At 71.5% G+C, this 55,015-nt stretch carries 56 protein-coding genes and 1 pseudogene (2 of these 57 only partly in view); 25 read left to right on the forward strand and 32 right to left on the reverse strand.

All coding sequences use genetic code 11. From position 1 onward, the window contains the following. Window positions 1–1,159: the 3' portion of a replication initiator gene (locus AC07DI_RS15100; RefSeq protein WP_478904818.1), read on the forward strand. Its footprint begins 221 nt before the window's first position; 1,159 of the gene's 1,380 nt are visible here — the last part of the coding sequence; its start codon lies beyond the left edge, outside the window; the stop codon is at window positions 1,157–1,159. Between the two features lie 172 nt (window positions 1,160–1,331). Here AC07DI_RS15100 and AC07DI_RS15105 read toward each other — a convergent pair whose 3' ends face one another. Then, on the reverse strand, window positions 1,332–2,963 hold the full coding sequence (locus AC07DI_RS15105) for a recombinase family protein (protein WP_478904751.1): 1,632 nt from the start codon (window positions 2,961–2,963) through the stop codon (window positions 1,332–1,334). Between the two features lie 30 nt (window positions 2,964–2,993). Here AC07DI_RS15105 and AC07DI_RS15110 point away from each other — a divergent pair. Continuing rightward, window positions 2,994–3,302 (forward strand): annotated as a pseudogene (locus tag AC07DI_RS15110) (MFS transporter); the annotation flags it as partial. On the opposite strand, the gene AC07DI_RS15115 reads toward AC07DI_RS15110, so the two are convergent. The 3 genes from AC07DI_RS15115 to AC07DI_RS15125 form a co-directional block, all read right to left on the reverse strand. Next, window positions 3,264–4,109, reverse strand: a complete 846-nt coding sequence (locus AC07DI_RS15115; protein ID WP_478904819.1) for a spermidine synthase — start codon at window positions 4,107–4,109, stop codon at window positions 3,264–3,266. The pseudogene AC07DI_RS15110 and the gene AC07DI_RS15115 overlap by 39 nt on opposite strands. 118 nt (window positions 4,110–4,227) lie before the next feature. After that, window positions 4,228–5,406, reverse strand: coding sequence for an elongation factor Tu (gene tuf, locus AC07DI_RS15120; protein ID WP_478904752.1), 1,179 nt, complete (start codon window positions 5,404–5,406; stop codon window positions 4,228–4,230). 291 nt (window positions 5,407–5,697) lie between these two features. After that, window positions 5,698–6,408 (reverse strand): DNA alkylation repair protein, encoded by a 711-nt coding sequence (locus AC07DI_RS15125; RefSeq protein ID WP_478904753.1) that lies wholly within the window; start codon window positions 6,406–6,408, stop codon window positions 5,698–5,700. Window positions 6,409–6,457: 49 nt separating this feature from the next. Between AC07DI_RS15125 and AC07DI_RS15130 the strand changes: the two genes are divergently transcribed. Further along, on the forward strand, window positions 6,458–7,162 hold the full coding sequence (locus AC07DI_RS15130; RefSeq protein WP_478904754.1) for a TVP38/TMEM64 family protein: 705 nt from the start codon (window positions 6,458–6,460) through the stop codon (window positions 7,160–7,162). Here the strand turns inward: AC07DI_RS15130 and AC07DI_RS15135 are convergent. Next, window positions 7,134–8,417, reverse strand: a complete 1,284-nt coding sequence (locus AC07DI_RS15135) for an MFS transporter (RefSeq protein WP_478904755.1) — start codon at window positions 8,415–8,417, stop codon at window positions 7,134–7,136. The genes AC07DI_RS15130 and AC07DI_RS15135 overlap by 29 nt on opposite strands. A gap of 169 nt (window positions 8,418–8,586) precedes the next feature. Between AC07DI_RS15135 and AC07DI_RS15140 the strand changes: the two genes are divergently transcribed. Continuing rightward, window positions 8,587–9,519 (forward strand): LysR family transcriptional regulator, encoded by a 933-nt coding sequence (locus AC07DI_RS15140; RefSeq protein ID WP_478904756.1) that lies wholly within the window; start codon window positions 8,587–8,589, stop codon window positions 9,517–9,519. Between the two features lie 72 nt (window positions 9,520–9,591). Here AC07DI_RS15140 and AC07DI_RS15145 read toward each other — a convergent pair whose 3' ends face one another. Next, window positions 9,592–10,014 carry an ArsI/CadI family heavy metal resistance metalloenzyme gene (locus AC07DI_RS15145; protein WP_478904757.1) on the reverse strand — a complete coding sequence of 141 codons (423 nt, stop codon included), beginning with the start codon at window positions 10,012–10,014 and terminating at the stop codon, window positions 9,592–9,594. A gap of 97 nt (window positions 10,015–10,111) precedes the next feature. On the opposite strand from AC07DI_RS15145, the gene AC07DI_RS15150 reads away from it, so the two are divergent. The 4 genes from AC07DI_RS15150 (at window position 10,112) to AC07DI_RS15165 (ending at window position 13,501) form a co-directional block, all read left to right on the forward strand. Continuing rightward, entirely contained in the window at window positions 10,112–10,579 is a 468-nt protein-coding gene (locus AC07DI_RS15150) for an ArsR/SmtB family transcription factor (protein ID WP_478904758.1), read from the forward strand. Continuing rightward, window positions 10,576–11,721, forward strand: a complete 1,146-nt coding sequence (gene arsB / locus AC07DI_RS15155; RefSeq protein WP_478904759.1) for an ACR3 family arsenite efflux transporter — start codon at window positions 10,576–10,578, stop codon at window positions 11,719–11,721. Before AC07DI_RS15150 ends, arsB begins: the two co-directional genes overlap by 4 nt. A gap of 286 nt (window positions 11,722–12,007) precedes the next feature. Continuing rightward, the gene (locus AC07DI_RS15160; protein WP_478904760.1) at window positions 12,008–12,880 is read left to right on the forward strand and encodes an undecaprenyl-diphosphate phosphatase; all 873 of its coding nucleotides are present in this window, start codon (window positions 12,008–12,010) and stop codon (window positions 12,878–12,880) included. A gap of 378 nt (window positions 12,881–13,258) precedes the next feature. Beyond that, window positions 13,259–13,501, forward strand: a complete 243-nt coding sequence (locus AC07DI_RS15165; protein ID WP_478904761.1) for a hypothetical protein — start codon at window positions 13,259–13,261, stop codon at window positions 13,499–13,501. A 663-nt stretch (window positions 13,502–14,164) separates the two neighbouring features. On the opposite strand, the gene AC07DI_RS15170 is transcribed toward AC07DI_RS15165, so the two are convergent. The 8 genes from AC07DI_RS15170 to AC07DI_RS15205 all read right to left on the reverse strand — a co-directional run bounded on the left by AC07DI_RS15170 (window position 14,165) and on the right by AC07DI_RS15205 (window position 22,634). Continuing rightward, complete coding sequence (locus AC07DI_RS15170) at window positions 14,165–14,809, reverse strand: isoprenylcysteine carboxyl methyltransferase family protein (RefSeq protein WP_478904762.1); 645 nt, start codon at window positions 14,807–14,809, stop codon at window positions 14,165–14,167. Between the two features lie 14 nt (window positions 14,810–14,823). Further along, on the reverse strand, window positions 14,824–15,756 hold the full coding sequence (locus AC07DI_RS15175; protein WP_478904763.1) for an acyl-ACP desaturase: 933 nt from the start codon (window positions 15,754–15,756) through the stop codon (window positions 14,824–14,826). A gap of 68 nt (window positions 15,757–15,824) precedes the next feature. After that, window positions 15,825–16,940, reverse strand: a complete 1,116-nt coding sequence (locus tag AC07DI_RS15180; RefSeq protein ID WP_384251865.1) for a type III polyketide synthase — start codon at window positions 16,938–16,940, stop codon at window positions 15,825–15,827. A gap of 5 nt (window positions 16,941–16,945) precedes the next feature. Next, window positions 16,946–19,078, reverse strand: coding sequence for an MMPL family transporter (locus AC07DI_RS15185; RefSeq protein ID WP_478904764.1), 2,133 nt, complete (start codon window positions 19,076–19,078; stop codon window positions 16,946–16,948). 72 nt (window positions 19,079–19,150) lie between these two features. Beyond that, window positions 19,151–20,374: a beta-ketoacyl-[acyl-carrier-protein] synthase family protein gene (locus AC07DI_RS15190; RefSeq protein ID WP_478904765.1), complete on the reverse strand. Its 1,224-nt coding sequence runs from the start codon at window positions 20,372–20,374 to the stop codon at window positions 19,151–19,153. Then, on the reverse strand, window positions 20,364–20,633 hold the full coding sequence (locus AC07DI_RS15195; RefSeq protein WP_384251857.1) for an acyl carrier protein: 270 nt from the start codon (window positions 20,631–20,633) through the stop codon (window positions 20,364–20,366). Before AC07DI_RS15195 ends, AC07DI_RS15190 begins: the two co-directional genes overlap by 11 nt. Window positions 20,634–20,872: 239 nt before the next feature. Further along, complete coding sequence (locus tag AC07DI_RS15200; protein WP_478904766.1) at window positions 20,873–21,946, reverse strand: sensor histidine kinase; 1,074 nt, start codon at window positions 21,944–21,946, stop codon at window positions 20,873–20,875. After that, on the reverse strand, window positions 21,939–22,634 hold the full coding sequence (locus AC07DI_RS15205) for a response regulator transcription factor (protein ID WP_478904767.1): 696 nt from the start codon (window positions 22,632–22,634) through the stop codon (window positions 21,939–21,941). The genes AC07DI_RS15200 and AC07DI_RS15205 overlap by 8 nt, the downstream gene beginning before the upstream one ends. 87 nt (window positions 22,635–22,721) lie before the next feature. Here AC07DI_RS15205 and AC07DI_RS15210 point away from each other — a divergent pair, with 87 nt between their 5' ends. Both AC07DI_RS15210 and AC07DI_RS15215 read left to right on the forward strand, forming a co-directional pair. Next, window positions 22,722–23,402 carry a M15 family metallopeptidase gene (locus tag AC07DI_RS15210; protein WP_478904768.1) on the forward strand — a complete coding sequence of 227 codons (681 nt, stop codon included), beginning with the start codon at window positions 22,722–22,724 and terminating at the stop codon, window positions 23,400–23,402. Between the two features lie 128 nt (window positions 23,403–23,530). Continuing rightward, window positions 23,531–24,517, forward strand: coding sequence for an endonuclease/exonuclease/phosphatase family protein (locus tag AC07DI_RS15215; protein ID WP_478904820.1), 987 nt, complete (start codon window positions 23,531–23,533; stop codon window positions 24,515–24,517). 98 nt (window positions 24,518–24,615) lie between these two features. Here AC07DI_RS15215 and AC07DI_RS15220 read toward each other — a convergent pair whose 3' ends face one another. Next, on the reverse strand, window positions 24,616–24,711 hold the full coding sequence (locus AC07DI_RS15220) for a hypothetical protein (protein ID WP_478904769.1): 96 nt from the start codon (window positions 24,709–24,711) through the stop codon (window positions 24,616–24,618). A gap of 174 nt (window positions 24,712–24,885) precedes the next feature. Here AC07DI_RS15220 and AC07DI_RS15225 point away from each other — a divergent pair, with 174 nt between their 5' ends. The 3 genes from AC07DI_RS15225 to lnt all read left to right on the forward strand — a co-directional run bounded on the left by AC07DI_RS15225 (window position 24,886) and on the right by lnt (window position 27,609). Then, a complete protein-coding gene (locus tag AC07DI_RS15225) occupies window positions 24,886–25,065 on the forward strand; it encodes a hypothetical protein (protein ID WP_384251848.1) in 180 nt (59 codons plus the stop codon). Window positions 25,066–25,154: 89 nt separating this feature from the next. Beyond that, window positions 25,155–25,682 (forward strand): nuclear transport factor 2 family protein, encoded by a 528-nt coding sequence (locus AC07DI_RS15230; protein WP_478904770.1) that lies wholly within the window; start codon window positions 25,155–25,157, stop codon window positions 25,680–25,682. Between the two features lie 148 nt (window positions 25,683–25,830). Continuing rightward, window positions 25,831–27,609 carry an apolipoprotein N-acyltransferase gene (gene lnt / locus AC07DI_RS15235; protein ID WP_478904821.1) on the forward strand — a complete coding sequence of 593 codons (1,779 nt, stop codon included), beginning with the start codon at window positions 25,831–25,833 and terminating at the stop codon, window positions 27,607–27,609. On the opposite strand, the gene AC07DI_RS15240 is transcribed toward lnt, so the two are convergent. Next, window positions 27,533–28,438, reverse strand: a complete 906-nt coding sequence (locus AC07DI_RS15240; protein WP_478904822.1) for a Gfo/Idh/MocA family protein — start codon at window positions 28,436–28,438, stop codon at window positions 27,533–27,535. The genes lnt and AC07DI_RS15240 overlap by 77 nt on opposite strands. Before the next feature lie 465 nt (window positions 28,439–28,903). Between AC07DI_RS15240 and AC07DI_RS15245 the strand changes: the two genes are divergently transcribed. Together AC07DI_RS15245 and AC07DI_RS15250 are read left to right on the forward strand one after the other, a co-directional pair. Continuing rightward, on the forward strand, window positions 28,904–29,650 hold the full coding sequence (locus AC07DI_RS15245; protein WP_478904771.1) for an FG-GAP repeat domain-containing protein: 747 nt from the start codon (window positions 28,904–28,906) through the stop codon (window positions 29,648–29,650). A 465-nt stretch (window positions 29,651–30,115) separates the two neighbouring features. Then, complete coding sequence (locus AC07DI_RS15250) at window positions 30,116–30,787, forward strand: helix-turn-helix transcriptional regulator (protein ID WP_478904772.1); 672 nt, start codon at window positions 30,116–30,118, stop codon at window positions 30,785–30,787. Window positions 30,788–30,841: 54 nt separating this feature from the next. Here AC07DI_RS15250 and AC07DI_RS15255 read toward each other — a convergent pair whose 3' ends face one another. Next, on the reverse strand, window positions 30,842–32,254 hold the full coding sequence (locus AC07DI_RS15255) for a COG1470 family protein (protein WP_478904773.1): 1,413 nt from the start codon (window positions 32,252–32,254) through the stop codon (window positions 30,842–30,844). 207 nt (window positions 32,255–32,461) lie between these two features. Then, complete coding sequence (locus AC07DI_RS15260; RefSeq protein ID WP_478904774.1) at window positions 32,462–33,634, reverse strand: FAD-dependent monooxygenase; 1,173 nt, start codon at window positions 33,632–33,634, stop codon at window positions 32,462–32,464. A gap of 137 nt (window positions 33,635–33,771) precedes the next feature. Here AC07DI_RS15260 and AC07DI_RS15265 point away from each other — a divergent pair, with 137 nt between their 5' ends. Together AC07DI_RS15265 and AC07DI_RS15270 are read left to right on the forward strand one after the other, a co-directional pair. Next, complete coding sequence (locus AC07DI_RS15265; protein WP_478904775.1) at window positions 33,772–34,365, forward strand: TetR/AcrR family transcriptional regulator; 594 nt, start codon at window positions 33,772–33,774, stop codon at window positions 34,363–34,365. A 127-nt stretch (window positions 34,366–34,492) separates the two neighbouring features. Next, window positions 34,493–34,987, forward strand: a complete 495-nt coding sequence (locus AC07DI_RS15270; protein WP_478904776.1) for a hypothetical protein — start codon at window positions 34,493–34,495, stop codon at window positions 34,985–34,987. 133 nt (window positions 34,988–35,120) lie between these two features. Here the strand turns inward: AC07DI_RS15270 and AC07DI_RS15275 are convergent, their stop codons facing one another. The 7 genes from AC07DI_RS15275 to AC07DI_RS15305 all read right to left on the reverse strand — a co-directional run bounded on the left by AC07DI_RS15275 (window position 35,121) and on the right by AC07DI_RS15305 (window position 41,184). Then, entirely contained in the window at window positions 35,121–35,609 is a 489-nt protein-coding gene (locus AC07DI_RS15275) for a hypothetical protein (protein ID WP_478904777.1), read from the reverse strand. Window positions 35,610–35,791: 182 nt separating this feature from the next. Beyond that, window positions 35,792–36,475 carry a uracil-DNA glycosylase gene (ung, locus tag AC07DI_RS15280; RefSeq protein ID WP_478904778.1) on the reverse strand — a complete coding sequence of 228 codons (684 nt, stop codon included), beginning with the start codon at window positions 36,473–36,475 and terminating at the stop codon, window positions 35,792–35,794. Between the two features lie 107 nt (window positions 36,476–36,582). Further along, entirely contained in the window at window positions 36,583–38,190 is a 1,608-nt protein-coding gene (locus AC07DI_RS15285) for an ABC transporter substrate-binding protein (protein ID WP_384251826.1), read from the reverse strand. Window positions 38,191–38,327: 137 nt separating this feature from the next. Then, window positions 38,328–39,083 carry an SDR family oxidoreductase gene (locus AC07DI_RS15290; protein WP_478904779.1) on the reverse strand — a complete coding sequence of 252 codons (756 nt, stop codon included), beginning with the start codon at window positions 39,081–39,083 and terminating at the stop codon, window positions 38,328–38,330. 21 nt (window positions 39,084–39,104) lie between these two features. Continuing rightward, window positions 39,105–39,866: a 3-oxoacyl-ACP reductase FabG gene (fabG, locus tag AC07DI_RS15295; RefSeq protein WP_384251821.1), complete on the reverse strand. Its 762-nt coding sequence runs from the start codon at window positions 39,864–39,866 to the stop codon at window positions 39,105–39,107. A 149-nt stretch (window positions 39,867–40,015) separates the two neighbouring features. Continuing rightward, window positions 40,016–40,399 carry a DUF3037 domain-containing protein gene (locus AC07DI_RS15300; protein WP_478904780.1) on the reverse strand — a complete coding sequence of 128 codons (384 nt, stop codon included), beginning with the start codon at window positions 40,397–40,399 and terminating at the stop codon, window positions 40,016–40,018. Continuing rightward, window positions 40,396–41,184 (reverse strand): HipA family kinase, encoded by a 789-nt coding sequence (locus AC07DI_RS15305; RefSeq protein ID WP_478904781.1) that lies wholly within the window; start codon window positions 41,182–41,184, stop codon window positions 40,396–40,398. The genes AC07DI_RS15300 and AC07DI_RS15305 overlap by 4 nt, the downstream gene beginning before the upstream one ends. Before the next feature lie 127 nt (window positions 41,185–41,311). Between AC07DI_RS15305 and AC07DI_RS15310 the strand changes: the two genes are divergently transcribed. Next, window positions 41,312–43,495: a S9 family peptidase gene (locus tag AC07DI_RS15310; protein ID WP_478904782.1), complete on the forward strand. Its 2,184-nt coding sequence runs from the start codon at window positions 41,312–41,314 to the stop codon at window positions 43,493–43,495. 60 nt (window positions 43,496–43,555) lie between these two features. Beyond that, window positions 43,556–44,011 (forward strand): Rieske (2Fe-2S) protein, encoded by a 456-nt coding sequence (locus AC07DI_RS15315; protein WP_478904783.1) that lies wholly within the window; start codon window positions 43,556–43,558, stop codon window positions 44,009–44,011. A gap of 55 nt (window positions 44,012–44,066) precedes the next feature. Here the strand turns inward: AC07DI_RS15315 and AC07DI_RS15320 are convergent, their stop codons facing one another. Then, complete coding sequence (locus AC07DI_RS15320) at window positions 44,067–44,711, reverse strand: cysteine hydrolase family protein (RefSeq protein ID WP_478904784.1); 645 nt, start codon at window positions 44,709–44,711, stop codon at window positions 44,067–44,069. Between the two features lie 215 nt (window positions 44,712–44,926). On the opposite strand from AC07DI_RS15320, the gene AC07DI_RS15325 reads away from it, so the two are divergent. Next, on the forward strand, window positions 44,927–45,412 hold the full coding sequence (locus tag AC07DI_RS15325) for a pyridoxamine 5'-phosphate oxidase family protein (protein WP_478904785.1): 486 nt from the start codon (window positions 44,927–44,929) through the stop codon (window positions 45,410–45,412). A gap of 239 nt (window positions 45,413–45,651) precedes the next feature. Here the strand turns inward: AC07DI_RS15325 and AC07DI_RS15330 are convergent, their stop codons facing one another. Further along, window positions 45,652–46,542: a LysR family transcriptional regulator gene (locus tag AC07DI_RS15330; protein ID WP_478904786.1), complete on the reverse strand. Its 891-nt coding sequence runs from the start codon at window positions 46,540–46,542 to the stop codon at window positions 45,652–45,654. 75 nt (window positions 46,543–46,617) lie between these two features. On the opposite strand from AC07DI_RS15330, the gene AC07DI_RS15335 reads away from it, so the two are divergent. Further along, entirely contained in the window at window positions 46,618–47,646 is a 1,029-nt protein-coding gene (locus AC07DI_RS15335; protein WP_478904787.1) for a DMT family transporter, read from the forward strand. On the opposite strand, the gene AC07DI_RS15340 is transcribed toward AC07DI_RS15335, so the two are convergent. After that, window positions 47,637–48,968 carry an aminotransferase class I/II-fold pyridoxal phosphate-dependent enzyme gene (locus tag AC07DI_RS15340; RefSeq protein WP_478904788.1) on the reverse strand — a complete coding sequence of 444 codons (1,332 nt, stop codon included), beginning with the start codon at window positions 48,966–48,968 and terminating at the stop codon, window positions 47,637–47,639. The genes AC07DI_RS15335 and AC07DI_RS15340 overlap by 10 nt on opposite strands. A gap of 107 nt (window positions 48,969–49,075) precedes the next feature. On the opposite strand from AC07DI_RS15340, the gene AC07DI_RS15345 reads away from it, so the two are divergent. After that, complete coding sequence (locus AC07DI_RS15345; protein ID WP_478904789.1) at window positions 49,076–49,786, forward strand: pyridoxamine 5'-phosphate oxidase family protein; 711 nt, start codon at window positions 49,076–49,078, stop codon at window positions 49,784–49,786. A gap of 44 nt (window positions 49,787–49,830) precedes the next feature. Here the strand turns inward: AC07DI_RS15345 and AC07DI_RS15350 are convergent, their stop codons facing one another. The 3 genes from AC07DI_RS15350 to AC07DI_RS15360 form a co-directional block, all read right to left on the reverse strand. After that, entirely contained in the window at window positions 49,831–50,850 is a 1,020-nt protein-coding gene (locus tag AC07DI_RS15350) for a DMT family transporter (protein WP_478904790.1), read from the reverse strand. Window positions 50,851–51,184: 334 nt separating this feature from the next. Further along, window positions 51,185–52,273 carry an EamA family transporter gene (locus tag AC07DI_RS15355; RefSeq protein ID WP_478904791.1) on the reverse strand — a complete coding sequence of 363 codons (1,089 nt, stop codon included), beginning with the start codon at window positions 52,271–52,273 and terminating at the stop codon, window positions 51,185–51,187. 123 nt (window positions 52,274–52,396) lie between these two features. Continuing rightward, a complete protein-coding gene (locus AC07DI_RS15360; RefSeq protein ID WP_478904823.1) occupies window positions 52,397–53,080 on the reverse strand; it encodes a peptidase in 684 nt (227 codons plus the stop codon). 182 nt (window positions 53,081–53,262) lie between these two features. On the opposite strand from AC07DI_RS15360, the gene AC07DI_RS15365 reads away from it, so the two are divergent. Next, window positions 53,263–53,451, forward strand: coding sequence for a hypothetical protein (locus tag AC07DI_RS15365; protein ID WP_478904792.1), 189 nt, complete (start codon window positions 53,263–53,265; stop codon window positions 53,449–53,451). A gap of 95 nt (window positions 53,452–53,546) precedes the next feature. Beyond that, window positions 53,547–53,978, forward strand: a complete 432-nt coding sequence (locus AC07DI_RS15370) for a type II toxin-antitoxin system Rv0910 family toxin (protein WP_478904793.1) — start codon at window positions 53,547–53,549, stop codon at window positions 53,976–53,978. A gap of 108 nt (window positions 53,979–54,086) precedes the next feature. Here the strand turns inward: AC07DI_RS15370 and AC07DI_RS15375 are convergent, their stop codons facing one another. Beyond that, window positions 54,087–54,758, reverse strand: a complete 672-nt coding sequence (locus AC07DI_RS15375) for a PadR family transcriptional regulator (RefSeq protein ID WP_478904794.1) — start codon at window positions 54,756–54,758, stop codon at window positions 54,087–54,089. Between the two features lie 243 nt (window positions 54,759–55,001). On the opposite strand from AC07DI_RS15375, the gene AC07DI_RS15380 reads away from it, so the two are divergent. Next, window positions 55,002–55,015, forward strand: partial view of a PhzF family phenazine biosynthesis protein gene (locus AC07DI_RS15380; protein WP_384251773.1) — the 5' end (the start) only. Its footprint extends 808 nt past the window's final position; the window shows 14 of its 822 coding nt (coding positions 1–14); the start codon lies at window positions 55,002–55,004; its stop codon lies beyond the right edge, outside the window.

Below are 55,015 nucleotides of genomic sequence, written 5' to 3' on the forward strand. Positions count from 1 at the left end.
CCGGGCGACCGTCTGCGCACCGTGCTCCCGCCTCCATGCCGGAGACACCTTCCACTTGGTGCGCGCGGGCCTGACCGGCGGCAAGACCGTCCCCGCCACGGTTCGCAATCGCCCCCGCCTCTTCGTCACCCTCACTGCCCCGTCCTTCGGGGCCGTGCACCGGACCGGGGAGCGCTGCCGTCCCCGCCGTGACAGAGGTCAGTGCGAGCATGGGCGCTCCTTCGGCTGCGGTGCGGTCCACAGCACGGAAGACGGCCTCATTGGGCAACCTCTGTGCGCGGACTGCTACGACTACCCGGCCCACACTCTCTGGCACGCACAGGCGGGTGCGCTGTGGGACCGCTTCGTCATCGGCGTCCGCCGACATCTCGCCTCTGCTGCAGGCCTCGTTCAGTCCCGCTTTCCCGATCACGCGCGGCTGTCCTTCGCCCGCGTCGCCGAGTATCAGAAGCGGGCTGCCGTCCACGTCCACGCGGTCGTCCGCCTCGACGGCCCGGCCGGACCCGACGACGAACCCCCGGCCTGGGGCACGGCCGACCGATTGGCCGATGCGGTGCGCGCCTCCGCGAGCCGGGTCCTGGTCCGCACCCCCTACAGCCCCGCCATCGGTGAACTCGACCTCTGCTGGGGTGTCCAGGTCGACACTCGCCTTCTGCACTCCGGTGGCACCGGACCCGATGACGACGCCGTTGCCGCGTACGTCGCAAAGTACGTCACTAAGGGCGCGAGCGAGACCGGCGCCGGCACCGACCACCGGGTCACGACCTGGGACGACATCGACGCAGTACCCGTGACTGACCACGTCCGGACCCTCATGCGTACCTGCTGGCGCCTCGGCTGCCTGCCCGAGTACGAGCCTCTGCACCTGCGAGCCTGGGCCCACACCCTTGGCTACCGGGGCCACATTCTGACCAAGTCCCGCGCCTACTCGACCACGTACGAGGCACTGCGCGCCGACCGGGCCGAACACGTCGGCCTCGCCCTCGATGACGTACCCGGTACCGAGACCGAGGCCAACTGGCGCTACATGGGATCGGGCCACACACCGGGGGCCGCACTCCTTGCCGCCGGGGTCTCCGAAGACCTCGCCGCCAACCGCGAGGCCGCCCGCGAAGAGCTGGCCATCGTGAGGGGGCCCTCCGGTGTCACGTCCGAATGAGAGGGGCGAAGATCAAGACATGGCCTGGGCGCGAGCGCATGCGCGTCACTCTCCCGGCTGGTCCGACGCTCAATGGCGACGGATGAATGCTTCCCTGGGCGTAGAAGTCGCTACACGTAACGGAGCCCGCCACCATCGGCGTACGAGGTGACGGGCTCCCGGTGCCCTGGCTCTACTCCTCGACGTAGACAGGAACGAGCCGCTCCCGCAACGGCACCCGGCGCCCGCTTCCTACGGGGAGTACGGCCACAGCCGTCAGCGTCCGCGCGATGTACGACCGGCGCTCAGCGAGAGTGACCCCGTCCCTGTCCCACTCCTTGGCCATGTCCACGGGTTCGTGCTGGCTCGTGAGCGTCTGACGCTGCCACGCGTTGCGCTCCTTCTTCAGACGCTGTTCGTCGGCCTCGTACTCGGCGAGATCGGAGTAGTAGCGCTCAGCGCTGATCTGCCGTGCCCTGCGGGCCTGCTTGAGATCGGCGATGTCTTCGCGGACGATCTTCAGCTCAGCCGCCTTCGGCCACTCCTGCGGTGCCTTGACCGACTGCCGCTTGCTGGCCTCTTCCTCGTACTTCGCGATCACGAGCTTACCGAGCAGCTCGTCAGTCTCCGGGCCCCCGATCTTGACCCCGCCACACCCCCTGCCCGTGCTCTTCGCCGGGCAGACGTAGTAGAAGTACCCTTCCGGCTTGCCCCGGCTCGGTGCTGCCTTCATCGCACGCAGCACTGAACCGCACTCGTCCTTGCCACAGCGGAGAGTGCCGCTGGATAGGTAGACGCGGGTGTTGTGGCCACCCCCGCGCATCGGGCCGTCACCGATGAGCTCCTTGACGGCCTCCCACTCGGGAATCGCCAAGATCGCCGTCCACTGTCCCTTGACGGGCTGGCCCTCATCGTTGTGGGCAATCGTCATGAGCTTGGTCTCTCGGCCCGATTCCGGGTCGAACTCGATCACGACGTGCGATCGGTATCCGCACAGGCGGGGATTGCGCATCATGTCCCTGAGCCCGATCCACGTCCAAGGGTTGCCCTTCGACGTGGTTACTCCCTTGCGATTCCAGTCAGCGACGATCGCGTGCCAATCAGCCCCCAGAATGAGGCGCTTGGCGGCAGCGCGAATGTGCTCGGCCTCGGTCGGGTTAAGAGTGCGCTTGTCCTTCTGCCACCCGAATGGGCGCGTCCCTCCTACAGGTATGCCCAGGTTCCGTCGGGCCTTGTGATTGCGGCGCACACGACGCGCGGTGTCGGCGGACTGCTTGTTGGCCACGGCGACGAGAACACGGGCCATGGTGCGCCCGTTATCTGTCAACAGGTCCAGCGTGCCCGTGATGTCGATGATCGGCCGGTGGTGGTGCTCAACGGTCTCGATGGCGTCCTCAAGGTGCCGGGGGTCACGAGTCAGGCGGTCGATGTCGTAGACGATCAATCCGTCGATGGGCTCGCCGTTCGGCGCTTGGCCTCGCTTGAGATCTTCCAACGCTCCCTCGAACACGGGGCGTAAGACGCGGTAGCCGACGCTGCCATCGGGTAAGCGGACTCGCCTGCGCTTCCACGCGGAGGTGTCCGGCTCCAAGTACGTGTAGACATACCGCCCCTGGCGGCTCTCGACGAACTGACGGCCGTCCTTCTCCTGTTCCTCCGTGCTCTTGATGTCCCTGCCGGTCATGAACCGAGGCGTACTCTTACCTGACTGGTCATCAGGAGTGAGCTCTCCCTCGGTCTCTTCAGTGGACAGCCGTGCCAGCCCCGCCCAGTTCTGCCCTGCCAACTGCCCCCAGTGCGCTTGCTGTACCAAGTCATCTGCCATGGGGAAAGGCTACGTTCGGAGAGGCGCTGTGCGATGCACCAGGAGATCCCCGAGGAGAAGTTGTCGCGCGTCTCCGCCTACGACTGGTTCGGCTCGGTCGCGATGGTGCCGCTGGCCACGGCGCTCGCCGGGCCCGCGGAGTCCGCGTTCGGCCTGTCCGCGTCGCTGTGGGGCTGCGCCGTGCTGGTGGTCCTGGTGACGGCGGCCGTCCTGTTCGTCCCCGACGTACGCCGGCTGACCCGGCGTACGACGGAGGTGGTGGCGTCGGCGAAGCCCCTCTCGCGCGGGGCCGCCGATCCCTCACCCGATGGAGAAGGCGCCGTCGGGCGGCTCGGGTGAGGCCACCGCGTCCTCGTCGCGCACCGGTGCCGCGCCCCCGATGAGGCGCCGCAGCGCGTCGCCGTGCTCGACCCGGGCGGGGAAGACGTCGGACGCAGTTCGGCGGGCCAGTTCTCCGACGTCGATGGGGCCGTGCGCGGCGATCAGCACCGCGTTCCCGAAGCGGCGCCCGCGCAGCACGGACGGCTCGGCGATCAGCGCGAGCTCCTCGAAGGCCTCGGCGAACGTGGCCAGTTGGGAGCGCAGGAACGTGAAGGGCGCGCCGTCGGCGAGGTTCGCGACGTAGTACCCGCCCGGGCGCAGCACCCGCTCGGCGATGTGTGCGTACGCGACCGTGGTGAGGTGCGCGGGGACGCGGGAGCCGCCGAAGACATCGGCGACGACGACGTCGGCGCTCCTGGCCGGCGCCGCTTCGAGCCACTGCCTGGCGTCCGTGCCGTGCACGCCGACCCCGCTCCCTTCGGCCAGCGGCAGCCGTTCGGCGATCAGTCGCAGCAGGCCCCGGTCCGCCTCGACCACCTGCTGCCGGGAACCGGGGCGGGTGGCGGCGAGGTAGCGGGGCAGGGTGAGCGCTCCCCCGCCGAGATGGGTGACGTCGAGCGGGGCGCCGGGCTCCGCCGCGGTGTCCAGTACGTGCGCGAGCCTGCGCAGGTACTCGAACTCGAGGTGGGTGGGTTCGTCCAGATCCACGTACGACTGGGGCGCGCCGTCGACCGTGAGCAGCCAGGCGCGCGGCCGGTCCACGTCTGGCATCAGCTTGGCGGTGCCGTAGTCGACTTCCCTGATGACGGGAACCGCTTCGGCCACGCCGTCGGCCCCGCCCTCGAACTCGTGCTCGTCCACGCCGCCCATTGTGCCCGCCCGCCCCGGGGGCCTGTTCCCCCGAGGCGGGCGGCACCGTGCGCCGCCGGTCAGGCGACTTCGGTCAGGCGACTTCGGTCACGGTGCCCGCGCCGACCGTGCGGCCGCCCTCACGGATGGCGAAGCCGAGGCCGGTCTCCAGCGGTACGTCGCGGCCGAGTTCGACCGTCATCGTGACCGTGTCGCCGGGTCGGGCCACGGCCGCCCCGCCGAGGTCGACGTCGCCGACCACGTCCGCGGTGCGGATGTAGAACTGCGGCCGGTACCCGGTGGCTATCGGCGTCCTGCGGCCGCCCTCGCGCGCCGACAGGACGTAGACCTGGGCGGTGAAGCGCCGCCGTGGGGCGACGCTGCCTGGCGCCGCGACGACATGGCCGCGTCGTACGGCGTCGCGGGGCAGGCCGCGCAGCAGCAGCGCCACGTTGTCGCCCGCCTGCGCCTCCTCCATCGGCTTGCCGAAGGTCTCCAGGCCGGTGACCACCGTCTCCGTGTCCGGGCCGAGGACCTCCACGCGGTCCCCGACGCGGACGGTGCCGCGCTCCACGGCGCCGGTGACGACGGTGCCGCGCCCGGTGATGGTGAGCACGTTCTCGACGGGCAGCAGGAACGGCGCGTCGAGATAGCGCTCGGGCATCGGCACATAGGTGTCCACCGCGTCGAGCAGCGCCTCGATCGCCGACGTCCACCGCGGGTCGCCCTCCAGCGCCCTGAGCCCCGAGACCCGTACGACGGGGACGGAGTCGCCCCCGTACCCGTGCTCGGAGAGCAGGTCGCGGACCTCTAGCTCGACGAGGTCCATGAGCTCCTCGTCACCGCCGTCGGCCTTGTTGAGGGCGACGACGATGTGGTCGACGCCGACCTGCCGGGCGAGCAGCACGTGCTCGGCGGTCTGCGGCATGATCCCGTCGAGCGCCGACACCACGAGGATCGCCCCGTCCAGCTGCGCCGCGCCGGTGACCATGTTCTTCACGTAGTCCGCGTGGCCCGGCATGTCCACGTGCGCGTAGTGCCGGGTGTCCGTCTCGTACTCGACGTGCGCGATGTTGATGGTGATGCCGCGCTGCGCCTCCTCCGGCGCGCGGTCGATGCGGTCGAAGGACACGTACTGGGTGCCGCCGCCGGTGCCGCGCTCGCTGAGGACCTTGGTGATGGCGGCGGTCAGGGTGGTCTTGCCGTGGTCGACATGGCCCATGGTGCCGATGTTCAGATGCGGTTTCGTGCGGACATAAGCCGTCTTGGGCATGGTGGTTCCTTCTCCGGAACTCGAAGCTGCTGCCCCGGGCCCGCGTCGGTGCGCGCGGTCGGGACGGGGACCCCTGGGCCCGACCGACCCTCCCCCTTGGGGGTCCGCCGGAATGTCCGGGGAGGGTCAGCTTCGGGCGCCGTCGAAGGCGGCGGGGGGAAGGACGGCAGCCTTCGCAGCGCCCGCGACTGCGGGCGTGGCTGCGAGGAAGGCGTACCGGAACATGGCCTGATCCTCACCGAAGAGAAGGCCCACGTCGAACGATTTTCGCGCGGCCCATGTGCCCGCGCCTCAGAGGTTCTTCAGCGCCTCCCGTGCGGAGAGCGGCGACAACCGGTCCCGCTCCCGCTCCACGAAGGCGCGCACGGCCTCCGGGTCAGTCTTGGCGTACTCCCGCAGGCACCAGCCGATCGCTTTGCGGATGAAGAAGTCGGGGTGCCCCGACTGCCGTACGCAGTAGGCGAAGAGGCGCTCGGTGTCGGTGGCCGACTTGTGGCGGAGTTGGTGGAGGAGGGCCGTGCGGGCCACCCACAGGTTCTCGTCGCCGATCCACTCGTCCATGACGGTCCGCAGCTGCGGGTCGGCGGTGACCAGCGCGCCGACGACGTGCGCGGCGAGCGCGTCGACCGTGTCCCACCAGGGGCGGGCGGTGATGAGGTGGCGTACGACGGGGAGGAAGTCCGAGGAGCAGCGCCGGACGTGGCGGGTCAGGTAGTCGACGGCGAAGTAGGCGTACTCGCGCTCGGGCAGCTCCCAGCAGCGCAGGGCGATCGCCGTGCAGTCCCTCTGGCCGGGCCGCGGGACACCGGCAAGGACGGTGCGGGACAGCTCGCGGCGGACCGGCGAGGGCAGGCCGAGGAAGGGGGCGACGTCCTTCATGTACGCCTTCATCCGCGCGGCCCGGACCGGATCGGCCGCCTGCGCGTAGGTGGTGACGAGCCGTCGGACGACGACGTCGGCCACCTCACTGTGCGGCGCCCGTACCGGGACTGTGACGCTCATGAGACGCACCATACGGCGATCAGACACATGTTCCGGCTACGCTTCCCGGATGCTCCAGACCGCCGTCACCCGTCCGCAGGGCCTCGCCGTGCGCTGCGCCAGAGCGCTGCTCTCGCCGTGGTCGCGGCTCTCCCTGCTCGTGATGCTGCTGGTCGCGGCGGCGACCTGTGTGCTGGTCTTCGAGCCGCAGCGGCTCCTCTCCGACGGCTGGCCCGCGCAGGTGGGCGGAGCCACGGCGGTGGCCCTGTTCGCGGTGGCGTACGGGGTGTGCACCGCCGCGTTCGTGCCGCGTCCGCTGCTCAATCTGGCGGCGGGGGCGCTCTTCGGCTCGCAGGCGGGTCTCGTCTCGGCGATCGCCGGCACGGTCTTCGGTGCCGGGATCTCCTTCGGGCTCGGCCGGATGCTGGGCCAGGACGCGTTGCGGCCGCTGCTGCGCGGGCGCTGGCTGAAGGCCGTCGACGGTCAGCTCAGCCGGCACGGTTTCCGGTCGATGCTCGCTGTGCGGCTCTTCCCCGGGGTGCCGTTCGCCGCGGCCAACTACTGCGCCGCCGTGTCCCGCATGGGCTGGCTGCCGTTCCTGATCGCCACCGGCCTGGGGTCCATCCCGAACACGGCGGCGTACGTCATCGCGGGCGCGCGCGCCTCCACGCCCACGTCGCCGGTCTTCCTGATCGCGATGGGGTTCATCGCGGTGACGGGTCTGGGCGGGGCGGCGGTGGCCTGGTTCAAGCGCCACCACTTCCGCGACCGCTGAGGGCGGCGCCCCTCTTCCGCGAACCGCTCTCCAGGCCGCTTTTCGGGGCATCGGACAGGTGTGCCCGTCCGGGCAGCAGGAGCGGAGTGGCGAGCAGGAGGACGCCGGAGAGGGTGATCCCGGCGAGCGGGCCGGTGAGCGTGGCGAGGATGCCCCAGAGCACCGTGAGGGCGGCTTGTACGAGTCGGCTGCTGACGCTCCATGCGGCGATGACCTGGGCGGCGCGGTCCGCGGGGGCCCGGCGCAGGCGTTCCGTGGCGTGGATCGGGTTGAAGACGCCCATGCAGGTGATCAGCAGGCTCTCGACGACGATCACCGTGAGGAGCCCGGGAATCCCCGGCCGGACGAACGCGAGACCGAGCGGGAAGAGCGCCCGCAGCAGACCGGAGACGGTCAGCACCCGGTACCGGCCGTACCGCCTCACCAGGCGTGCGCTGAGGCGGGCGCCCACGAGACCGCCGAGCGCGGGAACGCCGAAGGCGAGACCGTACTGCCAGGCCGGAAAGTGGTAGACGCCCAGCAGGAGGACGGTCAAAAGCGGCACGGCGGCCATGATCAGTCCGCTGACCAGGATCGAGTTGAGGAACAGGCGCCGCAGTGCGCCGTCGCGCAGGATGCACCGCCAGCCGTCGAGCAGGTCGGCGCCGCGCGGCCCGCCCGCCGGGGAGCGGGGCGTCGCGACATCGCCGCCACGGATACGCAGGATCCCGAGCGCGGACAGCAGGTAGCTGAGGGCGTCGAGCAGGACGGTGACGACCGGGCCGAGCAGCCCGATGAGCGCGCCGCCGAGGGGCGGGCCCACCGCGGTCGCCACCCAGCTCGTGCCCTCGAACCTGCTGTTCGCGACGAGGAGATGATCACTGTGGACGAGGTGTTTCAGGTACGCGCCGGACGCGGCGGTGAAGGCGATGCCCGCGGTGCCGCAGATGACGGAGACGCACAGCAACTGGCCGTAGGACAGCACGCCGAGGACGTACGCGAGCGGGACGCTTCCCATCGCGAGGAAGCGGACCAGGTCCGTCGCGGCCATCACCGGCCGCTTGGCCCGGTGCTCGACCCACGGCCCGAGCGGGAACGCCACGAGCGCCGCGACGGCGAGCCCGGCCGCCCCCAGCAGCGAAACGGCGAACGGCGACGAGTGCAGCACCCGCACCGCGATGAGCGGGAACGCCCCGAAGGCCGTCCAGGTGCCGTACGTACTGACCGCGTAGGCCGACCAGAGCCGGCCGAAATCGGAACCCAGCCTTACGCGCACGTGATGGCCCTCCACTCGATCCACGTGAAGGTGGACAACTGATGCTTGGGTCCCGCATCACATCGCCCGCCCGGCCGCAGGCGCAAACAACCGTGGCTCGGCGAGCCACAACGATCGGTTGAGTCTGTCTCCCCTACGTCTGCCGGATCACGCCCCATAGGCTGCCCCCGTGGATACCGAGGCAGTGCGATCGTTCGTCCGTGCGGCCGAGATCGGGCAGTTGCGGCACGCGGCCGACGAGTTGGGCGTGACACAGCAGGCGGTCTCGAAGCGGATCGCCGCCCTGGAGCGCGAGCTGGACGTCCGCCTGTTCACCCGCACCGCGCGCGGAGTCGAGCTGACCCTCGACGGCCAGGCCTTCCTGCCGCACGCGCGGAGCATCGTCGCGGGTGTCGACCGCGCCGTGGGCGCCGTCAGGCCGGGCTCACGGGCCCTGCGCATCGACGTTCTGGGCCTGCGCAGCGCGCAGGCCGTCATCCTGCACGACTACTGGCGATCGCATCCCGGGACCGACCTCGACGTGGTGACCCTCAGGGTCAACGACCCGCACGCGGCGGCCGCCGCGGTCCGGGCAGGCGATGTCGACGCCTCGTTCCGCAGCGTCACCGACCCGGCCGCGCTCCCGCCCGACGTGCGGATGATCCACGCCTTCCACTCCCCGCTGGAACTCCTCGTCGGCCCCAAGCACCCGCTCGCAGCCGCGCGCACGGTGACACCGGCCCGGCTGCGCGGGCTGCGGATCTGGGTGCCGGGCATCGCTCCCCGCAGCGAGTGGGCGGAGTTCTACGACGAGCTGGCCGGCCAGTTCGACCTGCGCGTCGACGCGGCGGGCCCGAACTTCGGCAACGAGGTGCTCCTCGACGCCCTCGCGGACTCCGCCGACGTGGCCACGCTCGTCGGCGCGCGCGACCGCTACATCTGGCCGGCCGGTCATGACCTGCGCCGCATCCCGATCGTGAACCCGACGCTCGCCTACCCGCTCTCCCTCATGCTCCCCCGGACGAACCCGCACCCGGGTCTCCGGCCGGTCATCAACCACTTCGCCAACCTGGCGCCGCTCCCCGAGCCGGTCTGGCTCCCGTCCTGGGCCACGACTCCGTAGCAGCCCTCAGCTCCGTAGCAGCCCTCAGCTCCGTAGCAGCTCCCAGCGTCGACGCCAGGGCCCCGGAGGCGCTCAGCTGCCGCAGGCGCAATCCGCCGGGGCAAGGGTCTGACTCTTGCCCATCAGGTCGGCGTCGGCCTTGACGACGTAGACCTCCCACGGCTCCTTGCCGGGGCCGTGTACCCACACCTTGTCCTGGAGGGCGTAGCAGCAGGAGGTGTCGTTCTCCTCGAAGGTGGCGAGGCCCGCGTCCTTGAGGCGGGTCGTGGCGGCGGTGACCTCGTCCGTGCTCTCCACCTCTACGCCGAGGTGGTCGAGGCGGGTTTCCTGGCCGGGCTCGCCCTCGATGAGGACGAGCTTGAGCGGCGGGGAGGTGAGGGTGAAGTTCGCGTAGCCGGGGCGGCGCTTGGCGGGCCCGACCCCGAAGAGCTCGGAGTAGAAGGTGACGGACGCTTCGAGGTCGGCGACGTTAAGCGCGAGCTGGGCGCGGGACATGGCGGTCCTCCCGGATTTGGCGTTGCATCGATGTCTGTCGATGCATGACGGGCATGGCCACCTTGCGCCCTGGATCGATGAGCGTCAATATAGAAGCATGTCGAAACAAGAGCTCCTGGTGCTCGGCCAGGACGGCGCGGACGGATGCCGCCCCACCCTGCTGACCGCTCCGCTGGACGAGGACCGGGCCGAGATGCTGGCGAAGGTGTTCAAGGCCCTGGGCGACCCGGTCCGGCTGAGGCTGCTGTCGATGATCGCCTCCCGGTCCGGCGGCGAGGTCTGCGTCTGCGACCTCACCCCCGCATTCGACCTGTCCCAGCCGACGATCTCCCACCACCTCAAACTGCTCAAGCAGGCCGGGCTCATCGACTCCGAGCGGCGCGGAACCTGGGTGTACTACCGGCTGCTGCCCGACATGACCGACCAGCTCGCCGCGCTTCTCACCCGCCCCTCCGGGCAGAGCCGGGCCACTCCCGCCGGGCAGACCCGGGCCACCCCTGCCGGGCAGACCCCGGCAACCCCCGCCGGGCAGCCCTCGCCCACCCCCGCCGGGGCCGTCTCGTGAGCACCGGCACTTCCACGTCCGCGGGGCCGGTCGCCGGCCGGCTGTCGTTCCTCGACCGGTTCCTTGCCGTGTGGATCCTCGTCGCGATGGCCGCCGGCCTGGGCCTCGGCCGCCTCATCCCCGGCCTCGGCGACGCACTCGCGAAGGTCACCGTCACGGGGGTGTCGCTGCCCATCGCCCTCGGCCTGCTCGTCATGATGTACCCGGTCCTGGCCAAGGTCCGCTACGACCGCCTCCACACCGTCACCCGCGACCGCCGCCTGCTCGTTCCCTCGCTGGTCCTGAACTGGCTCGTGGGCCCGGCGCTGATGTTCGCGCTCGCCTGGCTGTTCCTGCCGGACCTGCCCGAGTATCGCACCGGCCTGATCATCGTGGGCCTCGCCCGCTGCATCGCCATGGTCGTCATCTGGAACGACCTCGCCTGCGGCGACCGCGAGGCCGCCGCCGTCCTGGTCGCCCTGAACAGCGTCTTCCAGGTCCTCGCCTTCGGCCTGCTCGGCTGGTTCTACCTGTCCGTGCTGCCCGGCCTGCTCGGACTGCAACAGACGGCGCTCGACGTGTCCGTGTGGGAGATCGCCCGCAGCGTGCTGATCTTCCTCGGCATCCCGCTGCTCGCCGGGTTCCTCACCCGCCGCCTCGGCGAGAAGGCCAGGGGCCGTACCTGGTACGAGACGAAGCTGATCCCCCGCATCGGGCCGTACGCCCTGTACGGACTGCTGTTCACCATCGTCGTGCTGTTCGCCCTCCAGGGCGACGCCATCACCTCCCGGCCCCTCGACGTCGCCCGCATCGCGCTGCCGCTCCTCGTCTACTTCGCGCTGATGTGGGCCGGGTCCATGGCCGTGGGCCGCGCGGTGGGACTCGACCATCCGAGGGCGACCACGCTCGCGTTCACCGCCGCGGGCAACAACTTCGAGCTGGCCATCGCGGTCGCCATCGCCACGTTCGGCGCCACCTCCGGGCAGGCCCTCGCCGGAGTCGTCGGCCCGCTCATCGAGGTCCCCGTTCTGATCGGCCTGGTGTACGTCGCCCTCACCGCGCGCCGCTTCTTCCCCGGGGCGGCCGGGGCGGCCGGGGCGTCGCCGCCGTCGGGCCCGGTCGGCGAGGAGACGGGACAGCGCGAGCCGTCGCTCCGGGGGTGAACAGCGCGAGCCGTCGTTCCGGGGGTGACGGGCAGCCCGCGAGCATCACGGCGGTCGACCGGGCCGCCGCCGGCTCGGCGCGGCCCGCGGTCGGCGGCCCTCCCACCGTCCCGTAACCCAGGACCGCTACGCTGCCCACGACGAGGAACCCGACCGTGCCTCGTGCTCCGGCGTTCCGCCCCGCGCACGCCGAAGTCACCTTTCCGCCACGCCTCAGCCTCGCCCGCTATGACCGCTACGACCGCATCCGCGGCCTGATGATCAGTACTTGGACGGCGCAGTTTCCATGTCTTGGCTTGAATCCTTCATCCTCGGACTCGTCCAGGGACTGACCGAGTTCCTCCCCATCTCCTCCAGCGCGCACCTGCGGCTGACCGCGGCGTTCGCGGGCTGGCACGATCCCGGGGCCGCGTTCACGGCGATCACGCAGATCGGCACCGAGGCCGCCGTGCTCATCTACTTCCGCAAGGACATCGCGCGGATCCTGTCGGCGTGGTTCGGCTCGCTCTTCGGCAAGGTGCCGCGCTCGGACCACGACGCGCAGATGGGCTGGCTCGTCATCGTCGGCTCCATCCCCATCGGCGTCCTCGGCGTCACGTTCAAGGACCAGATCGAGGGCCCCTTCCGCGACCTCCGGCTGATCGCCACCACGCTCATCGTGATGGGCGTCGTCCTCGGCATCGCCGACCGCTTGGCGGCCCGCGACGAAACGGGCGGCAAGCACCGCGCCGTACGGGAGCGCAAGGGCCTGAGGGAACTCGGCGTCAAGGACGGCCTGATCTTCGGCATCTGCCAGGCGATGGCCCTGGTCCCCGGCGTCTCACGCTCGGGCGCCACCATCAGCGGCGGCCTCCTCATGGGCTACACCCGCGAGGCCGCGGCCCGCTACTCGTTCCTCCTCGCGATCCCCGCGGTCCTCGCGTCCGGCGTCTTCGAGCTGAAGGACGCGGGCGAGGGACACGTCGCCTGGGGCCCGACGATCTTCGCCACGATCATCGCCTTCGTCGTCGGCTACGCGGTCATCGCCTGGTTCATGAAGTTCATCACGACCAAGAGCTTCATGCCGTTCGTGTACTACCGGATCCTGCTCGGCATCGTCCTGGTTGTGCTGGTCAGCATGGGTGCGCTGAGCCCTCACGCCGGTGAGTCGGCGGGTTGAGCCCCTCGTTATAGTGCGACTTCCTGCGTGTCGATCAGCCCAAATGCCGCGCAACAACTTGCAGCTCCTCGCAGATATTTGGAGCGTCCGGTAGGGAGATTCTCCCAGTGTTCTCCCACTGGAGACGTGACACCGCCCGCCGGCTTGCCCACTTGGGAGGTGGACCGGCAACCCGGCGGGCGGTGTCACGCACTGACGCTCGATTTCCTTCTCGGTCTGCGCTCTTCTCTCTCGCCTCGGCGGTGAGCGTCGCTCTTCCCCCTCACACGTGGCCCGACAGCCTCCTGCAGGTGGGGTGCCCAGAAGGCTTAAGCGGACCGTTCGACCCCGCGAACAGTGAGCTCCGCGGTCAGGCCGATAGAAGAGACTCCCGGCTGGATGCCCGCCGTGTTCCTCTTCGGCACGGCATGTTGCATCTTCCGCTTCGGCGGCGCCTGGTCCTGGTGGGCCGCACTTTGGGCTCCGGTGTTGGCCATGGCCGTCGGAATCGCAGTGTATGAGTGGCGAGTGGTGGCCGCCAATCGCGGGCGCATGCCCGTCAGTGAATGGGGCCTGCTCATCGTCGCCCATGCAGGCTGCGCGGCAGTCCTCGCAGCCATGCTGGACCTGTTGCCCAACTGACTGCCTGAGTCCAGGGCTCAGCTGCGGCGGGGCCCTGGACTCAGCGTCCTCTACTTCGGCTTGTCGGGAACCGGCTTCGCCGCAATCCGGAAGGCTCACGCACGCGCACGGTGACCCGCCGGCCGCCGCTTCCCTGCGGCGGGTGCACGACTGTCGGAGCGCTCATTCATCCAATGGTGACCTGCATGACTGGTGCCTTGTAGTTGCCGGCACCGAGGACTAAGAACCTTGGCGCCCGCGGTGATGACCGCGCCAAGTGCCCCCTCCAACTGATCTCTCAACTGTTCGGTGGAGAGATGCGATGCGTAATTTTCAGGGATCAGAGCGTCCCAAGCAAAGATCGCTTCGACGAACGCCGCGAACGCCTCCGCAGCTTGCTCGCGTCGTCGCGAACGGTCTTGTAAGCGTGCTGTCGCAATGGCGCCGCCGATCGCGCCAGCAGCCCCAACGACCCCACCTAGAACAGCTGCGACCGCGCCGAGTGTGGCGACGCTTCCAGAATCCACGCCCCGCATTGTGTCGGTTACCCACAGGTGTCGGTTACCCACAGGCCCCCGCAGGCAGTTCACAAACGCCCGCCGCCAGGCACGATGATCCAGCTCGACGCCCCCGAACGCCACGGCCTGGCCCGGTCCACGCGCAAAGGGCCTCGCCGATCGATGCTCACGACGTTGTGCGGGTAGGTGACGTGCAACTAGATGACGTGCGGCACGGACAGCAGGGGTCCGTTGACGCCGTCGGCGAACAGTTCCGCGAACTGCCCCGCCCCGCTGGTCCCGCCGCAGGCCACAGCACCGCGTTCTCCGTGCGGACGCGGACGACGAGCCACGGCGTGTTGGCGATGGTGAAGAGCATGGCAGTGATCCATGCGGTGTGGACGAGGGGCAGGGCGATGCCTTCGAACAGGACGATGAGGTAGTTGGGGTGCCGCATCCAGCGGTAGGGCCCGGTGGTGACCAGCGGCAGCCCGGGTACGACGATGACGCGGGTGTTCCATCGGGGGCCGAGCGCCCTCATGCACCAGGCGCGGACTGCCTGCACGAGGACGAGGGCGGCCAGCGCCGGCCAGCCGATCAAAGGGACGAAGGCGCGATCGGTGAGGGCGACCTCCGCGACGATCCCGACGAGCAGGCAGACATGAAGGGTGATCATGACGGGGTGGTGGCGTTGCCCGTACTCGATGCCTCCGCGGTCGATGGCCCATCGCGCGTTCCGACGGGCGGTTGTCAGTTCGACCAGGCGCACGATGGTCACCGCGGTCATGAGAACGAACAGGCTTACGGGGATCGTCACCCGGCCCAGGGTCATGTCGGATCCTCCTTCTACGCGTTCGCGAGCCGGTTGAGGCGTTCGGCCAGGGCGCGGTACCTGTCGGCACGGTCCGCTGAGTCCTCCATGTGGGCGGCGATCTCCTCCTGGGCGTGCTGTCCGACCGGTGTGAGTCCGGTGGTGTCGAGGGCGCCGAGCATGCGGACGAAGGGAAGGGCGATGTCCTTGTAGTAGATCTCCGGTGAGAGGATGCCCGACCTGGCCATGGAGCTGACCAGCCGGCCGAAGCCGGGTGCGGCGTGGCCAGGGGGGCGGAATGTCCTGAGGACCTTGGCCACAGCCTGCAGCGTTCGGTCGGGGTGCATGCGCATGCACGCCTGGAGGGTGGTCCGGTAGAAGAGCATGTGCCGGTTCTCGTCGTGGGCGATGCGCTGCATCAGGGCCCCGCACACCGGCTCGTCGCAGAGTCGGCGGATTCCCTGGTAGCTGACGCGGGTGCCGAGTTCCTGGATGGTGACGTAGACCAGAGAGGCGATGAGGTCGCCGCGGTAGTCGATCTCGTAGCCGTGCTGCACATGCGCGGCGCGGGCGTCCTCCAGAAGCGCCGGGTCGGCACTGCGGGTGACCACGAGGTAGTCACGGATGGCGGTGCCGTGTCTGGCCTCCTCCATGGTCCATCGATTGACCCAGACACCCCAAGGGCCGTCGAGCGACAGCATTTCCCCGATCACCCGGTGGTAACTGGGCAGGTTTTCCTCGGTGAGCAGGCTGTAGAGAAGACCGTCCCTAGCGGCCGCCTTCAGCTTCTGCTGGGAGGGGTCCCAAGGTTCCCCTTCGAGGAGACCGTCGAAGTCACGGCCCTGGCTCCACGGGACGTACTGGTGCGGGTACCAGTCGACGGTGGTCCGGAGATGCGTGTCGAGGGCGTCGGTGACCACCGGTTCGAGGTCGATCAGGATGCGTACGTCTGCGGGGACGGCGGGCACGGTCCGTGACACCTTTCTTGTCGTGCAGTCGTCGGGTTCGGCGGCAGGCGTCCCCCTACGGGGCGTGGCTACCAGCGGAGGAGGACCAGTTCGATGGCGAACCCCGGCCCCATGGCGGCGACCAGGCCGGGCGCGTTCGCGGGGGGCGGTGTTTCCATGGCCGCGTGCAGGATGTCCAGTACGGAGACGGACGAGAGGTTGCCCCGCTCGGCCACGGAGCGCCGAGTGAGGTCCAAGGCGCCGGGCTGCAGGTCCAAGGCCTGCTGTACACCGGTGAAGACCTTCGGCCCGCCACCGTGGATGATCCAGCTCGCGATCTGGTGCGGCGCCAACGCGTGCCGCGCGAGGAGCCCTTGGACGGCCGTGGGCAAGTGCTTCTCCGTGAGCGTCGGGACCTCGGGCGACAGCAGGATCCGGAAGCCGTGGGAGCCGATGTCCCAGCCGAGGACGTCCTCGGTGCCGGGGACCAGCAGGCTGTGGGTGTCCACCAGCTCAGGCCCGGCGGGGCAGCCGTCCCGCTGGGCTCCGAAGGCCACGACGGCGGCAGCGCCGTCCCCGAAGAGGCTCCCGGCGACGATGTTCGCCACGGAACCGTCATTGCGCTGATGCGCCAGTGTGCACAGTTCCACGGCGAGGAGGACGGCCACTTGGTCGGGGTGGGCCAGTAGGTAGTCATGGAGCCGCGCCAGACCTGCGGCGCCTCCGGCGCAGCCGTTGCCGAACAGCGGGATACGTTTGACGTCCGGCCGCAGCCCGACCCGGTGGGCGAGCCGCGCCTCCAGCGACGGCACGGCCAGCCCGGTGACGGTGGTGCTGATCACCGCGTCGACCTCCTCAGGCCGGACGCCCGCGGCGCGCAGCGCGCCGGTCAGCGCCCGTTCCCCCAGGTCCATGGCGGTCTCGAGCCAGACGCGGTTCTGCTCGGTGAAGTCCTCCCTGCGGGCGAGATCGGCGAGCTTCTCCAGCGGCAGGGAGAGCGAGCGGGTCTCCACACCCGAGTTGGCATGGATCTTGCGGAGTACCAGAGCGCCCGTCTCGGACTCCAGCAGCGTCGTGCGGGCCAGCGCGGCCAGGATCTCTTCCTGCCGGTATTGGTACGGCGGGAAGGCCGTCCGGATCGCCGCCACCTGTGGGCCGGTGACCGCCGACTGCCGGGTGGTGCGGTCATGTGTCGCCTGAGGCATCGACATCAGCTTCCGCCTTTCTTCACGGGTGCAGTGATCACTAACGGCAACCTGATGCGCGCCGGAGCCCACCAGTTCGCCGGACCGAGGGCCGCCATGACGGCGGGCACCAGAACTCCCCGCACCAGGACGGCGTCCACGAGCGCGCCGAGCGCGACGCCGATGCCGATGAACTTGAGCAGGGCGACGTGGGAGGTGGCCATGGCCGCGGTCGAGACCGCCACGGCTGCCGCGGCGGACGTCATCAGCCGGCCGGTGCGGGCGACGCCCTCGATGATCGAGGTGCGGTTGTCTCCGCAGCGGTCGTACTCCTCCCGGATACGGCCGAGCAGGAAGACCTCGTAGTCCACCGACAGGGCGAGCGCGATGAACAGGACGAACAGCAGCGTCGAGGCGTCCAGCGTGCCCGTCGCCGTGAAGTGGCCGAGCACTGCGCTGCCGTGGCCGTACTGGAAGAGAACGACGAGCGCGCCGAGGCTCGCCCCGAGACTGGCGGCGGCCACGTTCAGAGCCTTCAAGGGGGCAACCAGGGTTCGCGTGAAGGCGCTGAGGAGGGCCAGGAGTCCCACAGCCAGCAGAGACAGGCACCACGGGAGGGCGCCGAGCACGGCGTCCACCGTGTCGACGACCTCCGCGGCTCGCCCGCCCACCGCCATGCTTGCCGGGGCGGTGGTTTGCCGTACCTCGCGCACCACGGTGCCCGCCTCCGGCGTGCCGGGGGCGGCGGACATGGTCGCCAGCAGCACGAGGGCCTCACCGGACGGAGCCGCACGCACCACGCGGACACCGGTGATGCCCGGGACACGGGCGATTCGGTCGCCGTACACCGGTGCACCGTCCGTCGCCCGCGGTCCGGTGACGACCACGGTGAGGAGCCGCTCCGGTGGCGCGGTGAACCCGGCGCGCACACGCTCGGCCGCTGCGGCAGCCGGAGCCGACGGAGGCAGCGTACGTTCGTCCACGATGCCGAGCCGAGCGTGAGTGAAGGGCAGCGCCAACAGGGCCAGCAGCAGCACCGCCAGGCCGCCCGACAGGAGGGGCCTGGCGGTGACCCTGGACGTCGTGCGATGCCAGAAGCGGCTCCCGTCCCCGGTACGGGCACGCCGCCACCGCCCCAGCGGGTCCCATGCCTGGGCCCGGGGGCCGAGCAGCCGCAGAGTGGCGGGCAGCACGGTCAGGGCGACCAACGCCGCGAGGGCGGTGACGACCATGCCCGCCAGGGACAGTGCGCGCAGCATCGGCACCGGCACCACCAAGGCGGTGGCGAGGCATACGGTGACTGCGGCGGCGGAGAACGCGATCGAACGGCCGCTGGAGCGGCGGGCGGCCGCCAGCGCCGTGTGAAGGTCCGCGCCCCGCGAGGTCTCCTCCCGTACGCGGGCCAGCAGGAAGAGGCTGTAGTCGACGGCCAGGCCGAAACCGATCGCCGATGCGGCGTTCACCGCGACCCGTGAAACGTCGGTCACCTGCGCCAGCAGGCCCAGGACCGGGATGGTGCAGCCGATGGCCAGCGCGGCCACGACCACGGGCAGCAGCGCGGACACCACGGACCCGTAGGCGAAGACCAGGACGACGAAGAGTACCGGCGCGGCCAGCAGTTCGGCCCGGCTCAGATCGCGCTCGACGGTCTCGTCGATCTCCCGGTTGGCCCATACTTCGCCGCTGGGCTCCACCCGCATCCCCGGAACGGCTGAGCGGGCCGCCGCCACCACGCCGGGTGCCACCTGTTTACGTTCCTTGTCCGTCCCCTTCAGCCGTACGGCGACCAGCAGGGTCCGTCCGTCCTTGGAGCGCAGCCCCGGGTCACGCGTGGTCCGTGCCGACCACACGGTCTTGACGTCGCGCTGCCCGGCCAGCGTCTCCGTCACCGCTGTGGTGCCGTCCCGGACGGAGACCCCCGGTCCACCGTCGGTGGGCTGCGAAACGCCGGTGCGCCGGGAAACGGCCAGGAGCAGATCGGGCGAGGGCACACCGAGCCGCTCCGCCTGTCGTCCGGCGCGCCTCGCCTCCGTGTCCGTCGCGACCGCGCCGCCCGTGCTCAGCGCCGAGAAGGCGACCGGGGCCAGCACCCCCGCGCACACCGCCGCCAGCAGGGCGCTCACCACTACCAGCCAGGCCCGTCGCCGCACCGCATCCATCCGCGTGTCTCCGTCTTGCATCCGATCCGGACGCTTCGTCCGGCTCCCGTCAGGAAGCCGTGAACACTCCCGTCAGGAAGCCGTGAACAACAGAACGGCGTTCTGGCCACCGAAGCCGAAGGAGCAACTGATCCCCGCGTCGCCGCGCGTGGGGTGGGGACGTCCGGCGACGATGTCCAGCTTGTGGTCCCCGTCCTGGCCCTCGAAGTTCGCCACCGGCGGGACGGCCGCATGGCGCAGCGCGAGAACCGTGTACGCCGCCTGGATCGCCCCGGCCGCCCCCAACGCATGCCCGATCACGCCCTTGGACGCGGTGACCGGCGGCCCGTCGTCACCGAAGACGCGGACGAGGGCTCGTGCCTCGGCCGCGTCGTTCAGCGGGGTGGAGGTACCGTGCGCGTTGACGTGGCCGACGTCCATCGGCCCGCACGCGGCGTCGGCGAGAGCGGTACGGATAGCGCGGACCGCGCCGTCGCCCTGCGGGTGCGGGGCGATGGGGTGGTGCGCGTCGGCGCCGGCACCGTAACCCCGCAGCAGCGCCAGTACGGGAGCCCGGCGGGCCCGCGCCGCGCATGCGCGTTCGAGGACGAGGATGCCGGCGCCCTCGCCCAGGACGAAGCCGTCGCGTTGCGCGTCGAAGGGCCGACTGGCCAGAGCCGGTTCAGCCTTGCGCCGGGACAGTGCCCGCATCCGCGTGAAACACGTGGCCGTCATGCGCGAGCGAGCCGACTCACTGCCGCCCGCAAGGACGATGTCGCAGGTACCGGATCGCAGCAGGTCCCGGGCCACTCCGATCGCGGTGGCACCCGACGCGCAGGCGCTGGCGGTGGTGAAGTTGGGGCCGCGCACGCCCAGGTCGATGGCGACCTCGCCCGCGGCCATGCTCGGAACGCTGCGCGGGAGCGCGAGCGGCGAGACCCGCTCCGGCCGCCCGGCGCCGAGGTGGCCGAACTCGGTGACGTATGTACTCAAACTGTTCGATCCCACGCCCAGGACGACACCGACTCGCTCCGCTTCCCAGGTACGACGATCGAGGCGTGCGTCCGCGACGGCCCGCCGGGCTGCGACGAGGGCGAACTGGATGAAGCGGTCCCCGCGCCGCGCCGACGCCCGGCCGAGTTCCGTCTCGGCGTCGAAGTCCGTCACCCGGCAGGAGAAGTCGACGGGCAGGCCCGCCAGGCCGGGATCCGTCGCGGCCAGCGAGCGCCCCCGGCACAAGGCCGCCCAGTTCGCCTCCGCCGTGTGCCCGGCCGGGGTCACAAGCCCCAGCCCGGTGACCGCGATCTCAGCGTGCATGCTCGAACGCCCGAGCCGCCTCGCCCAGGGTCGAGGACGGGCGCATGTCCAGGGCGTTCTCGGGCAGGACGATTCCGTACTCCTCCTCCGCCGCCACCACCAACTCGAACAGCGACAGCGAGTCCAGGCCGAGACTCTCGAACGTTGTCCTGGCGGAGAACTCACCGGCATCCGCCTCGACATTGAGATGGCCGGTCAGCAGGGCCACCAACTCCTCGGGAAGGGCCGACTCCGCCGCGCCTTCTGCCGCCTGCCTCATGTCTTGGTCTCCTGTTTCCACAGCTCTCGCTCCCGCTCCCGCAGCACAGCTTCCGCCATATTGCCGACCACGACCGCACCTCTCCCCCCGTCCTGCCCGTCATCTGTTCAGCTGTGCGTCGCTGTGTAAACACCAACGAGGTGTGTAGGGAACGACCTGTCACTCGTTCGTGTTCGTAGGGCCGCGTGCCGGACTTGCGGGGCTGACCAGCGGCTCGGGACGGGCGGGTCCGACGGGTCTCATGCCCTCATCGGGAGTTCCACCGTCACGTGGAGTCCGCCGGTGGGGCGCGGGGTCAGGGTGAGTGTGCCGTCGTGGGCCTCGGTGATGGTCTTGACGATGGCCAGGCCCAGGCCGACGCCGGCGTGATCGGTGTGCGTGCGTACGCGTTCGGTGCGTTGGAACGGTTCGGTGAGGGTCGAGGCCAGCTCCGGGGTGACCTGCTCGCCGGTGTTCTCCACCGTGAGCAGTACGGTCCCGGGGCGGCGGGCGCCGGTCGTGACCCGCACCATTCCCTCCCGCGGCAAGTTGTGGACGATCGCGTTGTGGACGAGGTTCGTGGTCAGCTGCAGCAGCAGGGCCCGCGAGCCGGTCGTCGGAGTGATGTCACCGCCCGTCTCAAGGGTGACGCCGCGCTTCTCCGCGAGCGGGAGGAGCGTTTCCGTGGCTTCTTCGGCCAAGAGGGACAGGTCGACGTGTTCACGGGTGAAGGACCGCCGGTCGGCGCGGCTGAGCAGCAGCAGGGCTTCGGTGAGGTCGATCGCCCGGGTGTTGACGGTGTGGAGGCGTTCGATGATCTTGTCGGTGTCGCGGTTCGGGTCGGTGCGGGCCACGTCGAGAAGTGCCTTCGTCACGGAGAGCGGGGTGCGCAGCTCGTGCGAGGCGTTGGCCGCGAACCTCCGCTGCTCGGCGACGTGCGCTTCGAGCCGCGCCAGCATCGTGTCGAAGGCGTCGGCGAGTTCGCGGAACTCGTCGTTGCGGCCCGGCAGCCGGACGCGGTGGGAGAGGGAACCGTTCGCGGCGATGCGGGTGGCCTCGGTGATGCGCGTCAGGGGTGCGAGCATCCGGCCTGCGAGCAGCCACCCTCCCCCGAGGCCGAACACCAGCAGGAACGTCAGGACGACCGCCGCGATCGGAGCGAAGTCGCGCAGGACGGACAAGCTGTAGCCGGGCCTGAAGACGAGTCCGACGTGGTTCACACGCGTCAGGAACACCCAGGCGGCCGCGAGCAGCAGGACGCCGGTGAGCATGAGGAAACCGGCGTAGCTGAGGGTGAGTTTGGCGCGAACGCTGAGCCCGGGGGTTCTAGCCACAGTCCGCTCCCTGGTCCTCGGCCTGTGATGGCGTGTCGACGCGGTAGCCGACACCCGGCACGGTGGCGATGATCCAGGGCCGGCCGAGTCGTTTGCGCAGTGCCGAGACGGTGATGCGCACCGCGTTGGTGAACGGATCGGCGTTCTCGTCCCAGGCCCGCTCAAGGAGTTCCTCGGCGCTGACGACACCGCCTTCCGCGGCGACGAGGACTTCGAGTACGGCGAACTGTTTCCTGGTCAGCGCGACGTAACGGCCGTCGCGGTAGACCTCCCTGCGGAACGGGTCGAGCCGAAGCCCCGCGATCTCCCGCACGGGCGGCCTGATGTGGGCGCGCCTGCGGTCGAGTGCTCTGAGTCTGAGCACGAGTTCGCGGAGTTCGAAGGGTTTCGTGAGGTAGTCGTCGGCTCCGAGTTCGAAGCCCGAGGCCTTGTCGTCGAGACGGTCGGCCGCGGTGAGCATGAGGATCGGCATGCCGCTGCCGGAGGCGACGACGCGTGCGGCGATCTCGTCGCCGGACGGCCCGGGGATGTCGCGGTCGAGGATGACGATGTCGTAGGTGTTGGTACTCAGCAGTTCCAGAGCCGTGCCCCCGTCACCTGCGATGTCGGCAGCGATCGCGGCCAGCCGCAGGCCGTCGCGGATGGCTTCCGCCAGATAGGGCTCGTCCTCGACGATGAGCACACGCATGGCTGCGATGCTACGAGCCGACACTTATCGTCGGCGTATCGAAAACCGCATACGTGCTGACAACACCGTGCTGCCTTGACTGGCGGCATGACTCGGATCCCACCATCAGCACGCTCATCACCCCGTCGAATACGCCGGTTTCTCGTCGTCGGCCTGCTGGTCCTCACCGCGGCGATCGCCGCGGTCCTCGGCCGCGACGTACTGGAATCCTCGTTCTCCTCGACCCCCTTACCGACGAATTCTCTGCACCGTGAGCACGGTGAGTCCCGCGAGTCCCGTGAATCCGGCGAGTCCCGCGAGTCCCGCGATGCGCTGGACGAGGCCGACGGTGTCGTACCGGACGGTGTGACAGTCTTCGACGACTCGGTTCCCGCCGTGGCCAACCTCGATCCGGATCTGCTCAAGGCGCTCCACCGGGCCGCAGGGGCCGCCGCGGACGACGGAGTCGAGTTCTACGTGAACAGCGGCTGGCGCTCCTCGCGGTACCAGAATCAGCTCCTTCGCGAGGCGGTCGACAAGTACGGCTCCAAGGACGAGGCGGCCCGATGGGTGGCGACCGCGGCGACGTCTCCCCATGTGTCGGGCGACGCGGTCGACATCGGACGCTCCCAGGCAACGGCGTGGCTGTCCGAGCACGGCGCCGCCTACGGGCTGTGCCCCCTCTACGAAAACGAACCCTGGCATTACGAACTGCGCCCCGAAGCGGCCGACGGCCACTGCCCGCGCATGTATGCCGACCCTTCCCAGGACCCGAGGATGCAGCAGTGAACAGCAGTGTGGAGACGGCGGCGGCAGAAGCTGTGGCACAAGCTGAGGCCGGTGCTGGAGCGGAGGCCCGGCAGGGCGGGGCCCGACCTGGCGCCCGGCGCGCCCTCGGCATCCTCCGCGTCCGCCGGCTGGTCGGTGGCGCCCTCCGGCCCGGCATATGGAAGCGCGGCCTCATCCTCGGGGCCCTGGCGCTCTCCCTCGGCCTGCTCCTGCTGCTGCACGCGCACATCACCGACCGCGGCGGCCTCGGCAGTCTGGTGGAGACCTTCCTGCCGTGGTACGGCCTGCTCATTCCGGTGCTGCTGGCCGCAGCACTGTGGCGCCGTTCCGCCTCGGCGGTGGTCGCGCTGCTGCTGCCGGTCACGGTGTGGCTGAACCTCTTCGGCGGGCTGCTCGGCGACAAGTCCCACCCGAGCGGCGACCTCACCGTGGTCAGCCACAACGTCGACGCCGCCAACCCCGACCCGGTCGGCACCGCCCGCGATCTGGCCGCCTCCAAGGCCGACGTACTGGCCCTTGAAGAGATCACCCCGCAGGCGAAGCCGCTGTACGAGAAGGCTCTGGCCAAGGCGTACCCGTACCACGCGGTGCGGGGCACGGTCGGGCTGTGGAGCAGGTTTCCGCTGTCCGACACCAGGCCTGTCGACATCGAGACGGACTTCGGACCGCTGGCGGACACCAGGCCGGCCAAGGCCACGTCGGCCGACACGCGGGCGCTGCGCACCACCGTGGCCACGGACAAGGGTCCGCTGGCGGTGTACGTGGCCCATCTGGGGTCCGTACGCGTGTTCCCCCGCGACGGCTTCTGGACCGGCAGCCGGGACCGCGGCGCGAAGGCGCTCGCCGAAGCCGTCGCCGCGGAGCCGAACAGGCGAATGGTGCTGCTCGGTGATCTGAACGGCACGGAGGACGACCGCGCGCTCGCCGGCATCACCTCGCGGCTGGACTCCGCCCAGGAGGAGGCCGGCGACGGCTTCGGCTTCAGCTGGCCCGCGAAGTTCCCGGTGGCGCGGATCGACCAGATCCTGGTCCGCGGCGTCGCGCCGGCGAGTTCATGGGTGCTGCCGGCCACCGACAGCGATCACCGGCCGGTGGCGGCCGGGATCAGCTGGTGAACGCGCGTACCGACCCTGGCCTGCACACCCTGCCCTACCCTGCACGCCCCGCCCCGCACGCCCTGCCCACCCGCTCAGCGGTACTGGGCGGGGCCCGATCAGGACTGGGGGCGGCTGCCGTGGTTGGCCGCGTGCTTGCGGCGGGCCTTCTTCTTGCGGCGTCGCTTCGAGGACATGTCGCCGCCCCTTTCCATCGGAGAGCAGTTTCGGTCAGGATCGAGCAGTTTTGCGGTATAAGCCTGCTCTTTCGCTGCTTTCCACCGTTCCATACCGCTATGCCGACGGCGACCGGGCGCGGTGATCACGTGGCGGAGGTGTGTGGTAGCTGACAGTTCCGATTGTCGTAGCCATCGCCTAAGGTTGACTTCATGCCCTTAACCCCGCCATCCCGTGGTGTCGCGCGGTCCTCCGTCGAACTGAACGAGCGGATCCGCGACCTGTGGCTGCGCACCGGCGGCCGGCTCAGCCCCGAGCAGCGCCGGGAGTACGAGCAGCTGGTGACCGAGTGGGCCGCCGCGGTCCGCGAGGAGATGGTCGAAGCCGCGTAGGCGGCCCGCCCGGCGCCGGACCGGACGCGTACGCACTCTTCGCTGCCCGCCCCCTTGGCTCGGCACCTCCCGTGCCCAACACTGAGCCGATGACGCAGCGCGTGGAACTCGCCGCCGTGATGGACCGGTTGGCCATCGATGCCCTCATCACCGAGTACGCGGTGACCGTCGACGACGGCGACTGGGACGCCTACCGACAGCTCTTCGCCCCTGGGGGCAGCGCCGACTACCGCTCGGCGGGCGGCATAGAAGGGGGCGCCGACGACGTCGCCGGGTGGCTGGCCGAGACGATGCGGATGTTTCCCATGCGCCAGCACCTGATCTCCAACCGGAAGCTGGAGTTCGGGACGCTGGACCAGGACACCGGCGACACCGCTCACGTACAGGCCGACTATCTGAACCCCATGCGCTTCGCCGACCGCCCGGGCACAACCCCGCCAGCGGATCCGTCGACCGCGCCGGACTTCGTCTGCGGCGGCCGCTACGCGTTCACGCTCCTGCGTACACCGGGGGGCTGGCGGCTGCGGCGCGTGGTGGTCACGGAGAAGTGGCGCCGCATGGCCGGTGAGCGGCAGCGGCGGGAGCCGGCCACGGACAGTCCTCACCCACTGTCCTAGATCGTTCAGGGCGCGCACACTGGGGAACGATCAGGGCGTCGGGGACCTAGGGAGGCGCTGCATGGATCTGTTCGGCGACGAGGGCCAGGACGTTGACCGGCGGGAACGGTGGGAGCGGCGGGAGCGGCTCAGGCGGCGCGCCGCGCGGATGCTCGCCTCGCCCAGGTGGCGCGGCGGCATCGCCGTGGTGGCAGGGGCGCTGCCCGCGCTGGCGTTCCCCGCCCCTTCGCTGTGGTGGTTCGCGTACGTCGCACTGGTGCCCTGGATCCTCCTTGCCGCGTCGGCCCCGACCGGTCGGCGGGCCGCGTTCGACGGCTGGCTCGGCGGCCTCGGCTTCATGGTGGCCGTGCACCACTGGCTGCTGCCGAGCCTGCATGTGTTCACGGTCGTCATCGCCGCACTGCTCGGGCTGCTGTGGGCGCCCTGGGGATGGCTGGTGCGCCGGTACGTGGGCGGGGCGGCGGTGCCCGGGCGGGCCGCGGTCGCACTCGTGGTGCTGCCGTCGGGCTGGCTGATGGTCGAACTGGTCAGGTCCTGGGAGGGGCTGGGCGGGCCGTGGGGTCTGCTCGGCTCCAGCCAGTGGCAGGTGGCGCCCGCGCTGCGGCTCGCCTCGGTGGGCGGGGTGTGGCTGGTCAGCGCGCTGCTGGTGGCGGTGAACACGGGTGTGGCGCTGCTGGTCGTCGCGGTGCGCGCCTCGATGTCGCGCGCGTCCCCGCATACCTCGCCGGTACGAATAGCCGTGCCTTCCTCGACCTCGCGCGTGGACCCGCGTCCCGCGGCGCCGCGTACAGCCGTGCGCGTGTCGCCCCGGATCGCGCGCCCGCGCTCGTTCGCCCGGCCCGCGCCCCTGCCCACGGCGACCGGGTCGTCCGAGGACCGGCTCCTCTCCCCCACCACTCCCCGGGCCGCCCCCGCCATGGCAGCCGTCCCCGCCGTCGCGGGCCTGCTCGCCGTGGCCGCCGCCACCACCGCCGCCTGGGCGTGGGCACCGCGCCCCGAGTCCGCGGGACGCGTCCACGTCGCCGTCGTCCAGCCGGGCGTCATCGACGGCGCCGGGAGCGCCGACCGGCGGCTCGCCCGCGAGGAGGAGCTGACCCGCACGCTGGCCGGCCGGGACCTGGACCTCGTCGTCTGGGGCGAGAGCAGCGTCGGCTTCGACCTGGCGGACCGGCCGGACGTCGCACGCCGGATCGCCGCGCTCTCCCGCGAGGTCGGCGCGGACATCCTGGTGAACGTCGACGCGCGCCGGTCCGACCGGCCCGGCATCTTCAAGAGCTCGGTCCTGGTGGGCCCGGAAGGACCGACCGGCGACCGCTACGACAAGATGCGGCTCGTGCCCTTCGGCGAGTACGTCCCCGCGCGCTCCCTGCTCGGCTGGGCGACGTCGGTCGGCAAGGCGGCGGGCGAGGACCGCAAACGCGGTGACCGGCAGGTGGTGATGGACGTCGGGCGCGATCTGCGGATCGGGCCGCTGGTCTGCTTCGAGTCGGCCTTCCCCGACATGAGCCGCCAACTCACCCGTGACGGCGCGCAGGTGCTCCTCGCGCAGTCGGCCACCTCGTCGTTCCAGTCCAGTTGGGCGCCCCGCCAGCACGCCTCCCTCGCGGCGGTGCGGGCCGCCGAGACGGGCCGCCCGATGGTGCACGCCACGCTCACCGGCGTCTCCACCGTCTACGCCCCCGACGGCTCGCGCGTCGGCGCCCCGCTCGGCACCTCGGCGAGCGCCGCGGCGGTGTACGACGTGCCGCTGGGCACGGGAACCACGGCGTACGTCAGGTGGGGTGACTGGCCCGTGCGCGCCGCGCTCGTCGTGCTCCTGCTGCTGGCCGCGATCGAGGGCGTACGGACCGTCAGGCGGCCTGCTCCCGAGCGGCAAGGACCACGCGCTCGCACAGCTCATGGGTCACCAGTGCGTCCCGGGCGCTGAGTACCTTGCCGACGCGCACGGCGTCGAGGAAGGCGAGCACCACCTGCTCGATGCCGCGCTGGCGGGCCACCGGCACCCAGTCGCCGCGCCGCCGCACGCTGGGCCCGCCCTCGTGGTCGACGACCTCGGCGAGGTTGATCACCTGCCGCTTGGCGTCCTGGCCGGAGACCTCGAGGATCTCCTCGGCCGAGCCGCTGAGCCTGTTCATCATGCCGATCGCGGTGAATCCGGCGCCGGCGAGCTGCAGCACGACGTGCTCCATGAGGCCGTCGACGACGCGGGCGCGCACCCCGACGTGGTCGATCGGTCCCGGTGCGAGGAACCGCATCGTGTCCACGACGTGGATGAAGTCGTCGAGGACCAGCGTGCGCGGGTCCTCGGGCAGGCCGACGCGGTTCTTCTGCAGGAGGATCAGCTCGCGCGGGTGCTCCATGCACTCGGCGTAGCCGGGCGCGTAACGACGGTTGAAGCCGACGGCGAGGCTGACGCCGCGCTCCTCCGCGAGGTTCACCAGGCGCTCGGAGTCGGCGAGTTCGTACGCGATCGGCTTGTCGACATAGGTGGGTACGCCCGCTTCGATGAGCCGGGCGACGATCTCCGGGTGCACGGCGGTCGGCGCGTGCACGAAGGCGGCGTCGAGGCCCTGGGCGAGCAGTGCGTCCAGGTCGGTGTGGCAGCGGGAGTCCGGGATGTGGTGGACGCCCGCGACCCGGGTCAGGGTCGCGGGCGTGCGCGTCTGCAGGTGCAGCTCGACGCCGGGCTGGGTGGTGAGCACTGGCAGGTACGCCTTCTGCGCGATGTCGCCGAGCCCGATGCAGCCGATCTTCATGTCCCGGTTCGCGCTGGTGTCCACCGCTCCGCCCTCGTCCTTCGTGTGTTCAGCAGAGCGTGCGGCTCTGACAGTGTGCGGTCGCGTCATGACGGGCCGGCCGGCTGAGCGGTTCCGCCCGTTCTCGGTCCCCGGCAGTCATGACTTCTCGCGAAACTCTCCCATGCGCGCCCTACGCCGCGTCACGCGGGCGGGGCCAGGGCCGAACGGTCGGCACATGCTGGCCCCACGGCCAGGAATCCGGCGCTCCGCGGTGCACCAACGGCCCGGCCTCGTCCCAGTTCCGCGTTCCAGGCTCCGTACATTCCCCCAGGCCAGAGCCCATTTTCGCATTCCAGTGTCCCCAACTGCCCGGCATTCCTGGCCGTTGGGACAGCTCACCCCGCAAGCTCGAGTCGTGCTCATCCGGGAAGGCCCCCGGGCCACCCGGCACAACCCAGCAGCAACGACATCGGGAGTTCGTACATGCTTCGCAAGCGCTCACGTCTGATCGCCGCACCGGTCGCGGCCGTCGCCCTGACCCTGACGGCCGCCGGCTACCAGGCCAGCGCGGCCGGGTCGGCGGACTCGGGCAGCGCGGGACGCTCCGCCACGACCGCGCGGGCGGCGGGCCCCTGCCTCTCCGGCGCGACGACGCTGGTCGGCGATCTCGACGGTGACGGCCGCCCGGACAAGATCATCGACCCGGGTCACACCGGCACCAAGATGACCGTCCAGTGGGGCGCCGCGAACGGCACGTTCGGCACCAAGCACTCCGTCGGCAAGCTCCTCGGCGCCGAGCCGGGCGAGGTCGCGACCGCCGCGGTCGCCGACTTCCAGAAGGACGGCGCCCTGGACATCGTCGTCAACCTCGTCACCCCCTCCGGCGTGGACGACCCGTCCACCTCGCGCGTCGCCGAGTACCGCCCCGGGCCGCTCAAGCGCGCGAACCTCGGCTCCGCCCACGCCCGCCGCCTGGACATCGGCGACAGCCGCGAGGTCAAGCAGCTGCGGATCGCCAACTACGGCAACGACGCATACCCGGACCTCGCGACCCTCGTCAACGCCGGAGACGGCGTGTGGGAGCGGGAGGTGCGCCTGACCAAGGCGAGCAGCGGCCCCGGCCGTTACAACGCCGATCACCAGCAGAAGTACGGCGAGTCCGGCACCCCGGCCGAGCCGCCGGCCATGCCCGGCGACGGCTGGAAGCACTTCTTCAAGCCCTGCTCCTGACCTCGACCGGGTGCCGCCGGTCCTCGGGCCTCCCGGGCCTCCAGGGGGACCGGCGGCACCCGGTGGCGTCCGTCGGCACACCGCCCGCGGCGCCGACCCGTCAGAGCCTGTGTCATATCCCCGGTCGGATCAGTGGGCGTCGTCTGGTGCGTGCGATCGCAAGGCGCCGGGAAGTCCTCGGTGGGGGTCCCCCCGGGCCGTTCAGGCCTGGGGGAGGAGCTACTAGGGCTTTTCGGCAACGCGGCGATCGTGCGTGCCAGGCGGCGACCACCCGGCCGGGGATATGACACAGGCTCTCAGAGCACGAACCACCCCCAGAGCCAGAGTCAGAGACCAGAGGAAGATCGCGTGTCCAGCTCGCCCCCGGCCTTCGTGGCCCCCGCGGCCCCTGTGGCCTCCCCCGCCTCGACTGTTTCCGCAGCCTCCCCCATCTCCCCGAGCTCCCCCATCTCCCCCGTATCCCCTATGGCCCCCAAGTCCCCGCTCTCCGCGGTCCCCTCGCACGGTCTGCCGAAGACGAACCGCGTGCGGGTCGCCGTCGCCGTGGTCGCCCCGGATCCGATCAGCCGCGAGGGCGCCCTCAGCCAGCTGCGCCGGCACCCCGAGGTCGAGGTGTGCGGGGACTCCGGCCGGGCCGCGGTCGTCCTGGTCATCGAGGACACCATCGACGAGGCCGCGCTCGCCCGCCTGCGGCGCACCGTGCGCAGCGAGGGCGCGCGTGCCGTACTCGTCGCCGGGGCGGTCCGTGAGCACGAACTCCTCGACGTCATCGAATGCGGTGTCGGCGCCATCGTCTGGCGCCACGAGGCGACCGCCCAGCGCCTGGTGCACGCGGTGGTGACCGCCGCCAAGGGAGGCGGCGACCTGCCCGCGGACCTGCTGGGGCAGCTCATCGGCCAGGTGCGGCGCCTGCACCGGGGCGGCGACGACCAGCCGGGGTTCTTCATGAGCTTCACCAAGCGCGAGGTGGACGTGGTGCGGCTGGTGGCCGAGGGGTTCGACACCTCGGAGATCGCCGTGAAGCTGTCGTACTCCGAACGCACCGTCAAGAACGTGATGCACGGCCTCACCACCCGCCTGCACCTGCGCAACCGCGCCCACGTGGTGGCGTACGCCCTGCGTGAGGGCTACATCTGAGGGGAGAGCCCCGTGGTGGGCCTCCCGTGGTTGGGCCTCTCCCCCGACGACTCGTCAGACGGTGAAGCGGACCGCCTCCAGCTGGAGGTTCAGCTCCATCGGACTCCCGTGGTACTTGAACTGACCGGGGTCGGTGCACACCTCGCCCATCCAGTCCCGGTCCTTCACGTAGGCGTCACTGCACACGGAGCCGTCGAAGACCTTGTAGGTGTAGCCCTCAAGGGCGGGGTCGGCCTCCTCGGTGCTGCCGAAGAACATGTCCTCGGTGTCGTCCGCGTTCGACCACGGGATCCCCTCCCGCCAGCCCTCGCCCACGAAGGCGCCCGTGCCGGTGACGCCCTGGGTGTCGGACACCGCGATGCTGAGCGCCTTGATGGGGGTGCCCTGGCCCGCCGCGCCTGCCTCCGCGCCGTCGCACACGGCGTCCTGCCAGCCGTCGCCCTCGACGAAGGCGCGGTAGCAGATGTGGCGGCCCTCGCTGCTCCCGGCCAGCTCACGCACCGCGTCGGCCGCCGTCACCTCGTCGGGCTCGTCCTCCTCGCCGCCGCCACCGCCCCCGCCACCGTCACCGCCGCCTGCGTCCTTCTCGTCCTTCTGGCCGTCCCCGCCGGGCTCCTCGAAAGCCTCCTGCGGCTTCTCGGGGGCGGGCGGCGCGCTCTTCGCGGGCGGGGGCGGGCTGTCCGGCTTGAGCCGGCCGCCCTGCTCCAACTTCTCCCTGGCCTGGGTCCGCAGCTGCGGCCGGTTCGACATCCAGATCGTCACGAACGCGACGGTCAGCGCGAGGACCACGCCGAGCACGGCGGTCAGCCGGCCCGGGAAGACCCCGCGCTGCACGAAGACACCGTCCACGTTCACCGGCTCGCTGCCGGACCGCCGCACGGCCAGCGCGTAGGGCTGCTCCTGCTTGGAACCGAACCAGGTGATCTGCCGGGGCCGCAGCGTCGCCTTCACGAACGCGGCCCGCCCCGGTTCGATCTGGACGTTGCCCGGCTGGAGGTCGTAGGAGAGCCTGTCGCCGGTGTCGTTGCCGCTGAGTGACGCGGTGACCCCGGTGTTGCCGATGTTGTCCACGGCCAGCTGAGGCCGTCCGCGGAACCACCCCTTCACCGTCGGCGGCACCAGCTCGGCGCGCACCTCGGTGAAGGGAGTGACGGTGACGTTCCCCTCGGGGACGACGACGGCGGAGCGGTGTTCCGCCGGTGTGATCCGTACCGCGTACGGGTGCGGTCCTGCGACCGCGTCGGGCGTACGGGGCGGGGCGAACGCCAGCTCCACCGTGCCGGTCGTCCCCGGGTAGAGCCGCAAAACCGCCGGCTCCACCGTGGCCCAGGGCGCGAGGTCGCCGACCGGTTCGAAGCGGTACTCGTCGACGATGTCACCGGTGTTGCGCACCCGCAGCTGCACGGTGGTGCCGCTGCCTGGGTCGACGGTCACGGAGGCAGGTTCCAGGGAGGTCCAAAGGCTCACGCCACGACGCTAGGAGCCCTCGCGGAGCCCGTCAGGAGACCGGGGGGCAGAGCCGGTTGCCCACAGGGGCGGCCCCGATGCCCGCCGGTCCGGTCTTCGACACCTGGATCGGCGCCGCCCGCGACAGCCGGGAGGCCGAGCGGGGTGAGGGGGTGGCTTCTCCCTCCCCGCCCCGGCCTCCGTTCCCGCGGCTGATGGAGCCTGGGTTCAAGAGGCCTGCGGGGGACGCCAGTCGGTGATGGCGGAGAGGCCGTGCAGCACGGAATGGGGGGCGATTCTCGTCGCCGCCGAGATGAGGGCGTCGCGTACGGCGATGGCCGGGGCGCCGGTCAGGTGCGTGACGCGGGAGGTGCGTGCCGACCGGCGGACGATGTCCGTGGTACGCGGGACGCGCGCCGCGCTGTAGGCGGCCAGGCCCGCGGCGAGGTCGGCGTCCGGTGCCACGTGGTGGGCGAGGACGACGCCGTCCTCGATCGCCTGGTTACCGCCCTGGCCGAGGCTCGGCGTCATGGCGTGCGCGGCGTCGCCGACGAGGACGACGCGGCCCCGGTGGAAGACGGCGAGGGGCGTGGGCAGGTGACGGACGTCGTTGCGCAGGATGCTGTCGGCGCCCACGGCGGAGATCAGCCGGGGAATCGGGTCGTGCCAGTCGCGGAACCGGCGTTCCAGCTCGGCCTTCTCGTCGTCGGGCGCCCTGCCGCCCTCGGGGAGGCGGGCGGTGGCGTACACGTACACCCTGCCGTCCTTGAGCGGCTGCGTGCCCCAGACGCCGCCGCGGCCCCAGGTCTCGTGGGGCGCGAAGGGCTCGTCGGGGGCCGGGACGACGAACCGCCAGGCGGTGAAGCCCGCGTACCCGGGGCGCGGGTGCACCGGGAAGAGAGCGGCCCGCACGGCGGAGTCGATGCCGTCGGCGCCGACGACGAGGTCCGCCTCGATGTCGCCGTCGTCGGTGCTGACGACGGCGCGGCGGCCCGCGGCGCCCGGGTCCGACAGCCGGGCCCGCGCGCCGGTACGCAGCGCCTTCTCGGGCAGCGCGGAGACCAGCAGGTCGACGAGGGTCGCGCGGTGCAGCATCACCAGGCTTCCGCCGTACGCCGCTTGGGTCTCGGCCGCACTCGTGCGCACCAGCCAGCGGCCGTCCTGGGCACGCACGCCGCCGTCCCCCTGCCAGGCGGCCAGCGCACGGACCCGGTCGCCGAGGCCGAGGACGTCCAGGGCGCGCTGGCTGTTGGGCGCGAGTCCGATGCCGGCGCCCACGGGCTTGAGGGAGGCGGCACGCTCAAGGACCGTGACGCGCCACCCGGACCCGTGCAGGCCGAGGGCGGCGGTGAGTCCGCCGATGCCACCGCCGATGACGACCGCGTGGGGCTGCTGCTTCATGGCTCCTCCTCCGGGGCGCCGCACACGGCCACCGTGTACGTGCCATCCACTCCCGCGCCCTCCTTCACTACAGATGTAGTGCGCGACGCCGAGGATGACCGTACTACATCTGTAGTGAGGGAGGTAAGGTTTTCGCCATGTCCGTACGCAGCGCGGGACCCACCCGCCCCCAGCTCATCGCCGACGCCGCCCTCGCCCTGCTCGCGGAGCGCGGTATGCGCGGCCTCACCCACCGGTCCGTCGACGAGGCGGCGGGACTGCCGCAGGGGTCCACGTCCAATCACGCGCGCACTCGGCTCGCCCTCCTGGAGACGGCGGTGCGGCGACAGGCCGAACGCGAGGCGGAGCTCCTGAGCCCCGCCGACATGCCCGCCCTGGCGGCCGGCCGCGAGCAGGTGGTCACCGGCCTGGCCGCCGCCCTGCACCGCTACCTCTCCGGCGACGCCCGCCAACTGCTCGTGTCGCGCTACGAGTTGGCCCTGGAGGCGACCCGCAGACCGGAACTGCGCGCCCACTACGACGCGGCGGGCGCCCAGTTCAGGGAGCCCCTGGAGGCCCTGCTCCGGGCCGCGGGCTCCTCCGCCCCCGAGCTCCACACGCTCTCCCTCGTGGCGTGGTGCGACGGCCTGATGTTCTCGTGCGTGGCGGGCTCGTACCACGCCACGACGCCGACGGAGGAGGAGCTTCGCAGGAGCGTCGGGGAGCTGCTGAGGGGGATGCTGGACGGGTGAGGCGGGAGGGGGTCCCCCGTCCGTGAGCGGCCGTGATCATCCGTGCCGCGCGTCCCGCATCACCCGTGCGGGGCAACCTCCCGGACTTCCCGGGTCAACTGGCTCCGCGCGCAGCAGAGTTGCGCGGGTGCATCGATCGACGACCACCGCCGCGCTCCTCGTCTCCGCGGCCGTCACTGCCGTCACGGCCACCGTCTCCGGGTGCGTGAGCGTCGAGCGGCCCGCGGGGACCGGTCCCGTCGCGGCCACCACGTCGGCGCCCGCGCCCCACCCCGACGGGAGCAGCAGGCCGCGCGTCGTCCAGGCTCCGGCGCGCGAGGCGCTGGAGCGTATGGGCGGCACCCCGCCCGGACCCGCCACCTCCCGGCCGACCGCCCCCGAGGCCGCCCGGTCGACTCCCCCACCCGGCCCCGCCCGGCCCGCGCGCCCGCCCGCGCCCGCGCCCTCGGAACCGGCCCGCAGGCCCCCTCCGGCGCGGCCCGACGCGGGAGCGACCCGGCCCGCCCCGGCCACGGCCCCCGCCGCGCCCGGTGCCGACGTGTGCGCGCTCGGCGAGGCCTACGGCAACTGGCCGCCGGGCAGCGCCCAGGCCGTCATCTGCCGCGAGACGTACGGCCGCTGACGCGGCAGTGCCACATCGGGCGGCCCCGCGTCGGGCGGCGGCCCCGCGTCGGGCGGCGGCCCCGCGTCGGGCGGCGCCGTACTCTCTGCGCCGCCCCCTCCCCCTGCCCCCTTGCCCTCTCCCCCCTGCCTCCCTACTCCTCCTCGCTGCCCTCCCCGACCTCGCGCTCCAGCCTCGCGATGGCCTCCTTGATGCCGTTGCCGTAGCCGTCGTCCTCCAGGGTGCCCACCGCGCCGCGGGCCCGGCGCAGATGGCTGCGGGCCGCTTCCGGACGGCCCAGCTTCACGTAGTCCGCGGCGATGTTCAGATGCAGGGAGGGGTAGAAGCCGCGCACCGCGAGCGACTGGTGGTGCTCGTTCAGGCGCTGGTCGGTGAGCTCGTCGGCCGCCGACAACGCCCGCAGGTCCCACGCCAGTTCGTCCGAGGGGTCGGCCTGCGTGTCCGCCATGTAGTGCGCGAGCGTGCAGCGGTGCAGCGGGTCGCCGTCCTCGCCGATCTCCCCCCACAGGCCGAGGAAGCGGTCCTGCGCCTCCTCGCGGTCGCCGCCGTGGTGCAGCATGACCGCCTGCCCGATCCGGGTCATCATCGCGTCCTCCGCCGTCTGCTCCTGCTGCTCCGTCACCGGGTCCTCCGTGGTCGTACGGCCGTAGCCCCCATCCCTCACGACGCTAGCGGCCACCACTGACAATCACGGTCAGGCACGTTCGCGGGCGGGGCGCTCACCCCCGGCGCTGGGCCAGGCCGGTGACGCCCGCGGCCCCCTCGGCCGGGAAACCCCGAAGACAGGCTCCCGGCCCGGAGACCTCAGCCGATGTCCGGGATCCGCCAGTCGATCGGCTCGTGCCCCTGCGCCTCGACCGCTTCGTTGATCTGCGTGAACGGGCGCGAGCCGAAGAACTTCTTCGCGGAGAGCGGCGAGGGATGCGCGCCCTTCACCACGATGTGCCGCTCCGTGTCGATGAGGGGGAGCTTCTTCTGGGCGTAGTTCCCCCACAGGACGAAGACGGCCGGGTCGGGGCGGTCGGCCACCGCGCGGATCACCGCGTCCGTGAACTTCTCCCAGCCCTTGCCCTTGTGGGAGTTGGCCTCCCCGGCACGGACCGTGAGCACCGCGTTGAGCAGGAGGACACCCTGCGTGGCCCACGGCATCAGGTAGCCGTTGTCCGGCACGGGGTGGCCGAGTTCCTCCTTCATCTCCTTGTAGATGTTCCGCAGCGAGGGCGGGGTCTTCACACCGGGGCGCACGGAGAAGCAGAGCCCGTGCCCCTGGCCCGCGCCGTGGTAGGGGTCCTGGCCGAGGACCAGGACCTTCACCCGGTCGTACGGCGTCGCGTCGAGGGCGGCGAAGACCTCCTCGCGCGGCGGGTAGACAGGGCCCTTCGCCCGCTCCTCCTCGACGAACTCGGTGAGCTCCCTGAAGTAGGGCTTCTGGAGTTCCTCGCCGAGGACTCCGCGCCAGGACGCGGGCAGCATGGCGATGTCGGTCACGTCAACAACCTCCGGTGTACGGTCATTTCTCAGATCCAGTCTCTGAACCCCTGAACCTACCGGCGCGCACTGACAATCGGTCCGGCCGCCCGCCCGCCGGTGCCCGGCTACCAGCTGGTCTTGCGCTGCAGCTCCCACATCATCATGATCGCGGAGGGGTCGAGGGCTCGCTCGCCGCCCGCGATCTCCTCGCTGGACAGGATGTACTGCTTGCCCTGCCACAGCGGCAGCAGCCTGACGTCGTCGACGAGGATGTCCTGGGCCCGCTGGAAATCGTTGATCACCGCGCCCCGGTCGGCCTCCCTGCGCTCGCGCGGCAGCACCTCGTCGGTGATCTCCTTGGACGGGTACGGCGTGTTGAGGACGTTCTTCGGGCCCACGAACGGCGCGATGAAGTTGTCCGCGTCCGGGAAGTCGGGGAACCACCCGCGTCCAAAGACGGGGTACTCGCCGTTGCTGTACCCCTCCTGGAACTCGGTCCAGGGACGGCTCTTGAGCGTGATCCTGAAGAGCCCCGAGCCCTCCAGCTGCCGCTTGATCTCGGCGAACTCCGCCTCGGTCGCCGAACCGTAGCGGTCGGTGGTGTACCAGAGGGTGAGCGGGACCGGCCCGTGGATTCCGGCGTCGGTGAGGATCTTCCTGGCCTTGGCCGCGCTGGGGTTGCCGTACTCGTCGAAGAAGCCGGTGGCGTGACCCGTGAGCCCGCGCGGCACCATCGAGTACAGCGGCTCCACGGTGTCCTTGTAGATCTTGTGGGCGATGGCCCCGCGGTCGACGAGCTGCGCGAAGGCCCGCCGGACGGGCAGCTTCCGCACCCACGGGTCCTTGGTGTTGAACACCAGGTAGCGGATCTCGGTGCCCGCGCCCTCGACGAGCTCGATGTCCTGCTCGCGCCTGCCCCTGCCCTGCATCTCGACGATGTCCTTCGAGGCCAGACCGCGGAAGGTCACATCGATCTGCTTGTCCTTCAGGGCGTCGACCATGGCCGAGGACTTCTTGAAGTAGCGGATGGTGACGGCTTCGTTCTTGACGTCGGCCGCGCCCTTGTACTTGTCGTTCCTGCGCAGCTCCGCCTTCTCGTTCGCGGTGTACGCGTCGAGGGTGTAGGGCCCGGAGCCAGTGATCTCGTCGCCCTCGCGGAGCCGGTCCGCCGGGTACTCGACGGGGTCGACGATCGACATGGCCGGGGTCGCGAGAACGAACGGGAACGTCGCGTCCGCCTTCTTGAGGCGGAAGATGACGGTCCGCTTCCCCTTCGCCTCGACCGTGTCGAGCGACCCGAGCAGCCCGGTCGGTCCGCCCTTCGCCCCGATCTTCCGTATCCGGTCGAAGGAGTACTTCACGGCCGCCGCGTCCAGCGTGTCGCCGTCGGAGAACCGCAGGCCACTGCGGAGCTCACAGGTGAAGACCGTGCTGGAGGAGTCGCTGAACCGGCAGGACTCCGCCGCGTCCGGTTCGGGCTCGGTGGCGCCCGAGGGGAAGCTGAGCAGCGTCTGGAAGACGTTCCTGTACAGCTCCCACGAGCTGTCCCAGGCCTTCGCCGGGTCCAGGGTGCTCGGCGCGCTCATCGTGCCGACGGTGATCTGCTCGTCGTCGTCCGATCCCTCGGAGGACAGCATTCCGCATCCGGCGAGCAGCGATATGGACGCGATCGCCGCCACCGGACGCAGACCTCTGGTCCGCCTGGCTGGGGGAACTTCACTGAACACGCGCACGCTCCTCGATCGGCCATGCCATGGAATCGGGAGACAATATCGCAGCGCCCCGCCGGTCCAACTGCGGATGCCGACAGGGCACTTGATGAGTGCGTACGTCACTGAAAGAGGCGTACTGGGCGGGTGTGCGGCCTTGGTCAGCCGACGCCCGCATTGAGGAAGATGCCGCCGTCGACCACGAGTGTCTGGCCCGTGATCCAGTCGGACTGGCCGGAGGTGAGGAACGCGGCGGCGCCCCCGATGTCCTCCGGCACACCGAGCCGGCCGAGCGGATAGGAGGCGGCCGCCTCCGCCTCCCTGCCCTCGTACAGGGCCTGGGCGAACTTGGTCTTGACGACGGCGGGCGCGATGGAGTTCACGCGCACCTTCGGTGCGAACTCGTGCGCCAGCTGAAGGCTGAGGTTGACCATGGCGGCCTTGCTCATCCCGTACGCGCCGATGAAGGGCGAGGCGGAGACACCGGCGACGGAGGCGATGTTCACGATCGCGCCGCCGTTCTCGCTCTGCCAGGCCTTCCAGGTCTGCTGGGCGAAGCCGAGCGCCGAGATGACGTTGGTCTCGTACACCTTGCGGGCCACGTTGAGGTCGAGGTCGGCCATCGGGCCGAAGACCGGGTTGGTGCCCGCGTTGTTGATCAGGAAGTCGACCCTGCCGAACGCCTCCATCGTGCGCTCGACGGCGACCACCTGGTGCGCCTCGTCATGGGCCTTGCCCGCGACGCCGATGACCCGGTCGGAGCCGAGCTTCTCGACGGCCTCCTTGAGGGCGTCCTCGTTGCGTCCGGTGATGCAGACCCGGTCGCCGCGGGCGACCAGCGCCTCGGCGATGCCGTATCCGATGCCGCGGCTCGCGCCCGTGATGAGCGCGGCCTTCCCACTGTCCTGCACAGCCATGGTCTGTCTCCGCCTTCCGGGTCAGTTGAGCGGGCCGCCGGCGACGTACATGACCTGCCCGGAGACAAAGCCCGCCGCGTCGCCCGTGAAGAAGGCGATGGCGTTGGCGATGTCCTCGGGGCGGCCGACGCGCTGCACCGGGATCTGGGTGGCGGCCGCGGCCTGGAAGTCCTCGAAGCCCATGCCGACCCTTTCGGCGGTGGCCTTCGTCATCTCGGTGACGATGAAGCCCGGGGCGACGGAGTTGGCGGTGACGCCGAACTTGCCGAGTTCCTTGGCGAGGGTCTTGGTGAAGCCCTGCAGTCCCGCCTTGGCCGCGGCGTAGTTGGCCTGGCCGCGGTTGCCGAGCGCGGAGGACGAGGAGAGGTTCACGACGCGGCCGAACTTGGCGTCCACCATGTGCTTCTGGCAGGCCTTGGTCATCAGGAAGGCGCCGCGCAGGTGCACGTTCATGACCGTGTCCCAGTCGCCCGCGCTCATCTTGAAGAGGAGGTTGTCGCGGAGCACACCGGCGTTGTTGACGAGGATCGTCGGCGCGCCGAGCTCCTCGGCGATGCGGGCCACGGCGGCCTCGACCTGGGCCTCGTCGGACACGTCGCAGCCCACGGCGAGCGCCTTGCCGCCGGCCGCGGTGATCTGCGCAACGGTGTCCTTGCAGGCGGCCTCGTCGAGGTCGATGACGGCCACGGCGCGGCCCTCGGCGGCGAGGCGTACGGCGGTCGCCGCGCCGATGCCTCGTGCCGCGCCGGTCACGACAGCGACGCGCTGCTCTGTGGTGGACATGCTGGTTCTCCTCGCCCTTGGATACGGCTCTTGGGGGTGCGGCCCACGGTACGCCCCGATGGTGAGCGACCGCTTAGTACCTTCAGCTGGACGAGACGCTAGAAGCCCTGGCACCGGGTGTCAACGGCCCACAGGAGAGGTGTGACGCTTTACCTCACCAACAGTTGCAGGAGACGGTCGACCTCGGCCCCAGGATCCGCCGTCAGGCCCGTGTGCACCGGACCCGGCTGGATCACCGTGGAGCGGGGCGCGATCAGCCACCTGAAGCGCCGCCCCGCGTCGTCGCGCTCGGCCTGGCCCGCGGCCTCGCCACCCTCGCAGATCCGCTCGACGGCGCCGAGCCCGGCCCTGATGCCGGCCACGTCGGCCGCCGGATCCAGGGCGCGCAGCCTGGCCTCGTCCAGGTGGGTGCGGGCGGCCACGAAGGACTTGGCGCGGCAGTAGACCACGACCCCCGCGTTGATCTGCTCGCCGCGCTCCACCCGGGGCACGACACGCACCAGCGCGTACTCGAAGACGTCCCGCTTCGTCACTTGAGGGCACCCTTCGGCTGCGGTTCGCCCAGCGCGATCCGTTCGTGGATGGTCGCTGCGCGCGGCAGCAGCGCGGCCACATAGGCGCGGCGCACGTCGTCCGGGCTCGCGAAGCCGGGCTCGTCGGCCAGCCACTCGTCGGGCACCGCGGCCGCGGCCCCGGCGAGCAGTTCCTCGGTGACGCGGGGGGCCAGCTCGGCGGCGGCGGCCGCGATGTCGGGGCCGTAGCGGGCGAGGACGTGGTCGGACGCGTCGTACGGCTTGGCGACCGCGGTCTCGACGGTGCGCCAGTTGTGGTGCCAGATCATGCTCGCCCCGTGGTCGATGAGCCAGAGATCGCCGTGCAGGCGGAGCAGGTTGGGGTTGCGCCAGGACCGGTCCACGTTGTTGATCAGGGCGTCGAACCAGACGATGCGGCCGGCCTCGGCCGGGCCGACGTCGTAGGCGAGCGGGTCGAAGCCGAGCGCGCCGGAGAGGAAGTCCATGCCGAGGTTGAGGCCGCCGCTCGCCTTCAGCAGTTCCTGGACCCTCTCGTCGGGCTCGCCGAGTCCGAGGACCGGGTCGAGCCGGACCGCCACGAGACGCGGCACGCGCAGGCCGAGCCCGCGGGCCAGCTCACCGCAGATCACCTCGGCGACGAGCGTCTTGCGCCCTTGTCCCGCACCGGTGAACTTGATGACGTACGTCCCGTACGTGCCGTGGTCGTCGGCCTCGACGACCCCGGGCAGCGATCCGCCCTCCCGCAGGGGCGTGACGTAGCGGACCGCGGTGACTTCGCTGAGCATTGCCCCAGATTACTGCCGGTTCCACGCTGTTGGATCACGTGGGAGGTGCTTAGAGCCTGTGTCATATCCCCGGCCGGGTGGTCGCCGCCTGGCCGGGGATATGACACAGGCTCTTACAGTGCCCGGCATGGAATCGATTGATCTTCCCCGCCAGTTCGCGCGCACGCGCCGCTTCTCCCTGGGTGTGCCGCGCGGCTTCACGGTCTCCCCGGACGGCGAGCGGGTGCTGTTCGTGCGGTCGACGGCGGGCGACGATCCGGTCGGCAGGCTGTGGCTGTACGAGGACGGGGCCGAGCGCGTGCTCGCCGATCCGCGGGCGCTGGGGGCCGAGGGTCCGGTGCCGGAGGCGGAGCGGGTCCGCAGGGAGCGGGCGCGCGAGACGACGCAAGGAGTGGTGGCCTACGCGAGCGACCACCACGCGCGCGTGGCCGCCTTCACGCTGGGCGGGGCGCTCTGGGTGGTGGAGACGGCCGGCGGCCCGCCGCGCCGGATCCGCACGGCGGGCCCGGCGGTCGACCCGCGCCCCTCGCCGGACGGGACCCTCATCGCGTACGTCTGCGACGGCGCCCTGCGGGTGGTCGGCGCCGACGGTACGGGTGACAGGGCGCTCGCGGAGCCCGAGGGCGCGGCGGTCACCTACGGGCTCGCCGACCACGTGGCCGCCGAGTCCATGGACAGACAGCGCGGCTTCTGGTGGTCCCCGAAGAGTGACGCCCTGCTCGTCGCGCGTGTGGACGCCTCTGCGGTACGCGTCTGGTGGCTCTCGGACCCGGCGCACCCGGAGCGCCCGCCGCGCGCCGTCCGCTACCCGGCGGCCGGTACCGCCAACGCCGAGACGTCGCTGCACATCGTGCGCACGGACGGCACCAGGACCGCGGTGGTCACCCCGGAGCGCGCGGCGGACCACCCCGTCGCCGAGGAGTGGACGGACGACGCCTTCGACTACGTCCCCACGGCGCGCTGGGACGCCCACGGGCCGCTGATCACTCTGCAGACCCGTGACCAGCGTTCGGTCCACCTCCTGGAGGTCGACCCCGGGACCGGCCGGACACGCCTGCTCGGCCGACGGCACGATCCCGCCTGGCTGGAGCTGATGCCGGGTACACCGCTGCGCCTGGAGAGCGGCCGGGTCGTCCGGCACGGAGACGTACAGGGCCGCACGCGCGGTCTGTGGGTGGGCGACACGAGCACGCCCGGCGGCCTTGAGGTGCGCGAGGTCCTGGCCGCCGCGGGCGAGCGCCTGTGGTTCACCGCGTCGACCGAGCCGACGGAGGTCCACGTCTGGACGTTCGACCACGCGGGCCACGGGCCCGGCCCCGAACGCCGCTCCGGCACCGGCACCCTGAAGCAGATCAGCTCGGGTCCCGGCGTCCACACGGCAGCCGTCGGGGGCGACACCGTGGTACTCGACAGCAGGACGCCCGACGGGCAGACGGTGACCGTGCTGCGCGGGGGCGAGCCGGTCGGCCGGATCGCCGTGTACGCCGAGGAGCCGGTCGTGACCCCGCGCCCCCGCCACCTCACCCTCGGGAAGCGGGAGTTGCGCAGTGCGCTGTACCTGCCGTCCTGGTACGAGCCGGGTTCGGGAAAGCTGCCGGTGCTGCTCTGCCCCTACAGCGGTCCGGGCATCCAACTCGTGGTCCACGCGCGCGCGTGGTGGACGGTTGTGGCCCAGTGGTTCGCCGAGCAGGGGTACGCGGTACTGATCGCGGACGGGCGCGGCACTCCGGGGCGCGGCGAGGACTGGGCGAAGGCCGTCCACGGCGACCAGCTGACCCCCGTGCTCGACGACCAGGTGGCCGCGGTGCACGCCGCCGCCGAGCGGTTCCCCGACCTCGATCCGGAGCGCGTCGGCATCCGTGGCTGGTCGTTCGGCGGGTACCTGGCGGCGGGCGCCGTGCTGCACCGCCCCGACGTCTTCCACGCGGCAGTTGCGGGCGCGGCCCCCTCGGACCTGCGCCTCTACGACACGCACTGGAAGGAGCGCTATCTGGGGCACCCGGACGTGCGCCCCGCCGCGTATGAGAACTGCTCCCTGGTCGCGCACGCGCATCGGCTGAGCCGGCCGCTGATGCTGGTCCACGGGCTGTCCGACGACAACGTGCTCCCCGTGCACATGCTGCGCCTCTCCTCGGCCCTGCTGGCCGCGGGGCGTCCGCACACCGTGCTGCCGCTGTCCGGCGCGAGCCACCTGCTGAGCCAGGAGGACCAGGCCGCGAATCTGTTGCGGCTCGAACTGGACTTCCTGAACAAGCACTTGACGCCGACCGCCCGTCCGGCCCACGCCGCTCCTCCGGGCGGACATGCCTGAACGCCGGAATGCCGTGGTGAATGTTTGAACACCGGGGCCCGGAGCCGCGTATCACTGGCCATGACGACTTCCGAAGAGACCGTTTCCGGGCCCTGCCGCCGCACCGTCGTGGCCACACTCGGCGCCGCGGGCTTCGCCGCCGCGCTCACCGCCTGCGGGGCGGGTGACAGCGACGACTCCTCCGAACCCGCGGGCGCGCAGGCGCCGGGCGGTGACGCGGGGGCCGCCGGGATCGTGCTGGCCAGGACGTCGGAGATTCCGGTGGGCGGCGGCAAGATCTTCAAGGACGCGGGCGTGGTCGTCACCCAGCCGGTCAAGGGCCGGTTCAAGGCCTTCTCGAACCGGTGCACCCACAAACAGTGCCCGGTGTCGAGTGTCGAGGACGGCACCATCAACTGCCCCTGCCACGGCAGCAAGTTCGACGTGGCGGACGGCAGCGTCAAGGGCGGACCCGCGCCGAAGCCGCTGCCGGCCGCCGAGATCACCGTGACGGGCGGCTCGGTCAAGCTGGCCTGAACGCCTGCCGTTTGCCCCCCCCCCCCCCGCCCCCGGCCGGAAGAATGCACATGCCCTAACCGGCGCGTCGCGGGCGCTTCCAGGCGCTCAGGATCTCCCCCGTGGTGGTGACGGTGGCGACGAGCGCGAGCGTGTTGCGGATCATCGCCTTCGTGTAGTCGGCGGGGACTCCCGCGATGGCGTCGGCGGGCACGACGGCGGTGTAGCCGAGGTTCACGGCGTCGAACACGGCGTTCGGGATCGCGACGTTGGCGGAGACCCCGGTGACGAGCAGGGTCCGGCAGCCGATATTGCGCAGCAGGGCGTCCACGTCGGTGCCCGCGACGGGTGAGAGACCGTGCAGGCGGCGCACGAGGAAGTCCTCGTCCGCCACCTCGATCGGCGGTGTGACACGCACGGCCGCGGTGCCCGAGAGCTGCCGCACGGGCAGCCGTTCGGCGGCGCGGAAGAGCCGGGCGTTGCGATTGGCCCCGCGTCCGTCGGGCCGCCGTTCGGCGATCGCGTGCAGGACCTGGACGCCGCTCAGGTGGGCCGCGGCGACCAGCCGGGCGACATTGGCGAGTGCGCCCGAGGACCGCGCCTCGGCGGCGAGTTCGGGCAGGGCGCTCTCCGTGCCGATGACGCCCTGCTGGCACTCGACGGTCAGCAGGGCCGTGGTAGCGGGATCGAGGAGTTCCCTGAGCTGTTCGTACGACGGCATGGCTCCCCCTTGTCGCGGACGTCCGGGACGCCGGCGGGACGGGCCGGCGCACGGGCCCGGAATCCGCGCGAGGCTAACGGCCATTGCGTCACGAAGGAAGAGCCCTCATCCTTTCCTGACGCGGGCCCCTGACGGGATGTCAGGGAAGCCGGTGCAGCCAGGTCGGCCGTACGAGGGGTCGTGCGGCCGGATCGCCACTCGGGAGGGACATCCACATGGCCGTCACGCAGCGCCGGGGCCGCAGGATCATGATGACGCCGGACGAGCTCGACGCCTTCCTCGCCGCGGAACGCACCTGCCGGGTGGCGACCGTGTCCGCGGACGGCGCCCCGCACGTCAGCACGCTCTGGTTCGCCTGGGACGGCACCTCGCTGTGGCTGTACTCGATCATCCGCAGCAAGCGCTGGGCCGACCTGCGCAAGGACCCGCGGATCGCCGTGGTCGTCGACACCGGCGAGGAGTACGGGGAGCTGCGCGGCGTCGAGCTGTCGGGCACGGTGACCTTCGTCGGCGAGGCCCCGCGCACGGGTGAGCCGTGCCCCGAACTCGACGCGCCGGAGCGGCTGTTCGCCCAGAAGCTCTTCGGCCTTGACACGATGCCGCACGACGGCCGTCACGCGTGGGTCCGCCTGACGCCGGACGCCGTCGCGTCGTGGGACTTCAGGAAGCTGACGGGTGCCGGGGGCCGCGCATCCGGCTGAGGCGACTCCCCCTACCGGAGCCCCGCCCCGGCCGCCCTGAGAGCCTGTCTTTGAACCCCCGTCGTCCGCGCGAAGCGCGGGCGCAGCGGTGGATTGGGGCCTCCCCTGCTCGAGCGGAGCCGAGAGCTTGGGGAAGCGTTCGATCGGTGTGCGGAGTCCCAGGTCATGTGGCGGAGCCACCTGTCCTGGGGCTCCGTGCGCCGAGCGTGCGTGCCGGGCGCCGGGGCGCAGACGGGGGTTCAAAGACAGGCTCTGAGAGCCTGCGCCGCCGCCCTGATCGACGGGCGGCGGTCCGCGTCCGCGCGCCACACCACGTACACATGCCGCCGCACCCGGTGCCGCACCGGAACCGCGCGCACGCCCGCAGGCATCGGGTCGCGGCCCAACTGCGGTGCCACGCAGACGCCGAGACCGGCCGCGACCAGGGCGAGCTGGGTGTGGTGCTCCTCCGCGCGGTGGGCGATGCGCGGTTCGATGCCCTTGCCGCGCAGCGTGAACATCAGCCACTCATGGCAGAACTCGCCCTCCGCCCAGGTGATCCACTCGTCGTCCGCGAACTCCTCCAGGTCCACTTCGGCACGGTCGGCGAGGGGGTGCGCCGCGGGCATCGCGACGTCGGCGGGATCGTCGAGGAGGGGCGTCTTGACCAGGCCCTCCGAGACGGGCAGCGGTTTGTTGTACCAGTCGAGGACGACCGCCATGTCGATGTCGCCGCGCACCACGGCCGAGACGGCCGGCGTCGGCTCCATCTCGTGGCAGCCCACCCGCAGCCCGGGGTGGTCGGTGCGCAGCGCGGCAAGCGTGGCGGGCAGCAGGCCCCGCATGGCCGTGGGGAACGCGGCGATCCGCAGCTCGCCGACGGCCTTGCCGCGCTGTTCCTCCAGGTCGGCCTGGGCGAGCTCGACCTGCGAGAGGATGCGGGCCGCGTGCTCGGCGAGCAGCCGTCCTGCGTCGGTCAGGCGCACGCCCCTGCCGTTCTTCGCGAGCAGTTGCTGGCCCACCTCGCGCTCCAGCTTCGTCATCTGCTGCGAGACCGCGGACGTCGTGACGTGGAGGCCCGCGGCGGCTCCGCTGACCGAGCCGTGCCGGGCGAGGGCGTCGAGCGTACGCAGGCGCTCCAGGTTCAACATGTAAGTGATGCTACGCGATGAGTCGCACAAAAACTCGCTTGTGCTACGAGATCCTTGAGGTCCATGGTGAGAGGCATGAGTTCCGCACCCCCACCGCTCCCACCGCCCCGATCAGCCGCCGCACCGGCCGCCGACTCCCCCGCACCCGGCCGCCCCGCCCTCGACTGGCGCGTCCGTTTCGGCTTCCTCTCCCTGATCTGGGGCTTCAGCTTCCTGCTGATCAAGGTGGGCGCCGAGGGGTACGCACCGTTCCAGGTCACCCTGGGGCGGCTCGTGTTCGGCGCGGCGGTGATCGCCGCCGTGCTCGTGGCGAAGCGGGAGCGGCTGCCGCGCACGGCACGGACCTGGCTGCATCTGATGGTGGCGGGCTTCTTCCTCAACGCCCTGCCGTTCTCTCTCTTCGCCTACGCGGAGCTGACGATCCCGTCGACTCTCGCCGGAATCTGCAACGCGACGTCGCCGCTCTGGGGCATGGCACTCTCCCTCGTCGCGCTCTCCGAGGACCGGCCAACCCGGCGCCGCGTCGCGGGCCTGGGCCTCGGCTTCTTCGGGGTGCTCACCGTGCTCGGCGTATGGCAGGGCTTCAGCGGACTGGATCTCGGCGGCACGGCGATGGCGCTGCTCGCCTCGGTCAGCTACCCCATCGGCTGGATCTACGTGCGCCGCACACTGGCCGGCGCCGGACACTCGAACCTCTCCCTCTCCGGCGCCCAGCTGCTGGTCGCCTCGCTCGAACTGGCCGTGGTGACGCCGCTGTTCACCTCGCCCCCGGCCCACTTCCCCGTCATACCGCTGCTGGCGATCGTGGCGCTGGGCGCCCTGGGCACCGGGGTCGCCTTCCTGCTGCAGTACGCACTGGTCGACGAGGTCGGCCCGACCACCGCCCAGATGGTCACGTACTTCGTTCCGGTCATCGCGACCGCCGCGGGCGTCGCGGTGCTCGGCGAGTCCCTGAGCTGGTCGACGCCGGTCGGCGCGGTCATCATCCTGGCGGGCGCGGCCCTCACCCAGTCCAGACCCCGGCGCGCCACGGCGGCCCCCGCCGACCGGCCCGCCCGGCAGTCCGCCGACCAGCCGGCCCGCCAGTCCGCCCGTCAGTCGTAGCGGCGCGCCGGAGCGGTCCCGGTCGCGGCGGCGACGGCGTCCGCCACCACCACGATGTCCTCGTCGCCGAGCGCCGCCACAGTGATCCGCACCCCGGGCGGCGTGCCCAGGCGGAACCTCGCTCCCGGAGCCACCGCCCACCCCGCGTGCAGCAGCCGTGCGACGGCTCCGGTCTCATCGGGCACCGGCACCCATACGTTCATGCCGCTGCGCCCGTACGCGGCCACACCCCGCTCGGCGAGCGCCCCGATCAGCGCGTCCCTGCGCCGCCCGTAGGACGCGGCCACCACCCGGGCGTCGACCGCTCCCGTGGCCCAGAGCTGCGCGACGGCCCGCTGCAGGAGCCGGCTCACCCAGCCGGGCCCGAGCCGCTGGCGCCCCCGCACCCGGTCGATGGTGACGGGGTCGCCCGTGACCACCGCGAGCCGCAGGTCGGGGCCGTACGCCTTGGCGGTCGAGCGGGTGAGGGCCCAGCTGCGGGTCGACCCGGCCAGCGGGTGCAGCGGCAGGTCGACGATGCCGTGGCCGTGGTCGTCCTCGATGAGCAGCACGTCCGCGTGCGCGGCGAACACCTCCCGCAGGGCGTGCGCACGCGCGGCGGTGACGGCGGCGCCCGTGGGGTTCTGCGCGCGGTCGGTCACCACGGCCGCCCGGGCACCGGACGCCAGCGCCCGTTCGACATCGGCGGGCAGCGGCCCCTCGTCGTCCACGCCCACCGGGACCCCGCGCAGCCCGAGGGCGGAGACGAGGTCGAGCAGGCTTCCCCAGCCCGGGTCCTCCAGGGCCACCCCGTCGCCGGGCTTGAGGTGGGCGGCGAGCACTCGCTCGATGGCGTCGAGCGAACCGGAGGTGACGGCGAGGGGGCCATGGGGGACGCCGTCGGCGTCGAAGGCCACGCGCGCGTGGCGTTCGAGTTCGGGGTCCACCGCGCCCTCGCCGTAGAGGACGGGCTGCCGGTCGTTCTGCGCGGCGGCCGCCGCGAAGGCCGCGGACAGCGGGGGCAGCAGCTCCGGGTCGGGATTGCCCTGGGAGACGTTGCGCACCCCGGGCGGCGCGTCCACCCGGATCAGCTCGCGCGTGGTGGTCGCGGGTTTCGGACGTACGCGGCTGCCGCGCCGCCCCGCCGTCTCGATGACGCCACGTTCGCGCAACGTGCGGTAGGCGGCCGCCACGGTATTGGGATTCACTCCGAGGCGTTCCGCCAACTCCCTCATGGGCGGCAGCAGTTGGCCCGGTTCGAGGCCGCCTTCACCCACGGCACGCTCCACGCTCGCAGCGATCTCGGCTGCGCGTCGGCCTTCGATCCGATACTCTCCTAGCACAAAGCCGATTATGCACTAGTGCAATAGCTGCCCGCAAATCGTGAGCAGAGCGGCAGCAGGAAAAGCAGTCCGGGAAAGCCGCACAAGGAAGCCGTACAGGGAGAGCCATGCAGACGACGCCGAGCACCACCGACACCATGTCGCCGGAGAGCGCCGCCTACACACCGACCGACCGCACCACCCCCACTCGCTCAGCGGAACGCGCTTCGTACGACCAGGAGTCGGTGCACGCGATACTCGACGAGGCGTACGTCTGCCATCTCGGTTTCGTGCGCGACGGCGCCCCCGTCGTCCTGCCGACGCTCTACGCACGCGTCGGCGAGCGCCTGTACGTGCACGGCTCCACGGGTTCCCGGCCGCTGCGCATGGCGGGCGCCGCGGCTTCCGAGGAGCGGGACCCCGGCCTGCCGGTGTGCCTGACCGTCACCCACGTCGACGGCCTGGTCCTGGCCCGCTCGGCCTTCCACCACTCGATCAACTACCGCTCCGTGGTGGTCCACGGCACCGCCCACCAGGTGACGGACCCCGAGGAGAAGCGCGCCGCCCTTGACGCGCTGGTCGACCACGTCGTGCCGGGGCGCGCCGCGGACTCGCGCCCCGCCAACGCCAAGGAGCTCGCGGCGACCGCCGTCCTGCGCCTCGATCTCAGGGAGGTGTCGGCGAAGGCGCGCACCGGCGGCCCGAACGACGAGCCGCAGGACATGGACCTGCCCCACTGGGCGGGCGTCGTCCCGCTGAGCAAGGGCCGCGGCGCCCTGATCCCCTCGGCGGACCTCGCGCCGGACATCGAGGTCCCGGAGTACCTGATCGAGCCGTAGGGCCGTCGGCGTCCGCGGCGCCCGGGCCCCGGGGCCCGGGCCTCCTACACCGCCGCCACTTCCCGCCGCTCCGCCACCGCGTCCCGCGTCTCCGCGACCGCGAGGCCCGTCACGGCGGCCAGCATCAGGGCCGTGCCCGCCACGGTCGCCGCCGTCAGCGCCTCACCGAGCAGGGTGACCGCGATGACGGCGGCGCCCACCGGCTCAAGGAGCATGATCACGGAAACGGTGGCGGAGCGCACGACGGCCGCACCCGCGAAGTACAGCGCGTACGCGACCGCCGTCGGCACGGCGGCGATGTACAGCAGGCAGAGGCCCACGCGCGCGGGTTCGGCGGTGTGCGGCAGCAGCCCCTCCGCCATGGCGAGCGGCAGCAGGCAGAGCGAGACGACGGCGAACGCCCAGACCGTGGTGTCGGACGAGTCCGCTCCGCCGTCCCGCCCCCACCGCCGCGTGAGCAGCGTCATGGCGGCGTACGCGGCCGCGGAGACGAGCCCCCAGCCCACACCCACCGGCCGCACGCTCGCGCCGCCCGCGCCGCCGCCCCCGAGGACGAGCACGACGAGGCCTGCGAGTGCGCCGAGGACGGCGGCAGCGCCGCCGCGGCCGAGCCGCTCCCCCAGCGTCAGGCGGGCGCCGAGTGCGATGAGGACGGGCCCCGAACCCATGGTGACGACGGTGCCGACCGCGAGGCCGGTCGCCTCGACGGACGCGAAGTAGGCGGTCTGGAACACGGCGAGAGCCACGCCCGTCACGACGATCCGGCGCACCCCGCGGCTCAGCGGCCCGGCAGCCGCCCCCCGCGTGGCCGCCCGGGGCGGACGTACCAGCCGTGCGGCCGTGCGTGCGACGAGCAGCAGGGCGAACCCGCCCGCGCACCGCCAGAAGGAGAGGCTGACCGGACCCATGCCACCGGCCGCGAAGACCAGCGCGGCGGCCGCGCCCGCGGTACCCCACGCGGTTCCGGCGACGATGAGGTAGAGCAGGCCCCGCCCGACGGACAGGCCGGCGGTCGAATGGGAGCCGACAGTGGGCACGTCGGACGTGCTCGGCGTGTGTGACACGTGAGTTCTCCGCAGCAGAGAGGGATGGGTGGCTCCGTCTGCGGGCAGCGCTGTTCGGCCCGGCCGTCGGCCGGGCATGATTCGTGAGCGCCCCGCGCCAGGGTCTGTCTTTCGGATCAGGCCGGACCTGGGTGGCCTTGCCTTGGGTGGGGCTCGAGCGGGGTCTGGTGCGTGCAGCTCAAGGCGGAGGAGGGCGGCAACGCGGAGCGTCGGCAACCGACGACAACGCCGCAGATGTGCGTGCCAGGCCCCGCGACCCCGGACAGATCCGAAAGACAGGCCCTAGGCTGCGGGGGGCGGAAGAACGAGCGCTCGTGCGTGCATGATCAGCACGTTAGGTCGCGTCGCCGACGCGCGACAACTCAGTTTCGGACGCCGGGACTCCGCCCTCCGCCGAGCCCCCGCCCTTCTTCGGGCCTCCGCCCTCCCCTGCGGCTTCCGTCGTCTCCGCGGCTTCCGTCGTCTCCGCGGGCTCGGTCGGCGCCGACGACTGCGCGATGAACGCGCCCACGAGCACCACCGCACCGCCGACGACCTGCGGCGCCGAGAGGCGCTCGCCGAGGACGACCCAGGCAAGGGCGGTCGCGATGACCGCTTCGAGGCAGGCCACGACGCCGGCCACCTGGGGCGAGAGCCTGCGCACGGACAGGACGCCGGTGACGTACGCGACGACCGTGGCGATCAGCACGATCCAGCTGAGCAGGGCCCAGGCCGGAACGGCCGAACCGTCCAGATCCGCGTCCCCCGCGAGCACCGACCAGTCCATGCCCCACGGCCGCGCGACGACGGTCAGTACGACGGTGCCGACGAGCAGGCCGTACGCGATGACGCCGAGCGGGTCGGGGGCGTCATCACCCGCTTCGCTGCCCTGGTCGGACAGGACGAAGTAGCCGACCTGGCAGCAGGCGGCGCCGAGTGCGAGCAGGAGCCCGACGGCGTCGAAGCTCAGCCCCGCCCACACCTCGACCACGCAGGCGAGGCCGCCGACGGCGAGCACCACACCGAGCGCGGCCGCCCGCGTGACGGGCCGCCGCTGCACGAAACGCACCCAGCCGAGGACGAGCGCGGGCGCGAGGTACTCGATCAGCAGCGCGACACCGACGGGGATGCGCGAGAGCGCGGCGAAGTAGCAGGCCTGGACGCCCGCGACGGCGAGGAGACCGAACCCGGCGAGCAGCGCGGGCCTGCTCCGCAGGAGTCCGCGGTGGCGCCAGGCCACCGGCAGCATCACCAGGGCGGCGCCCGCCACCCGCAGCCACACCACGTGCAGCGGGTCGAGTCCCGCCTCGATCAGCGGCTTCGCCGCGACACCGGAGCCGCCGAAGGCGACCGCCGACACCAGGGCCAGGGTGAGCCCGACGCCCCTGCCGCCCTCGCCCCGGCCGCCCCGATCTCCCCGGACACCCGCGTTCCGCCGACCCACCCGGCTCTTCTGTACCCCGTCAGACGCTTGCACCGGCACATCATGGCAGGCGGCGTCATGAGCGTCACCCCTACTGACCCCTGTCTCAATCGGCGGACGCCATGCCGCTCGCAGGAAGGCGGATCAGCAGTCGGGACCGGCCCCTTGCACTCCGTCGTAGCGAGCACCTTCCGTATACCCGGAACCTCCGGCGTACCCGGCGCCCTCGGCGCACCCCGCGCCCTCGGTGTGCCCCGCGCCTCCGGACACGTACTGCCTGCATCCCGCCTCTATGCGCCGCAGCAGCGACGGGACGTCGACCCGGGCCCGCGCGAGGACCTCGACGGCGCGGCAGTCCGGGTCGGCGACGAGCCCGGCGAGCAGATCCATGCCGAGGGCGCGCGGCTCGCCGCGCAGTGCGGCGCGTTCAAGGGCCACGTCCATCGCGTTGGTGGCGGCCGGCGACCAGCCCGCCTCGGGGACGGAGGAGACCACCGGCACGGCGCCGGAGTCCTCCACGGCGGCCTGCCACTGGAGGCCGTAGCCGATGCTGCGCTGTACGAGATAGCCGAGGACGCGCACCGCCTGCGCACCGCTCTCGAAGACGGCGCGTACTTCGGGGCCGGTCTCCAGGAGGGAGTGCAGCAGGTGCGCGGTGTCTATCTGCCGGTCCCCGTCACGCACGGCGCGGCGGCGCGCGCCCGCCACCACGGACGCCAGCTCGGGACTGAGTCCGGAGTCCGGTTCTGCTCGAATCGGGCCGGGTTCGGCGCCGGAAGGGGTACGACGGCTTTGCACATCTCCCACCACATCAACCCCCACTGGCATATGCATCGGCGGCGGGAAGCATCTTGGCGTCCGACACAGGTTGGGCACGCCCGCGTCGGTTGTCCTCCTTACGGATGAGATCCGCCTGGCCCTCCGGTCGCCTGCGGGCCACGCTCCGCCGCGCCTCCGCAACCGCCGCCCGGCGCCGTTCGTCTTTCCCTGGCATGGAGGACAGGTGCTGGATGGTCGCCCTGCCGGCGCTCGACGGCAGGGAGTACGTCTACCGGGTGTACGCCCCCGAGGACGCGCTGCCCGCCGACCTGTTCTGGGAGGCCTGGCACTGCCACGACGAAGGACCGTTCCCGCGCGCCTCCGACCTCTTCGACGCGGCGGCGATACGGCGCGTGGGCCTGACGTCCCAGCAAATCTGACGGTTCATCAGTATTGAATGTTCCGGACCCTGCGGCTACGTTCCGCGACACCGTAGCTGCGGCCGTCGCAGCGCCCGAGGGGAAGGGGTGGTCACATGGCCGAAGTCAGTGCGGAGGCACGGATCGAGGCACCCGTCGAGAAGGTCTGGGCCCGGCTCACCGACTTCTCCTCGTACGGCGAGTGGAACTCCACGCACACGAGCTTCCCCCAGGGCGCGCCCACCACCCCGGAGCGCGGCGGCACCTTCGTGGAGAACATGAAGCTGATGGGCTTCCCCGCCGAGGTCAAGTGGACGATCGAGGAGCTGGAGACCGCCCGCGCCCTGGCCATCGCGGGCAAGGGCCCGATGGGCGTGAACGTCGGCACCCGCTACTCCCTCTCCCCCGAGGGCTCCGGCACAGTGGTCCGCATCGAGGGAGAGTTCACCGGCGCCGCCGTGTCCCTGATGGCGGGCAAGCTGAAGGACTCGGCGACCGCCGCCCTCAACGAGTCGCTGCGCAAGCTGGACGGTCTGGTGACGGGCTGACGCGCGCCGCCTCCGTAGAAGAACGACCTCCACAACGAGAACGAGGCGCCCCACACCATGCGTGCGGGGCGCCTCGTCCACGACGGCGAGCCGTCGGCCTCCATCGCCTCAGTCCTCATCGGCGAGGATCAGGTACAGCTTCTTGCGGGCGTCGTTGATGACGGATACCGCCTTCTCGCGCTGCTCCTTGCTGCCGGTCTTCCAGACCTGACCGAACGCCTCCATCAGACCGAAGCCGGCCTGCCGGATCTCGTTCAGCGTGTCCCAGTCGACCCCGCGCCCGGCCTCTTCCCAGGGCGCCTCGGGACCTTCCTCGGCCGCCTCACGGCCGGCGTCGGTGAGCGAGAAGAGCTTCTTGCCGCCCTCACTGGCACTGCTGATCAGGCCCTCGTCCTCCAGGAGCTGGAGGGTGGGGTAGACCGAACCGGGGCTGGGCTTCCACGCCCCGCCGCTGCGCTCGGCGATCTCCTGGATCATCTCGTAGCCGTGCATGGGCCGGTCCTTCAGGAGGGCCAGGATCGACGCGCGCACATCGCCGCGCCGCGCCCTGCCCCGCGGTCCGCCGCGGCCACCGCGACCACCCCAGGGGCCGCCGGAACCGCCGGGGCCGCCGAAGCCGGGACCGAAGGGACCGAACGCACCGCGCCGCCCCTCGAAGCCGCCGAAGCCACCGAACCCTTCGCGGCCGAAGCCTCCCTCGCGGCCCTCGGGGCCACCACGGCGCCCGTGTCCATGCCCATGCCCGCGTCCGTGCTCGTGTTCAAGACCGTGGGAACGCATAGCAATCACTCCTTGATGCAGTCGATCGGAAACCCGATCGGTATGTGAATCCTTGATCCGTCGCGTCTCTATCGCGATGCGTCAACGATATATCGGCAACATTCGTTCGACAACCCCTTCACCCCGTTCAGGATCCGGACCGTGCGGTCCGTGTCGCCCCACGCCAATCGCGCCCGCAACTCAGTCCAGTTCCCGCACATTGGCCTTACCCACAGCGCTCCGCGGCCCTCTACCGTCCTCACCATGCCGACTTCCCA

It is taken from the genome of Streptomyces sp. NPDC044106 (assembly GCF_056433985.1).

Excerpts from the sequence above, each read along its gene's own strand:
- AC07DI_RS15105 (WP_478904751.1), bottom strand. The coding sequence starts at position 2,963 with ATGGCAGATGACTTGGTACAGCAAGCGCACTGGGGGCAGTTGGCAGGG.
- tuf (WP_478904752.1), bottom strand. The coding sequence starts at position 5,406 with ATGCCCAAGACGGCTTATGTCCGCACGAAACCGCATCTGAACATCGGC.
- AC07DI_RS15125 (WP_478904753.1), bottom strand. The coding sequence starts at position 6,408 with ATGAGCGTCACAGTCCCGGTACGGGCGCCGCACAGTGAGGTGGCCGAC.
- AC07DI_RS15130 (WP_478904754.1), top strand. The coding sequence starts at position 6,458 with ATGCTCCAGACCGCCGTCACCCGTCCGCAGGGCCTCGCCGTGCGCTGC.
- AC07DI_RS15145 (WP_478904757.1), bottom strand. The coding sequence starts at position 10,014 with ATGTCCCGCGCCCAGCTCGCGCTTAACGTCGCCGACCTCGAAGCGTCC.
- AC07DI_RS15150 (WP_478904758.1), top strand. The coding sequence starts at position 10,112 with ATGTCGAAACAAGAGCTCCTGGTGCTCGGCCAGGACGGCGCGGACGGA.
- AC07DI_RS15160 (WP_478904760.1), top strand. The coding sequence starts at position 12,008 with ATGTCTTGGCTTGAATCCTTCATCCTCGGACTCGTCCAGGGACTGACC.
- AC07DI_RS15165 (WP_478904761.1), top strand. The coding sequence starts at position 13,259 with ATGCCCGCCGTGTTCCTCTTCGGCACGGCATGTTGCATCTTCCGCTTC.
- AC07DI_RS15170 (WP_478904762.1), bottom strand. The coding sequence starts at position 14,809 with ATGACCCTGGGCCGGGTGACGATCCCCGTAAGCCTGTTCGTTCTCATG.
- AC07DI_RS15180 (WP_384251865.1), bottom strand. The coding sequence starts at position 16,940 with ATGCCTCAGGCGACACATGACCGCACCACCCGGCAGTCGGCGGTCACC.
- AC07DI_RS15185 (WP_478904764.1), bottom strand. The coding sequence starts at position 19,078 with ATGGATGCGGTGCGGCGACGGGCCTGGCTGGTAGTGGTGAGCGCCCTG.
- AC07DI_RS15190 (WP_478904765.1), bottom strand. The coding sequence starts at position 20,374 with ATGCACGCTGAGATCGCGGTCACCGGGCTGGGGCTTGTGACCCCGGCC.
- AC07DI_RS15195 (WP_384251857.1), bottom strand. The coding sequence starts at position 20,633 with ATGAGGCAGGCGGCAGAAGGCGCGGCGGAGTCGGCCCTTCCCGAGGAG.
- AC07DI_RS15205 (WP_478904767.1), bottom strand. The coding sequence starts at position 22,634 with ATGCGTGTGCTCATCGTCGAGGACGAGCCCTATCTGGCGGAAGCCATC.
- AC07DI_RS15210 (WP_478904768.1), top strand. The coding sequence starts at position 22,722 with ATGACTCGGATCCCACCATCAGCACGCTCATCACCCCGTCGAATACGC.
- AC07DI_RS15220 (WP_478904769.1), bottom strand. The coding sequence starts at position 24,711 with ATGGAAAGGGGCGGCGACATGTCCTCGAAGCGACGCCGCAAGAAGAAG.
- AC07DI_RS15225 (WP_384251848.1), top strand. The coding sequence starts at position 24,886 with ATGCCCTTAACCCCGCCATCCCGTGGTGTCGCGCGGTCCTCCGTCGAA.
- AC07DI_RS15230 (WP_478904770.1), top strand. The coding sequence starts at position 25,155 with ATGACGCAGCGCGTGGAACTCGCCGCCGTGATGGACCGGTTGGCCATC.
- lnt (WP_478904821.1), top strand. The coding sequence starts at position 25,831 with ATGCTCGCCTCGCCCAGGTGGCGCGGCGGCATCGCCGTGGTGGCAGGG.
- AC07DI_RS15240 (WP_478904822.1), bottom strand. The coding sequence starts at position 28,438 with ATGAAGATCGGCTGCATCGGGCTCGGCGACATCGCGCAGAAGGCGTAC.
- AC07DI_RS15245 (WP_478904771.1), top strand. The coding sequence starts at position 28,904 with ATGCTTCGCAAGCGCTCACGTCTGATCGCCGCACCGGTCGCGGCCGTC.
- AC07DI_RS15250 (WP_478904772.1), top strand. The coding sequence starts at position 30,116 with ATGGCCCCCAAGTCCCCGCTCTCCGCGGTCCCCTCGCACGGTCTGCCG.
- AC07DI_RS15260 (WP_478904774.1), bottom strand. The coding sequence starts at position 33,634 with ATGAAGCAGCAGCCCCACGCGGTCGTCATCGGCGGTGGCATCGGCGGA.
- AC07DI_RS15265 (WP_478904775.1), top strand. The coding sequence starts at position 33,772 with ATGTCCGTACGCAGCGCGGGACCCACCCGCCCCCAGCTCATCGCCGAC.
- AC07DI_RS15290 (WP_478904779.1), bottom strand. The coding sequence starts at position 39,083 with ATGGCTGTGCAGGACAGTGGGAAGGCCGCGCTCATCACGGGCGCGAGC.
- fabG (WP_384251821.1), bottom strand. The coding sequence starts at position 39,866 with ATGTCCACCACAGAGCAGCGCGTCGCTGTCGTGACCGGCGCGGCACGA.
- AC07DI_RS15305 (WP_478904781.1), bottom strand. The coding sequence starts at position 41,184 with ATGCTCAGCGAAGTCACCGCGGTCCGCTACGTCACGCCCCTGCGGGAG.
- AC07DI_RS15310 (WP_478904782.1), top strand. The coding sequence starts at position 41,312 with ATGGAATCGATTGATCTTCCCCGCCAGTTCGCGCGCACGCGCCGCTTC.
- AC07DI_RS15315 (WP_478904783.1), top strand. The coding sequence starts at position 43,556 with ATGACGACTTCCGAAGAGACCGTTTCCGGGCCCTGCCGCCGCACCGTC.
- AC07DI_RS15320 (WP_478904784.1), bottom strand. The coding sequence starts at position 44,711 with ATGCCGTCGTACGAACAGCTCAGGGAACTCCTCGATCCCGCTACCACG.
- AC07DI_RS15325 (WP_478904785.1), top strand. The coding sequence starts at position 44,927 with ATGGCCGTCACGCAGCGCCGGGGCCGCAGGATCATGATGACGCCGGAC.
- AC07DI_RS15330 (WP_478904786.1), bottom strand. The coding sequence starts at position 46,542 with ATGTTGAACCTGGAGCGCCTGCGTACGCTCGACGCCCTCGCCCGGCAC.
- AC07DI_RS15335 (WP_478904787.1), top strand. The coding sequence starts at position 46,618 with ATGAGTTCCGCACCCCCACCGCTCCCACCGCCCCGATCAGCCGCCGCA.
- AC07DI_RS15345 (WP_478904789.1), top strand. The coding sequence starts at position 49,076 with ATGCAGACGACGCCGAGCACCACCGACACCATGTCGCCGGAGAGCGCC.
- AC07DI_RS15360 (WP_478904823.1), bottom strand. The coding sequence starts at position 53,080 with ATGCCAGTGGGGGTTGATGTGGTGGGAGATGTGCAAAGCCGTCGTACC.
- AC07DI_RS15365 (WP_478904792.1), top strand. The coding sequence starts at position 53,263 with ATGGTCGCCCTGCCGGCGCTCGACGGCAGGGAGTACGTCTACCGGGTG.
- AC07DI_RS15370 (WP_478904793.1), top strand. The coding sequence starts at position 53,547 with ATGGCCGAAGTCAGTGCGGAGGCACGGATCGAGGCACCCGTCGAGAAG.
- AC07DI_RS15375 (WP_478904794.1), bottom strand. The coding sequence starts at position 54,758 with ATGCGTTCCCACGGTCTTGAACACGAGCACGGACGCGGGCATGGGCAT.